Here is a 57671-nt window from a genome sequence, read left to right as displayed (position 1 = left end):
CTTCACCACACTGACCAGCAAGGATGCCACGGGTGGCATCATCAACATCGGCGGCAACGATTTCATCGTTCCGGTCGGTTCCACGATTGCCGGCAACATCAAATTCGTCGGCACCGGCAACGTCATCATTCTCGGCACCATCGCGCCGGGCTTCTCTCCTGGTGTGTCGGACCTCACAGGTGCAGGTGTCAATCCCGTCTTTGGCGGCGCGTTCAAAGCTGAACTTGCCGGACTCGGCGGAGTGGGCGGAACGGACTTTGACCAAGTGCAGCTGGCACCGCTCGCAACACTCACCATCAGCAACGAGCTCAACGTGGCCACGTATTCAGGTTTCACGCCGGTTCAAGGCAACAAGTTTCAGCTCATTTCCGGGCCTGGCGGCGCAGTGCCGATCAAACACCTCAGCGGTGTCTTTTCGAAAGTGACCTTTGATGCCGATGGCATCCTGGGCGTGAATCCCGCCGTGATCAATGCTGCGGTGGTCTTTGATGTGAACACCGGCGCCCTCACTGCGACTGGTCTCAATGCCCCCAACAGCACCTTTGCTGATCTTGGCAGCAATGACAATCAGCGCGCAGCAGCTGCGTCGATCTTCAATGCAGCCTTCGTGGGCCAGAATCAGATTGATACCAATACCACGGCAGGCAGGCTCGCCCTGCAGATCACTGACGACATCGGTGGCTCCGCAGCCGATCTGGCCAAATACGTGCCTGACTACTACGGCTCTCTGGCCGACTATGCCTTCATGGGCAACCAGGTGCTGGCGCGCAGCATCCAGGACCGTGTGTCACCCATGAACTACATCCCCAGCCAGATTGACGAAGACAGCCTGAGCCAGGTGCCTGAGACGATGTCTGTGTTCATGGGCTACACCTATGCGAGCCTGAACACTGCCGATGCAGCCAGGGCTGCGCGCAACGACTACTATGCCGGGGTCAACCTGCTGGCATCGGAGGAGTATGTGTTTGGTGTTGCCGGCAGCCTGAGCCAGGGCAGCATCAGCGCGGCGCTGGGAAGCGCGCAGTCTGACGGCTGGGGTGCGATGGTGTTTGGGCGCTACACGGTGGCGAAGAGCTTCACGTTGTTTGGCAGCTTTGGGCTCAACCAGCAGAGCATGGACCTTCGCCGGCAGACGGTGAACGGAACGGTGACGGGATCCACGGATGTGACGAGCTACGTGGGCTTCCTGGGTGTGCAGTACAAAGGCTGGCGGGTGGGAGGGGTTTCCATCGCTCCTCGTGTGTCACTGAGCTACGCGAACTCGCAGGTCGGGGGCTTCAATGAAACGGGGGCGGTTGATGCGCTCAACGTTGGCGGCTACCACAACAACCGGTTCATGGGAGAGGCGGGCCTTTCCGCACTGTGGAGCACGGAGGTTGCGGGCCATGGGTTGAACCTGGAACTCGCAGCCTCAGTGCAGCAGTACTTCCAGAACACGAAGAGCCAGATGGGGGTCAACGTGGCCTCGGTGCCATCTGCGAGCTACGGCGTGAACTTCGCCAAAATGGGCAACACGCAGGCGGTGATCCAGTTCAACGCGGGCTTCGAACTGTTCAAAACAGTGACGAGCTACCTGGGCTACGAAGGACACTTCGGGAACCAGAGCACGCAGTATGCGAAGGCTGGAATCCGCATCAACTTTTAAGCGGCAAGGAGGCAGCCAGCCGTCAAAACAGACGGCTGGTGAGCCGCTGGCAGCTTGAAATCCACGCAGGCGCGATCTTTTCATGGGGGTCGCGCCTGTTCTATGTCTGAGACTTGTCATTCGTGGTTCATGAGCCGGACATACTGGTGCGGATGCTCAGCCACGTCAGAGACGCCATCTCCACCGCCTGCAAAGACTGGAGCATGCGCTCCATGTGCCGTGAGTGCATTGCTATCTTGCCGAGTATGGAAGGCGGAGCCTGCGCCTCGCTGATGTGATGCGCTTTCCGGATTTACTCCTTCAGCAGTTTCTTAACCATCTCCGCCACCTCCCTGGCCCCGTCGGGTTCATAGCCAGACTTTACGTAGGCGACCTTGCCGTCAGGTCCGATGACCACTGTGTGCGGTATGCCTTCGACACCGAAGTTCTGACCGATGCGCTGACTGGCGTCCAGAGCGACTTCGAATTTCCAGGCACGAGTTTCGAGGAAGGTCTTCACGGTCTCCTTATCTTCGGCCTGATTGATGCCGACAAAGCGCACCTTGCTTGGATCAAAGACAGACATTTCGTCCATCATTTGAGGCAGTGATTTGATGCATGGGCCACACCAGGTGGCCCAGAAGTCGAGGACAATGACTTTGCCTTTCTCTTTTGCCAGATCAAAGTCGCCGCCGGAGAGCAGCGGCAGTTTGAAGGATTTGGCGTCCTGATTGAGCAGAGGCGAGCTTTGTCCGCCTGACTTGGGCAGGACGGGCTCGGGTGCGGACTTCAGCTTCCATTCACGCAGGGCCAGCATGGCGGTGCTGTCTGGCGGCGTGGTGGTGCGGATCACATGGATCTGCGGCAGAGGTACGCGGCAGCTCCCGAGGACAGGACTGGTGCCAAACACTGCATCATCGGCAAAACGGTCCACCTTCAATCCTAGGCGTCCGCCGTTGTTGAGCAGGAGCCAGTGTGTGATGACTGGCGGGACGTCTGCTTTATCCTGGGCTTCAAAGGCTGCGCTGACAGCGTCTGCAGGCTTGACCAGCCAGATGGCTGCCTTGACGCGATCACGGGGCACCTGCACATTTTCCAGACCCGAGCGAATGGCGAAATGCTCTGACGTGGCCGCCTCAATGACGCCACGCAGAAGGTCGCCGTTTGCGGCAAGCAGCGCGTGCCGTGGCGGATCTTCCTTGAGAAACCGCGGGACGGTGAGCGCATGCTCCTTGGCACGGGCATCCACGAGGGGTGCCGCCACGCGTCCGGGAGCGATGCGAGCACTGAAGGCGTTGATCCGAACGGGGCGCTCGCCGTTTCCCCAGAGGCTGAAAGGCTCGATGATGATGCCGCTGCCAGAGCGCATTTTCGGAGTGAGTGCGATTTTGCGTGCCGAGACACCCTTGAAGAAAACTTCGACTGAGTTTTCCTCGATGGAGATTTGCACGGGCATGGATTCGTTCGAGCGCAGGCGAAACTGGCGGTCCATCTGGTCATTGCTGGATTCGAGGCCGAAACAAATCTCGCTCCCCATGTGGCCGAAAAGGAGGTTCGTGCTCGGAGCGGCAGGGTTGACACCATCGCAGAACAAGCGAACACGCAGAGCGGAGAATCCGTTGTTGAGCAGGGTGAATTTGATTTCATTGACCTGCATGAAGGCTGGGTGGCCCCATGAGCCGCCAGCGTTGAAAGCGATGTCCGCCTTGCCATGGCGCTGGGTTTGCTCTGCGCTGCCGCGCAGCCGCCGCCAGCCTGGATCTTCGAAGCCGTCCAGGTTCAAGCTGGCACCTCCGAACTGAATCGCCAGGAGCTTGTCTGCGGGCAGCTGTTTCACCGCAGCCACGTCGGATTCCAGGTCCGCATGCCGTGCATCGATGGCCCGCAGTCTGCCGGGGAGGACGTCGCCGTCCTGCAGATAAAACAAGGCTTCGCTGTGCATGCCCGTTGGCTGATCCACCACAGCACGGGTGATTTCCATCCCTGCAGTGCTGGACATGGCGACAGGTCTGAGAGCGCCTACGGGCCTCCAGCGCGGCTGGGCCTCCCCACCTGCGTCGAGTGTGCCGTGCAGCACGTTTTTCTTGATGGTAAGGGTGTCGAGCGCTGCCATGTCTGCTTTCCTGCCGGCGGGCTCGAAGCCTTTGAACTCCAGGTGATGCAGCGTGGTGATCTTGAAATTCACTGGCGTCTCGGAAAACGTGGTTTTGAAAGAAGCCACTTCATTGCGGACCTGCTGGAGCGTGCCGTTGATCCACTCGCCATCTGTGAACCACATCTCTGTGAGCGGGGGCGATGCCTGGAAAAAAGGCGAGACTTCGGGGGGCATCTCTACCGCCAGCACCTTGTCCCACGGCAGGCTGGTCTCCGCACCATCTGGCGAACGCACGGTCAGGGAGGTGGTGTCTGCACGCATGGCTTTTGCCTTGAGGTAGCGCCCGTCAGTCAGTTCGATGCGAGGTCTCACATCGGTAATGTCATCAGGCAGCGTGCCATCCCACTCACGAATGCGCAGTCTCTCCAATGTCAGGTCGGGGCCCTTGTTCAGAAGAGTCAGGCCGGTGGGGCTGTCTTCGGCATTTGGCTCATTGGTGTGAGAGCGTGCCTTTGCAGCAGCTTCGGCCTGTCCCTGGACCAGGCCTATCAACGCACCAAAAAGGCCTCCGCCCCCAGCTCTCCCGGCCGGTTTTTTATCTTTGGCTTTCGCGTCTGGCTTTGGACTGGCTGTGTCCACCGGCGGCTTGGTTGTTTGCGCCAGCTTTCTGCCATCTGCGCCATAGATTGAGCAAAAGCCGGTTTTGCGATCCCAGAACAGGGTGAGAGTGATGCGCCGTGTGTCGTCGCCGAGCTTTTGCACGCTTTCAAACACGCGGCCCTGCAGCACGACATCATCCACCCACGTTTCCACGATCAAGCGTTCCGTGTCCGAGGATTTGAGCTCGATTCTGAACTCAGGCCTGACAGTTGAACTGAGGGTGAACTGCATTTCCACCTGTTCGGGCGTTTCGAGCGGCAGGTTGGCGCGGTGGTTCCAGCCCACCTGCTGCAAAGCGGCACCAGGCACCATGCGCCAGAGCTTTTCCTTGGGCTGAGCGGCGCTCTCAGAGCCAGACTCGATCCAGCCGCTGGTGCCCGTCAGCGCCGGGAGGGGCATGCCTGCGGCTTTCAGGCGTTGTATGCTTACCACAGAGTCTCGCAGCACCTGGATGCTGCCAAAGCGTGCGGAAGTGACGCTAAGCGTTTTTGTATCAAGTCCGGTCACCGAGCCATAAAGAAGGCTGCCGTCGGCGAGACGAATGCTGAAGGCTTCATTCGTTTTGGCATCGGTCTTGAAGCGGTTCACGCGCCTGACGACATCCATGCTCACCCTGAAGTCTTCAGTGAACATGGGCGTACGCCAGATGACCTGACCGTCTTCGAAGCCGACGAAGTGTCCGCCGACCCATTCGCCATTCTGCCAGTGGAGCTCGGAAGCGCGGCCGCCGCCAGCCAGCAGCACCAACGCAGTGATGAGGTGTCTAGCGTTCATAAATGGGCAGGAAACGGTAGTTTAGAGCCAGGGCCAGCAGGGACATGCCCGTCTCATATGCACCGCTGCCAAAACTGCCGTCCGCAGCCTGGGTCTCCCCGAGGGCACGGGCGGTGGCTGCGTTCCATTTTTGCCAGGAGGCGTAGTCGCCCTGGAACAAGGCCTGCGCCATGTAGTAGCGGAAGTACTCCTTGTAACTGCCTTCGTTGTGCTCCAGACGCTCTGTGATGTGCTTGAGGGTGGCCTTGAACTCCTCGCTGTCCTTGTGCTTTGAAACGGCTGCCACGAGAGTGGCGATGGCGCTGCGGTTCATGGATTCACCGAAGCCTCCGAAACCACCGGCATAGGCCACGCTGCCGTCCTTGCCAGTGCTGCGCCGCATGTAGTTCAGGGCGTTGTCGATGACTTCGTCGGGAACCGCCATGCCGGCATTACGTGCTGCGAGCAGCCCCATGAGCACAGCACCTGTCACCGAGGTGTCCGCGTCAGTCGAGTTCGGCATGTACCGCCAGCCGCCCCAGCGGTTGGCCTTTTGAGCGGTGCCGGCACAGCGGATGGCGAGATCAAGCGCCTGTCCTATGGTGCGCACAGGCTTGCCTCCTTCCCACAGGAGGGATTCGTCCACAGCGCCATATGCTTCCGAGAGCGAGAGCATGGCAAAGCCGTGGTGATACATGCTGCCAGGCAGGTAGCCGCTGGTCGAGTCCTGGCTGCGGATGATCGCGCGCAGCGCTCTGCGGACGTTTGGTGCGTAGCGGCCAAAGTTCGGGTCTTCGCCGCTCGCGAGAAAAGCCATGAGGCATATGCCATCAATCCCGGCGCCATCATGGCCGCCCTGCCAGCCGCCCGCATCGCTCTGCTTGGAGGCCAGCCATGAAAGACCCCGTTCATACACGGTTTCAACTTCCTGCGGAATGGCGCCCCCGAAGCGGAGTGAGGGATCCTGGGCGGAGCTGCCGGCAGGAAACAGCATGCAGGATGAAAGGAGAGTCAAGAATGCCAAAAATCCGGACACGCAGTGGCGGGCCGTGCCGGCATGGGCGGTGTTTTTCATGGATGCTTCGTCACTCATTGGTCGATCATGATGCCGCCGTTGAACAGGATCTGGGGGGCGTTGGCCTGAGCTCCCTGCTTCATGCGCTGCTCGTGATTGTTCTTGATGCCCTCCCAGTACTGCATCGCGTCCGGCAGGTCACGCTCCTTGCACAGCTTCCACTGCTCAGGGGTGAGAATGGCCTGCAAGTCTTTTTCAGGCACACCCGCGAGGGGCACCAGGGCGTAGTAGTACTGCAGAAACCACTGAAAGGACATGTAGCGCTCGATGTCCGGCAGGTATTCAGCCAGCACCTGCCGCACGGCGGTCTCGATTTTTACGCACTGGTCGGCTGAGAGCTTGCGGCGGCGGTCCAGTTCGGAGACACACATCTCAGCCATGGCCCTGAGGCGGTATTCGTGCCGCTGATCTGCGGCTTGCTGAAGCTTTTTCAGCTGGTCTGAGTTCAGCGTCGTCTGCAGAGCTGTCTGCCACAGCTCGGTATTTTGAGGCCTGACTTCATTGCGGCTGAAATTCGCGCGCGTGGTGCCTGCCAGAGCCTGCAGGAGGTTCTTGGAATTGGTGTTCTGCACGCTCTGGCGCACGAAGTTTTCCGTGAACTGTCGCCAGTAGGCCAGGCTGATTTCCACGGCCCCTTTCGCGGCTGTGGTGAGTCTGGCCACAGCAGGTCCGGGGAGGGACAGTAGGCGCGAGGCTTCTTCGACATGAGGCATCATCGACGCCAGTGTCCTGCTCCGTTCTGCGATGAACATCTTGTAAAGGTGCTGCGAAATCGCCGCTTCCATGTCCGGAACCTCCGGGAAGGTGCCGTTGATGTCTGGCATGGTGTTGCGCGACGAGCTGCTGCCGGAGACGACAAGCTCCTTCCAGTGTTTTAACTGTACATCATCGAGAATGGCCCGCGTCATCTCGTCCTTCACCTTGCCCGCGTTTTGCAGCAGCTGGGAGGTGTTGTAACTCCAGTACTGCTGGCGACGCTGATCTGTCAGCGAGTGCAGAGTCTCCATCAGCAGCGGCTCTAGATGAGTGCGCTGCTCGGAGGAAAGTGCCAGCATCTTGTCCATTTCCGCCAGGCAGATGCGCGAGATCGCCATGCCGGCACGCTGCTCACGCTGCTTGTTTTCGGACGCAATGCGGGTGCGTTCCTCTTCCGTGAGCAGTTTCTTGATGCCCTCGGTCCAGACAGGCAGTTTGATGGCCTGCATATCTTCATTAACGCCGAAATAAATGTTTCCTCGGATGCGCTTGCGCTCGGCGGCGGAGTAATTGCGGACCTGCTGGAGCCAGCCCTTGCGGGCCTGCTGCAAAGATTCCTGAATCGCTTCTTTGGAGAGCTGCTCCAGCGCCTTTTGCCGGTCCTTGTCCAAGTTTAGCGCCATGACCATGCCGTCGATCTCCGCGCCCATGGTGATCTCCATCTGCTGCTCCGCCTGCTGCTCGGAAGGCTTGATCATGTCGGCCACATCGGACTCCGCTTTGCTGCGCTCCTCCCTGTCAGCCTTGCCCCATTGCGCAAGCTGTTCTCCTGGCAGCACGGTGGCGGCAGCCTTCTCCCAAAGCTTTTCCCAGGCCTCGCCGCGCGGACGGTCGAAACGGATGTAGAAATAGTTGCGGCCCATGATGTTCTCACGAGCTGAGGAGGGCAGCGTGCGCAGCATGCTGGTGGCGCGTTTTTTTTCCGCGTCGCTGAGCTGCTCGAGCAGCGTGTCTGCCGCCTTGTCCAGGGCTGTGACCTGTGCGTCTGTGAGAGTGAGCTTTTTCTTCATCAGCTCGATTTTAGCCCGCAAGTCCTCGTTCATCGGTCCACGCGATTCACGCAGCCAGCGTTCGAGATGTGATGAGATTTCCTTGTCCACCTGCAGACGGTTCTTCAGGTCCGCCTCGTGCCAGGTGGTGTAGCGTGCTTCGCCGAGCGTTGATTTCACCGCAGTCAGCCATTCCGGGGTTTCATCTGGCGGTGTCCAGTCTTCCACAGGCTCATTGGGGCCTGCGATCTCTGGTTTCCACATGCCGATGTGCCGGATCGCCGCCGAGTCTGAGGTGCGCGACAGGTAGGTGCGCATCATCAGCACGGCCTGCGGCTGCCAGGATTTCAGTGTCGTCTCCACAGCTTTGCCTGCCGTCTCGTGCAACGTCCGTTTTTCATCTGGCGAAAGCCCGACCTTGGCACTGATGGTGTTGATCACCTCCTCCATGTGGGCGGTGAGCTGCTTCTTTTTTTCCGGCACGCACGATTGCACAAAGTCTGCCAGGACCTTCTCGACGGCCTCAGAAAGCGGCTTCTTCAGCTCGGACCTCGAAGGCGTCTGCGCCTGGGCGCTTCCGGAGCCTGTCAGAACAATTGCCAGCAGCATCAGCTTGATCATTTGGCACCGCCTCCTGCTTCGAGTTTGTTGAAATACGCATCCAGTCCCGTTTTGAATTCTTCCGGCAGCTCACGCCCGGTCTTGCCGGTGGCCTGGCCGACTGGGCGTGCGTTTACACTGGCACCTGCATCAGCTCCGGGCCCCAGATCTGCCAGCGCTGCTTCTCCGGTGGCATCTCCGCCGCCCCCTCCACCGGGATTGCTGCCGCCTCCGCCGCCACCTTTGCCCTGGCGTTTCGCCTGCAGCAGCAGCTCGATGGCTTCCGTTTCTGCAGCTATGGCCGGCGCTCCTGTTTCCTGCTTGTCGAGAATGCCGGCCGCTTCATCCATCACGGTCATCACGGCGCTGAGAAGCTTGAGCTCCCTGCCAAATTTTTCGCTGCCCTGAGGGAGCTGCTGGATGTCATCAAAGGCTCCGCGTGTGCCGGCCTGAATGCCGAACTGTTTGGATGCGAGAACGGCGGACTTTCTGGCATGTTCGCCCTTGCCGAGGGCGGGCTTGGCATTTTCCAGCTCGCGGGTTTCGTCACGCAGCTTCATCTCGTCACGCAGGGATTTCATCACCTTGAGCACAATCTCCGGCGGCAGGCTGTCTGCGCTGCAGCTGCTGCATGATTTGCACTCGCTGGCCGCCACCATCTCCTCTGCCCAGCGGTCGAGGGTGTCTGCCCAGAATTCAGCGCCTGCCATGCTGTTGCCGCTCAGGTTCACCGCCGCCTGATCTCCCAGGTAGGTCAGCATTTTCACGACCTGGGTCTCCTTCATCTGACCGATGATATTTTTGAAATGCATGTCTGGCTTGCGGGCGAAGTAGGCCTCCAGGTCGCTCTGGATCACGCGCACAGTTTCGCTCTGCGTCTTCTCGTGTTCAGCGATCGCCGCGGCATCCTTCACCGGCTTGCGCTCAAGGCCGAAGGCGCTGAGCGTTTTGGTGTTCAGATCCTTGGCAACGACCAGCTGCTGGCGCGAAGCGGCCTTGAGCCGCTTGACGAAGGTGCTGGCCTCCAGGCTGGCCAGGATGGAGCCCAGCTCATCCGAGACGCGCGCAAATTCTGCCAGCAGCAGCTTCTGTTCATCGAGAGCATCCTGCATTTTCTTTTGTGCCTGGGAGGCTGGCGGCTCCTGCGGCTTCTCTTCAGGTTTCTCGTCTTTCTTCTGGCCCGGTGCCGCCGCCATCTGGGTCGTTGGCAGTTTCATTGTGCTGGGCTTGGGCGGCGAAGGTTTGGCATTGGGGTCTGCTGGCTGCGGCTCGGCCTTGCTCATGGAGCCCTCTTTGTCGCTGATGCTCGGCATGTTGTCCTTCTTCTGCTCCTCGGTGGAGGCCTTGCCGCCTTTCGATGCCGGAGGAAGGTCCGGCCCATTCGCAATCTGGGGCGCGCTGGGTTTGCTCTGTCCGGCTTTGCCTTCACCGGACTTGCCTTCCTTCGGTGGCTGCTGCGTGGAATTTGAAGGCGGATTGGATGCCGTGGACGGGCTCGGCTTGCCACCCTGCGCATTCGAGCTCTGCTTCAACAAGTCCGCCACGCTGGGCATGCGTTTGGCCGAAATGTCCTGAAGTGACTTCAGCATCGTGGCCCAGGATTCGAGGCGCTTCGCGTCAAACTCATCATTCCGCGTCGCCTGCTCCACCAGGCTGCGTCCGCTTTGGTTCAGCATTCCCAGGCGCGTGGCATTGGCGTTTTCCGCGCTCGCCTGCTGCGCGATCTTCCGTCGGTTCTCCGGACGGTCCAGTTCCGCCGGGCTCAGTGCACGAAGCTCCTTGTTTGTGGCATGAAGCTGCTGCTCGCGTTCATAGCTTTCGCGAGCCGCTTCGAGCCATTTGCCAAACTGCTCCGTGAGCCATAGAGCATGATCCGACTTGTTCAGCACGTGAAGCAGGAACGCCGTCGAATAAGCTCGTTTTCGGCTGGGCAGGTAATCCTCCGCCCAGGCGCGGATCTCCAGGGTCTGTGGGGCCACGCCGTCACGGCTCGCGCAAAAGGTGGCCTTCGCTACCAGCGTCTTTTTCTCCGGCTCTCCGGCTGCAGTGATTTTGTCACCCCTGGTTTTGTCGTCATTCACGCTGTGCCATTCGAGGCCCGCGCGCTGGATGCCAAAATCATCCTGTACATCCATGTCAAAAGTGACGACTTCAGAGTCGAGCACCACCTGCTCCTGTGTTTCGCGTCGTGCGGCCAGCCTTGGTGCTTCGTCTTCGATCGCATTGATCTTCAAAACCAGCGGCTCGCGTGGTGTGAGGCCGTCGCGGTCCTTCCACATCACATGCTTTTCAGCATCCGCCTCGATCTTGTGGAAGGGCGTCGTCACCTTCGCCCCTGAAACCTTCTCTGCTTCGCCGTCCACTTCCGCCGAGGCCAGTTCACGCGATGCCGTGGCCTCCAGCGAAGCCTGCGCTCCTTTCAGCACGCTCACCGAACCACCGCGCACTTCCGTCATCGGCTCCGTCTGGTACTTCAAATAGTCCGGCAGCCGTGTGCGCACGGACAAGGCGGTCAATTCCGGGCGCGTGCGAGGCAGCACGTTCACCGTCTTTCGCACGTCGCCGAGTGACAGGGACAGGGCCGCATCCTCCTTCTGTGGCGGAAATGCCAGAGGATAGGCGCCTGCTTGCAATCCGCTCACCACCGCAGGCTGATCGCTGATCTGCGCCTTGGCAGAGGCAGGGGACCAAAGAGTGTCCTTGTTGAGCAGGACCTTCAGATCAAACGGCTCCGCATATGGCACCACGAGGCGGTTTGGCAGCGCCTCAATCTTCGCAAAGGTGAAGCGCTCCACAGCGCGCCAGGGCATGGCCCAGCGTGCCATGGCATTCCACGCGGCATCCGGCACCAAGCTCAGCGCCGCTACGGCAAGCAGCGCCATCACCCCCGCCGCCCAGCCCCACTGGAAATGCTTCGCCTCCGGCACCGCATGCTTGAAGTCCTTGTCCTTCACCGCCTCGGCGGCCTGATCCATCGCCGCCTGGACCAGGCGCTCGCTGCGGCCCGCCGAACCCGCCTCCACGTGCGCCAGCTCCACGATGCCGAGCAGCTGATCTCCCAGTCGTGGAAAGGTCCGCTTCAGCAGCCGTGCCGCGTCCTCCAGGCTGCGCTGGCGCCATACCCAACGGTGCCATTTCAACGGCAGGCCCAGCCCCAGCACCGCCGCACCTGCAGTCAGCAGACTGGCACGCAGCCACACCGGCGTCTCCATCACACGATCTAGCGCGAAGACCAGAATGTAGGAAAACACGATCCCGAATGCCGCCGCCAGGAGGCCCTCGGTGAGCTTGACGATCCAGACTCGCTTGCGGAAATCCGCGAGCTTCGATTCGAGGATGACAGGCAGTGCTGTTTTCATAATGGGCGAATGTTATCCTGATGGAACGTCTCTGACGAGCTTTTGATTGGGAGTTTAAAACGTTCCGGCGGCCTTTCTTCCGACCCAGAAAAGACCTAGCAGCAGCACCAGGAGGCCGGCCCATGCAGGGTGTGACCAGATCTGCAGCCTCCGCTCCTGGACGGCGGGCTCCGGCATGGCGGAGATGGCAGCGAGGACCAAATCAGGGGCGCTGGCATCAAGCACCTCGCCTTTGGTGAAGCGGGAGATCTCGCGCATCACCTCAAAATGCGCCGGCTGGCCGCGCTTCTCACGGCTGGTGCCCTGGATCGAAATCTTTGTTTCCAAGGAGGATCCAGCCTCGGCACAGCTGAGCTGCACCATGTGCTCGCCGGGCTCCACCGGGGTGAAGACGCCATTGAAGAGCCCCCAGGCTTCCTCGCCGGCGGGCATGAGGCGCACGCTGCTCACCTTGCCGCTGGGCGCAGCGATTTGCGCGATCACACCCCCTTCGCGCAGCGGCTCCCCGGTGAGGCTCATGACGTTCGCGTTCAAGGTCAGCACCTCGCCGGTGCGCGGGCGGTCGGGAGAGTAAAAGAGGCGCATTTTGCCGCCGCTGCTCATGTTGCGCTGATAGGCCATCCAGCGCACCACCTGACCCCAGAAACGGTAGTGGTATTTGTCCTCCACGCCTTTGCGCCAGCGCCACGCGCCATCGGTGCCCATGAAGAGAATTTTACCTGCGCCGTAGGTCTTCGTCACAATCAAAGGCACACGGCCAAACTGATTGGACTCGGTGCCATGTGTGGCCAGCACTTCGCTGCCTGCCTTGGCGCGCAATGCCGGTGCGTACCACTGAAAGCCTGGCAGATTGCCCCACACGCGTGCACTGGCTTCGTCACTGTCTTCGAGCTTGGTCAAGAGGCTGCGGGTGCCTGCTTCAGTGAGCGCAAATTTGCCCGGTGAGGACGAGCCCCAGCCGCGTGGCTGGGCGGTGTCCCAGACCACCGGCAGGAGATCTGCGAGGGGCGTCTCCTGCAGGGTGGACTGGAAGCCATGGAAGCCGGGCATGAAGACGAGGCCGCCCGCCTGGTCGCGTACGAGTTTTTGCAGTGAAATGCATTGCTCTGCAGTGAGCTGGTTTTTTGCCAGACCCACATCGCCCAGAAACACGACATCGTAGTTCGTCAGCTCTTCATCCTTGGGGAATGCTTTCAGATAACCGCGGCCTTCCCCCGCTTTGCCAAGTCCAGGATGCAGCAGCAGGCAGCTGACCTCCACACCGGGATCTCGCTCCAGCGCATTGCGAAGGTAGCGGTACTCCCAGCGGGGGAAAGATTCGATCACCAGCACGCGGAGCTGCTCTTTGCGGATGGAGAGAGGCGCCTCTTGTGAATTGTTTTCAGGGTAGCGCTCTCCCCGCGCTCTTGGGACCGTCAATGACAGCTTCACCTCACCGGGCTTGTCTGGTTTCCAGCCGAGAACGTCCTGATAGCGGCTCATGGCAGGGAGGGTAACTTCTTTGGTGATGATCTCCCCGCTCGTGGATTTCATCTCCAGCAGCACGACTTCATCGCGTGGCAGCGAGCTTTCGATGGTGAAGGGAATGCGCAGCGGCTTGCCCGCCACTGCGAAGGTGGGCACATCAAAGCTGGTGAGCTCGACATCCGGCATCCGAGTTTCTGAGCCGGTGGGCACAGCAATGACAGGAACCTCACGCATGCGCAGCCGCGTGGTTGCCTGGGAAGGGGCCAGGCCTGTATTCCAGTCACCGTCGCTGATGAGAACGACGGCTTTGAGATTGGGCTGTTTTTCCAACACGTTCGACAGTGCCGCCTGGATGTCTGTACCCTCAGCAGGGGGTGTCTGTGAGGATGAAAAGGCCTCGATGACCACGTCCATGCGCTGTTTCAATGGTTCCCAGAGCTTTGGATCCGTCAATCGGGCTGCGGCAGCCTCACGCGACTTCGGTTCTGCATCGGGTCTGGTTTTGTCGATGACATCCCTGGTGGTCATGCTGCCCGAAACATCGTGAAGCACTGCCAGGGTTGGTTTTGTCTCCGGCTTGAAGGTTTCCAGCCACTCCGGCTGCAGCAGGGTGATGGCAATGCCAACGGCAATGAGAATACGCAGAAGCTCAAGCCAGCCAGTGGCCTTGCGGTAGCCGCTGCGCTGCCATGCCATGAATGCGAGACCGGACATCGCCACGACAAACGCCACTCCGATGCCAAAAGCGGCTGGCGTGGGATTGAAGACGAGCTGGGATGTGGCAGGGGTCATCGCGCAGGAGCGGGTTGTGAGTCGCGTTTCGCCGGCATGCAAAGCAGGGCCTCCCCGAGGAGTGCGAGGGCCATCACAAAGAGGAAGGTGCGCCAGATCTCGCTGGCCAGGCTGGCATCGCTTTCCACCTGATCTTCTATGGCATGGTAGTCGAGTCCGGCAAACAGCTCGGACAGTGCTGTCTGCCCCAAGGTTTCGGGATGATCTTCCCTCAGCGGTCTGTTGAGAGCGACGAGCCTGTCACCCTTTTCCACGATGCCGGCACGCAGCGGCTGCTCGGAGCTCAGGACTGTCTGGCCGGAGCGTTTCCACGCGCTGAGATCGCCGCGGCCCAAGGCGGTGATGCCGGACTCGCGCTGCTGCGCTTTACCCAGGCTGCGAGCGCCTTCATTCAGCGCGCGGTGCAGCATGGCAAACATCACCACACCATCGCGGGCCAGACTGGAGGAGCCGGAGCCGGGCAGCGTGCCGAGGAACCACGCATTGCCCTCGCCGGGAATGTCTGCCCGGATGAGCAGCGGCTTGTTGCCCGTGAGGCGTGCCAGCGGTGTGCCCTCGCCTAGAATCTCGCAGCGGCGGCTTACCTCGAGATCCCCCACAGGCAGCGCGGTGCCGCTGCGGGTGTTGGCCAGCAGGCCCGTGTCGTTGCGCCACCACTCGATGCCTGTAGCTTTTCCGTCGGTGCTCCACGCTCCCCAGTGCAGGCCGCCAAAAGCCTCCGAACTGGTGGAGTCGGTGGGCAGAAAGAGAATGCTGCGGCCGGTGCTGAGATGATTGGCGAGCTGTTTGCTGATCAAGTCGTCGGTCTTCGGGAGGGGTGCGTGCCAGATGATGAGTGCGACGTCGTCCCAGGAGATCTCTGCGGCGCGTGCGGGGGGCAGAACGCTGGCGGCGTATTTGCGGGTCGGATCGGCGGCGGCTTCGAGTGCGGCCTGCATGGGGCCGGCTTCGGTTTCATCATCGGTGACGATGACGGACTGAAGGACGGCGGGTTCGTCGAAGACGAAATGATAGACGTTGTCGGACAGCGAGGTGTCTGCGGGGAGCTCGACCCGGCCTGAACCGCGTTTGGTGGTTTTGTCGATGGGGATGGCATGCCCCTGAAGCACGAGCTGCGAGTCCTTCATCTTCACTTTGATCGTGCTGCTCACATCATTGATCACAAACCGCAGGGGCAGTTCCAGCGGTTCACGTGAGGCCGCATCTCGCGTCACGCGCAGGTCCAGCAGCAGCTCGGCCTTGCCTGCCGTTTCATTGCGCACGACTCGTTGCACTGAGATGGAGAGGTTTTGCGTCGCAGGCTGCGCGTAGTTCAGCAGATGAAAGCGCAGCCCCTTCAAAGAGGTGAAAGCACTGCGCAAGGCCTGCCAGCGTCCACTGGCGGCATCCCAGTCGCTCTGGCGCAGATCGCTGAGCACCCAGACATCGGTGCGGCCGGTTTGATTCGTGGTGATGTAATCGAGGGCGCCTTGAAGCATCGCAGGAATGTCCGCCGTGGTGTCGGTAGAGCCGGTGAGCGGAAGGTCGACGAGAGACTCGGGTTTTTCCAAAAGCTGTGGCTGCAGGTGGGCGTTTTCGATCAGCACCAGCTTGGAGCGCGTGCCCACTGTAGCACGCAAAGCCTGCGCGAGTTTGGAAATGCCCGCCGCACGCTTGCTCGTGCCAGTGGCAAGGGTCTGCTGCTCCATGCTGGCCGAGCGGTCCAGCAGAATGATCACCGTGTCCGGCACACCCCCGGTGAGGCCGAGCAATCCACCCGCCATCGGTCTTGTGATCACAAACAAAATCGCCGCCACCGCCAGCACTCGAAACGCCAGGATCAAAATCTGCCGCAGCCGCGACAGCCCCTTGTTCATCCTCTGCGCCATCTGCAGAAACATCATCGCCGCCCACTTCACCTGACGGCGGCGGTACAGGTGGATCAAATGAATGACCACCGGCAGCAGCGCGAGCGGCAGGGCGTAGAGGAGCGCTGGGGCGAGGAAGGTCATAGTCCGCCTTGGTCGGTAAAGTCCTTGGCCTCGCAAGCATCGTATTTGGCCGCGAATTCACGGGCCGTCTGAGGTGCTTTCCAGACACGAAAGGCGAAGTAAGTCAGCAACAGAAAATAACCGAGATCAAACAACCAGCCACGACGCAGAATGTCGTCGGCCAATTGATCACAAATTGTCGTGAACGTAATTGGGGTAAACAATGCGATCATCAGTTCGCCAGAATCATCGCACACATTCCTGCGCCTGCGGCGAAGCCAGACGTACCAGATCATGCAAAGCAACGACAAAACTGCTCCTCCGAGCCAGGAAACCCGCTGCAACTCGTTCAAATGCAAAGAGTAGGCAGACTGAAATCGAAACGCAGTCATGCCGATAAGAAGAATGGACATGCCAAATTCTCCTGGCCGCATGAAGCTGTAGTGCGGCCGGCGTGTGGTCACTGGCGGCTGGTGTTGTTTGATCATCATCGCCCCCCTTTCTTCTCAATGCGTGCCAGCAGAAACTTCGCGAGCACATCATCATACTTCTCGTGCAACTTCACGCGGTGGTAGTCCATGCCGGTTGTGCGCACGAGTTCGTCGATCTCATGCATGTACTGCCGCACGGCTTCTCGGTAGTTGCGGGCGATCAGACTGGGGTCGGCGAGGATGGCCTCGCCGCCTTCCATGTCGATGAAGCGTGCTGGGCGGTCGAAGTCAAAATCGAGCTCCTGCTGGTCGAGCAGATGAAAGACGGCGACGTCGTGTTTGCGGAAGCGCAGATGCTGGATGGCAGACTTCAGTTCGGCGGGCGGCACGAAGAGATCAGAGAAGACGATGACGAGAGCGCGCTGGCGGATCTTTTCAGCAGCGTCATGCAGTGCAGTAAGCAGCGTGGTTCCGCCGACGGGCTGAATGCCGGACATCTGATCAAGGACGAGGCCGAGGTGCGAAGCTCCGCGTTTGGCGGGGATCTCCACGGGCTTCTCCGCGAGACTCCACAGGCCCACGGCATCGCCCTGCTGAGCGGCCACGTAGCCGAGCGTGCCGGCGAGCTTGCGCGCGTAGTCGAAACGGGTGCTGCCTGCGGGGCCGTAGTTCATGCTGCCGCTGGTGTCCATGAGCAGGCAGAGACGCAGGTTTGTGTCAGCCTCGAATTCCTTGATGTAAAAGCGGTCACTGCGGCCCCAGGTGCGCCAGTCGAGGCGGCGGGTGTCATCGCCGGGGACGTACTTGCGATACTGCGCGAATTCAAGCGAGGAGCCCCGCACGGGGCTTCGGTGCTTGCCGGAGACGCCGCCGAGCATGGCGTGGCGCGCGTTCAGCGGGAGCGCCATCAGGCGGGAAAGGACCACTGGGTCGAGGAAAGCGCGGGAAGACTCAGCCATGACAGTCTCCTTCCAAATTCAGCTTCATGTTTGTTCTGATCTGCGCCGATAACTCTGCCAGCTCGAGTCGATGTACTTCGAGTTGCTCTTGGATGAACTGTACTGGATGAGGCATGACGGAGAGGTTTGATCGAGGACGAGGACGACTCTGAAAAAGAACCTCACCCAGCCTTCGCCAGTTCATCCACCAGCCGCTTCGCCACATCCCGGCTGCTGATGCCATCGCTCTCTGCCGTAAACGTCGTCATCACACGGTGCCTCAGCACCGGCTCGGCCACTTCCATGATATCCTCCATGCGCACCATGTAGCTGCCGTACAAGGCAGCGCGCGCTTTCGCACCCAGGATCAAATATTGCACGGCACGCGGACCGGCGCCCCAGCTCACCAGAGGCTTCAGCCACGTGGGGGCCTCGCTGCTGGCAGGCCGGGTCTTGCGCACGAGATCGACAGCGAATTCATAGATGTGATCCGGCACGGGCACGCGGCGTACAAGTTCTTGGAAGGCGAGGACCTTGGGGCCGTCGAGGATGTGTTCGAGCTTGGGCAGGCTGGCTCCGGTGGTGGTTCGGGCGATGGCGATTTCTTCCGCGCGCGTCGGGTAATCGACGCCAATCATGAACATAAAGCGGTCGAGCTGCGCTTCGGGCAGCGGGTAGGTGCCTTCCTGCTCGATGGGATTCTGCGTGGCGAGCACGAAGAAAGGGCTGTCGAGCGTGTAAGTGCGGCCCGCCACGGTGACTTTGTGCTCCTGCATGGCCTCCAGCATGGCGGCCTGGGTTTTTGCAGGGGCTCGGTTGATTTCGTCGGCCAGCACGATGTTGGCAAAGACGGGCCCCTTGGCAAACTCGAAGGCGCGTTTGCCACCGGGCAGTTCCTGCAGGATGTCGGTGCCGGTGATATCCATGGGCATCAGGTCCGGAGTGAACTGGATGCGGCTGAAGCTGAGCGACATCGTTTCGGCGAGGCGGCTGATGAGCAGTGTCTTGGCCAGGCCGGGCACGCCCATCAGCAGCGCATGACCACGCGCAAAGAGGCAGATGGCAAGCTGCTCGACCACCTTTTCCTGGCCGACGATGATCTTCTTCAGTTCGTTGCCGAGCTGCACGTAAACTTTGCGAAGCTCATCAATGGCGGCGACGTCATCTTGCGGAAGCGGAGAGTTGGACATGGTGATTTTTTAGGAATGCTGCTAATGCCACCAGAAAACAGGCCTTCTGACAAGGGCGGCTTGTGTAAATAAACTGTCAACGCCGCAGAAACTTGGGTTTGTTTACCCGAGCAGTGTCTGCACATGATGAGTGACGGCGCTGGCGAGTCCCTGAATGTTGTAGCCTCCTTCAAGGATGGAAACGAGGCGGCTCTGACAGTGGGTGCGGGAAGATTCGAGCAGGAGCCTGGTCAGCACCACGAAGTCATCGTCCGTGAGGCGGAACTGGCCCAGCGGATCATCAATGCGGGAATCGAAGCCGGCGGAGATGAGGATGAGATCCGGTTTGAAGGTGTCGATGGCGGGCAGGAGGCGGTCGGTGAAGGCGGCGCCAATCGTGCTAATGCCCGTGCGCGCGGGGAAGGGAAGATTGAGCGTGCAGCCTTTGCCCTTGCCTTTGCCGGTTTCATCGGCGTGGCCCGTAAAGGGGTAGAGCGGGCTCTGGTGCGTGCTGCAAAACAGCACGCTGCCGTCTTCATAGAAGATGTCCTGCGTGCCGTTGCCGTGATGGACGTCCCAGTCAACGATGGCGATTTTTTGCGCGCCGTGTTTCTGCTGCGCATGGCGTGCGGCGATGGCGATGTTGTTGAACAGGCAGAAGCCCATGCCCTGCGCCGGGCGTGCGTGATGACCGGGCGGACGCACGGCACAGAACGCGTTTTTGACCTTTCCAGCGAAGACGGCATCGACAGCGTTTAAGACGCCGCCGACAGCTTGTAGCGCCACGGCATAGGATCTGGCGCAGATGGCAGTGTCGCCCGTGCTGAGATCATCAAGGCCGGATTCGACATCCTTTTTGGCCGTGGCGATGTAGCCGCGATCATGGCAGAGGGCCAGTTCATCCAGCGTCGCCACACGGGGCGCGATGGCGTGTGTTTTGCCAACGATGCCGGAATCCGTCAGCGCCCGGGTGATGGCCACAAGGCGCTGGACGCTTTCCGGATGCCCCGGACCTGGGTCATGCTGCTGATAGATGGGATCGAGTAGCAGGGCAGTCATGCAGAGTTTACGATGATCGACTATACTATACGATTGCTGGCGGTGGTTTTGGCCAAACCATCGTCAACTGCGCTCAACAACTGTAAACTTCCGTCAACTCTTCCTCAGCGTTTGCCGAAGAATTCGGCCAGCTTCTGCAGGTCTTTTCCTTCCGCCGGTTTCATGGCGCTGGCGATGGCGGCGTCCTGAATGGCAATGAGCTCCCTGATGCCTTTGCGGCCGTATTCGAGCATGGAATGAAGCTGCGCCTCGGTGAAGGTGGCTTCTTCGCCGCTGCCCTGGATTTCGACAAACTCGCCGTCTTCTGTGAGGACAATGTTGCTGTCCACATCGGCGGCGGCGTCTTCCTTGTAGCAAAGGTCGAGGAGAGTTTCTCCGTTGACGATGCCGACGCTGACTGCGGCGATCTTTTTCTTGAGCGGCTGGCGGGTGATTTTGCCTTTTTCGAGAAGGCGGTTGAAGGCGATGGCGACGGCGATGCAGGCGCCGGTGATTGCGGCGGTGCGGGTGCCGCCGTCGGCCTGCAGCACGTCACAGTCCACGCAGAGAGTGCGCTGGCCGAGTTTTTCAAGATCAACGACGGCACGCAGGCTGCGGCCGATGAGACGCTGGATTTCCGTGCTGCGGCCATCGGGCTTGCCACGTGAGCTTTCACGGTCCTTGCGCTCCAGCGTGGAGTAGGGGAGCATGGAGTACTCGGCGGTGAGCCAGCCGCCTTTGACGTTCTGCACCTTCATCCAGCGTGGCACCTCTTCATTGATGCAGGCGGTGCAGATGACGCGGGTGTTGCCAAAGGCGATCAGGACGGAGCCTGCGGCATGCGGGGCGACGTCGAGAACGTATTGGATGTTGCGGAGTTGGTCGGGGGAGCGGCCGTCAGTTCTGGGCATGCCGGTGCTTAGCACGGAGAGAGGATGCTCCAAAGACTTTTGTGAGCTGTGACCCACGCAATTGAACAAACCCTGAGAGCCCTCCGTCAAAGCTTTAACTTAAATGGCATTCGTTATGCTAAAGGCAGATGACAGTTCACAACTTATCTCCATGACGCGTTTTCCCCGCCCTGGCTGCTGGTTCCGTTTCACCCCGACGGATTGGAATTTCATTCGTGACACCCTGGCGCCGACTGAGCGCAGCAAGGAGGGCTTCAAAGCAATGATGGACGACCCGGAGGCGGTGCCGATCATTCTCGACAACGACAAACTCTTTGATGCCGCGATCCTTTCCCGCAAGGCGACCATGCTTTCACCGGAGCTGTTTTTCTTCATCGTCGTGAGGCATTCGCTGAAGGGATTTGGCATTGAGGAGATTGCCGTGGCAGACTACATGGCCGTGGTGTGCGCGGACTTTGGCTGCTCGCCGACGAAGGGGCCTGAGGATATCAATCACACCATCGACAGCCTTTACAGCATCGACTACCTGGAGGCGATCGAGAATGCCAGCAGGCACCATAAGTTCTTCCTGCATGTGCAGTGTGCGAATCAGTTTTTGGTGCTCACGTGCTTGTACCCCGACTTCCTGCACAGGCGTGCGGCGCGGCGCGGCGCACCGGATGTGGAATACTATGAGCAGGTCGTCGTCAGCCACCTGGACGCCGCCCGCAGGCATGTGCTGGCAGATGAGTTTGCCATGGAGGAAACGTTTGAAAAAGTGGCCCAGTGCTTCCCTCCGGCGCGTCGGGCGATGAATCACACCGTACGTGAGTACCTGAGCCTGGGGCAGTAAGCCCCTGGGCAGAGGGGCTCCGGTTCAAAGAGTCGTCTTGCGCATGGGATCGACGCGGGGAGTCACTGGCGCCGCTGGGCTGGTGAGATAGATGGCTATGTCTTCGCGGCCTCTCCACGCATTGCGGCACCATTTGTTGCTCATACCCTGCATGATGTCTGCGGCGAGTTCACGACGGCCGATGGTGACTGCGAGAATGCCGAGGTCGCTGCGTAGTTCGTAGCTGTCCGGCCACCGAGCCACAGCTGCACGGATGCAAAGCTCGACGGTGTCGAGGTTCAGGCGCGGCTGGATGGCGGGGAAGCTCCCATCAAGGTAGATGCGGCGCAGCATCTGCGCAGCCAGACCGCCTTTGGCGGATGACTGCAGTTCTTCAACAATTTGGGAGCATATCTGGCGGCCGTCTTCCCCTTCATTCACGAAACAACGGCCCAGAGCAATCGCATAGGGAGTGTAATCGGGGTATTTGCCCAGCCCTTCTTGAAACACCGGGGCGATTTCGTCTGCGGGCCGACCGCAGACGGCCTGCAGACGCAGCATCGTGTCGTACCAGGCCGGACTGGTTTTCGGAATGTCCGGCATCATTTTCAGGCCGCGCTCAGAGGCCTCCCGGATGGCTGCGAAAGAGCTGCGGTGCCTGGCCTTGAACATGACATAATTGTAGAGATAGCGTGCCTCTGCGAGACGGGCAAAGACGGACGAGGGCTTCTGCTTCTGCCAGATGAGGATGGCGTCGTGGATCTCCTGCCAGGAGGCTTCTGACTGGACGTCCTGGTCCAGAGGGCGCATGGCGTTCATGATGATGTCGAGCGCCCAGTCGCCGCCGGAGGTCTGCAGCTCGCTGTGATTGATGGCGGTGAAGAAATGCTCCAGACGTTCGACGTTTCCTTCACGCAGGCGAAGCACAGCCATGTGCTCGATGGCCTTGCGCTGCTGGAGTCCGTCGAATTCATCGCGCTCTCGCGGGAAATGAATCTTCCCGACCACCTTCAGACTCATGGCCGCATAGAGCATGCAGCAGTGCTCATGGTAGCGAAGCGCAGTGCGGACCCACGTGACGGAGCGGTCCTCGGCGAGGATCATCGCGTAGGGGAATTTGGTTTCGATCAGCTCGATGGCGGGTGCGGCCTTTTTGACGTCACCGTAATAGAGGCAGGTATAGGCCTTGGCCAGAAGGACGGCTCCGGCGTCGTGGTAGGCCTTGAAATTTTGCGCTTCTTCCCAGGTCTGAAAATTATCGATGAAGGACGAGAGTTTGGAGGCGCGTGGAAGCACGTCCTTGAGGGCCTCCTCCATGTCCTCCAACTGCCTTGGATTGCGGCTGGCGTACCAGTATTTGGCGGCGGCCTGGTAGTTGTCATGCTTCTCGCGTTTGTGCGCAGGCAGGGATTCTCGCCTTGCTTGCTCGATGACCTGGGGAGGAAGCTGCTGGGACCAGCTTTTAGAAACAGGCAACAGGACAGTAAGAAGAAGGCAGGTGCGGGTAAGAAGTTTGGCCAGAGAGGATAGAACAATCACAGCGTTCATTATGGTAATTATAACCATCACGCAACGGGAGTGTCAAACCACAGCAACTGCAAAAACCTATCTGTGCGGCAGCTTTTCCCGTTGCTCCGCCAGCCTGCCTCGCAGTTTGGCCAGTTCTTCTTCGAGATCAGCGATCTTTTTTTCCAAGGATGCGCAGTACCTGGCGGGGTCGCGCCGCTGAAGACGTTCGATGAGGTTGAAGAGCAGAGCCAGCCGCCAGAGCCTGGTCCAGAGGCCTCGGAGACGGTAGGCACGCAGGAGCTTGCCTGCACGTAGCATGCGGGTGAAACGGAAGATGTTCAGCACACGCAGGAAAGCGATGAGCGGCAGGAGAATGATGACGAGGTTGATCCAGTTTTTGAGGCAGTAGGCCAGCTTGGCTGGTGCGGCGGCGACCATCCAGAGAAACTCCATCGTGAAACCGATCCAGATGATGCAGGTCATCAGGTGCGTGGCCAGCGCCATGCGCGGGTGATTTTCCAGCGTCTCTCCGCCGGTGAGTTCCGCTCCCAGAACAGGCAGCACCAGCAGGGTCAGAATGAGCATGGGCAGGGCGAGCTTTTGTTCGAGCTGCTCGGTGGTGTCCTCTCCCACGGGTTTCCAGCCGATGCCGGGCAGCCAGAGCCAGCCGGCAGGTTGGCTGCTGGCGGTGATCATGCGCAGAGGAGGCAGCAGGGTGGTGAGCAGCAGGCGTTTAAGACGTGCAGGCCAGGCATCATGGGCGGCAAAAAGTCCTGCGATCCCTTCGAGGATCACCACGAGCCACAGGGCAATGACGAACGGGCGAAAAAACGCATGGGCCATCAACCAGGCACGAAACTCCTCGCCGCTGTCTCCATGCGGCAGCACCAGTCCGACCACGGATAGAAAAGCGACTGCAACGACGAGCATCAGGCCTTGGCGCAGATTGCTGCCTTGGGGTGCCTGGCTGGGAATGCTCGAAGCGCTCATGGGTGGGCTAGTTAGAGCCAGCCTGCAGAAATTGGCAATCCCTGGGTTGCTTTGCCAGGCCGCAGCCTGGTTCAGCCACCGCCCAGCGCATAACCCACGCCACGCACTGTACGGATGAGCTTTTTGTCGTGGTCCTTGTCGATCTTGGCTCGCAGGCGCTGGATGTAGACCTCCACGAGGTTGGTTTCGGGATCCATGTTGTAGCCCCACACATGCTCATAGATCTGCATGCGGCCAAACACACGGCCCGGGCTGCGCATGAGGTGCTCCAGCAGTTCAAACTCGCGCGTGCTCAGCTCGATGTCCGTGCCACCACGGCTGACTTTGCGCTCAAGGAGATTGATGCACAGGTCATCAACCCGCAGCAGATGACTCGAATCTCCGGCCTTGCGGCGCACCACGGTGTGGAGGCGTGCGGCCAGCTCCTCGACGAAAAACGGCTTCGTCATGTAGTCATCGGCGCCGAGGTTCAGCCCTTCGATTTTTTCCGGCAGGGTGGAGCGCGCGGTCAGGAGGATGACAGGGACATTGTTGCGCTTTTCACGCAGGCCGCGCAGGATGCTCAGGCCATCGCGCCCGGGTACCATGATGTCCAGCACCAGCGCATCGTAGGGTACGGTTGTGGCCATTTCCCAGGCTTCATCGCCATCGCTGATGGCGTCCACCTGGATGCCCTGCTCCTCCAGCCCCTTCTTGGCAAAGGAGAGCAGTTTGGCCTGGTCTTCGACGAGGAGAATGCGCATGCGCGGCAGATGATGCGGTGCAAAGGCGGATTGTCCACTCGCACCTGAAGGTCTATGATGCTCGGATGAAGCTTCTGCTGGCATTCCTGCCATTTTTTTTCTCAGCGTCTCCTGCTGTGGAGCCATTGTCGCCTCATGGCATTCAGGCGGCGGCGGCATATTCGGCAGCACATGGCGGCCATGCCCTGCTGGTGAAACAGAACGGCAAAATGGTGCACGAATCCTACACGAACGGGCACTCGAAGCGTGAGCCACATCGCATCTACAGCGGTACCAAGGCCTACTGGGGAATCATGGCTTTTGCAGCGGAGAAGGACGGACTGTTCAGCTTCGATGAACATGTGGCCGACACCATCACCGAGTGGCGTGGCGACAGGCGGAAAAGCCAGATCACCATACGGCAGCTGCTCGACTTCAGCCATGGGCTGGAGCCGATGTTTGGTCTGCATGAAAACACCTTTCCTGATCGCACCACTGCTGCGCTGAAGGCCGGGGCCGTGGCAGCGCCTGGCAAGTCCTTCATCTACGGACCGGCTGCACTGCAGGTGTTTCACGAACTGCTCGCACGCAAGCTGGAGCACAAGCAGACGCCCACGCGCTACCTGGAGCGCAAGGTGCTAGGCCCGCTGGGGCTAAGCTCTCAGCGTTATTTACCAGATCAGCATGGTGCGCCGCTGCTGGCAGCCGGCTTCATGCAGACGGCACGCCAGTGGTCGGAACTGGGCACGTGGATGCTCAGGCAAGAGGAGGTGTTCATGAAGCTGCAGGGCAGCAGCGTCAACGCGGCCTTTGCCTTCGGGTTCTGGAACAACCACGCCGCCGCCAGCAAAGCCGGTCGCGAGGTGGATGCGGAATCGATGCTGGACAGAAAATGGCAGCAGCAGTCCTGGCGCAACGCCTGCCTGAGCCGTTCTGCTCCCGCAGACCTCATTGCATGCATCGGCTCCTACGGTCAGAGGCTTTACATCGTGCCATCCATGAAGCTGGTCGTCGTGCGGCTGGCGAAGGATTCCAAGCCTAACGACGCAGCGCTGCTGAAACTGCTGTTTTCAAAGGGGCCGTGAACTCCTGCACAAGGTGTCTGGATTTGCCCATTGAGCATACTTGGACCACCGAGGTCAGTCCTTCACCGGGAGGGCTTTGGGAGGAGCGACCGGCTGAGGTGCAGGGACGGCGGGCACAGGCTGGGCTGTGCCAGGCTTGTCATCCTCTACAGGGATCGCCTTGCGGACCACCATCTTGGACACGCCGTAGATCAGGGTGCTGCTTTTGGGCCGCCATTGGTAGCCGATGCCGAAGGGGAGTGCGGGCACTTCGGTTTGTCTGAAATACTCGGCCAGGTCAGCCTGGTAGTGCTGCTTGAAGAGGGCGATGGGGCCTGGGTACCAGCCGTAGGCTTTGACGTCCCATGAGTCGCGGGGGAAGTCCTTCCACATGATGCCGGAGTCGTCCTGCGTCATGGTATGGCAGTGGCTGAGCAGGTAGTCGCGTATGGCATGAAACTCACTGAGGTGCATGAGGTAGGATGCGGACTTGGTGTAGCCGTTCATGGCTCCGAGCCCGTCGCAGAAACGCAGGAAGGAGGCGTCCTGCTTGAGTGCCCAGCTCGCAAGGTTGGTGGAGAAATAGTAGAGAGTCTGCTGCTGGCCCTTGGTGCCGAGGAAGGTAATGCGTGCACCGGAGGTTTTGGTCTCCCTGTCGGTGATGATCTTGCCAGCGGCATCCAGCCAGATTTTTTCCACTTTCTGGATGAAGCAGCCACAGCGGGCCAGGAAGACGTACAGCACCGGCAGGGTGCCGGTGAGCTTGGTGGCCTGCAGGTCTTTCTTCATGTCCGCCGTGATGAAGAAGCTGAAGCTGAGCGATGCATTGAGCGTGGTGCGCAGATTGCGCATGGATGAGCCGAGTTCGCCTTCGCTGAGTTTCGTCACGTCTGGCAGCTGGCCCACGGGCTCCACAGCAGCCAGCACATAGGTGGAGGCATTGGGGAAAAAAGTGTGGGCATGCAGGAAGTCGGGGCCGCTAAAGACGTAGAGCAGCGGCGAGGTGTCGCCAAAAGCCTCAGGGAGGCCCAGGGGAACCCAGGCCCGGATCGGCCCAAACTGGCGCTCCTCGGCATCTGCCCAGGAGGCGTCCAGCTCCTTGGCGTGTGAGTTGAATTCGCCGCGTTGGGCCAGGCCGGCCAGCGACGAGCCTTCCTGCGGCATGCCAGCAAGGAAGCGCGCCTGCTCATTGGGCGTGGGCGGTTCCGCAAGGGCGGTTTGAACCAGGGCAAGCAGCAGAACGAATGTTTTTTTCATGGTGTGCGTGGAGTACGCGGCGAAATGAAGTAAATGATCCAGCCGAGCAAAATCAACGCCATGCCGGCAAGGGTTTCATAAGGGTGCTTCTTGGCCACGAAGATCATCATCCACAGGCTGATGCCGAGAAACAGCAGCGGCGTCACCGGATAGCCCCAGCAGCGGTAGGGGCGCGGCAGGTCCGGCTGCCGGATGCGCAGCACGATCAGGCCCACCACCGTGGCAAATGAACCCAGCTGGATGCTGAACTGCACGCAGGTGAGCACCGTTTCAAAACTGGCCGTGAGCAGCAGGGTCACCACGATGGCCAGCTGCACAAACAAGCCCGCCACCGGCACGCCGCGTTCATCGCTCACTGCCAGTGGTGCGAGGATGCGCAGGTCCTGGCCCATGGTCTTCATCACCCGCGGGCCCACCCAGGTCATCGCGCTGATGCTGGAGACCAGTCCCAGGCAGATAAGGCCTGACATGATTTTGCCGCCGGTCTCACCGAAGATGTGAACAGCCGCGATGTGGCCGACATCCAGCTTGCCATCGAGCTCGCTCATGGGCGCCACATGCATGAACACCGCATTCAGCGCGAGATAAAGGCCCGCCACCAGGAGCGTGCCCAGCGCAATCGCCAGAGGCACGTTCTTCTGCGGGTTGCGTATGTCTCCAACAATGTACGTCGCGGCATTCCATCCTGCGTAAGCATACATGACGTACACCAGACTCACGGCAAAGGGGGTGCTGCCCAGCAAGCCTAGGTCGCCAGACGCGGGCAGAAAGTGCACAGGCTGTGCTTTGCCAAACAAGAAACCAGCACCGATGAAGACAAGTATCAGGGCGACCTTGAGCCAGGTGGCGGTGTTTTGAAACTTGGCTGCCATGTGGATGCCGCCCACGTGGATCAGAGTCACGGCCCATACCATGACGAGGGACCAAGTCGTCGCTGGTGCTGTGGGAAAGATGCCGGAGAAGTATTTGCCAAAAGCCATCGCCGCAAGCGCGATGGGGGCCGCAAATCCCACGGTCACCGAGAGCCAGCCGGAAAGGAAGCCCACGGACGGATGAAAAATTTTGGACAAGAAATGATACTCGCCGCCGGAACGTGGCAGGGCGGCCGCCAGTTCGCCATAGCATACGGCACCACAGAAGGCGCAGACCCCGCCGACGAACCAGAGCATCAGCAGAGCAAAGCCGGAAGGCAGCCCCCCCACCTGAAATCCCAGCGAGGTGAAGACCCCCGTGCCGATCATGTTGGCTACCACCACCGCCGTGGCTGTGATCAGCGAAATACCCTGAGTGCGTGTGGTGCTCATGGGCGCGATGGCTACGCCCACCATAGGATGACGTCAACATCACACCTCGGGATGGCACAGGGTTTATGGACTTCGCAGCCCAGTTAAAGTTGCCTTTTGGGTGTTTGGTGCGTATGTTAGTTCTGTGAAGCCGAACTCACACCAACTCATCTCTTTCGCCATCCTGGCAGAAAGCAGTGTGATCCATCCGCTTTGCCACCGTCTGGCGGCAAGCCGAGCTTAAGCGGGCATCCCCCAGATTTGGGACTGCCCGCGTACTCAGCAGGTGCCAGAGCCTGCGCCATTCATTTCCAGCCCTCGTCAGCATGACGTGTGGGCGCCACTCTGGTCATTACTCAGGCGCATGCACGCACGGTGGCATGTGCTGCCTGTCTGCGCACGTGCCGTCAGCCAGGCTTTTCCTCCAGCCCAGACACAACTCAAATTCTCTTTTTTATGAAACTATTGGAACGACTTGTTACCCAGAATGACAACCCGGCGCGCGTTGGCGGCGCTATTCGTTATGAGCGGCCCACATGGCGGGTCACCTGCGTGTTCAAAAGGCAGGAAATCTGCGGATTGGTTTCCGCCGAGGCCATTTATGAAGTGGCGGCCCGCAACGAGGAGGAGGCGCGGAAATCCGTGCGCTCCTTCGTGCTTCGGACGCATCCTGAGAGCACCATTGAGTCCCTTCAGGCCATCCGACAATGACGGTCTGACACCGCACATCTGACGCCGCGTTTATCCTCGGAAAGACCCCTGTCACTCTCGGCAGGGGCCGCTTCCGCCTGCCTTTGTCGCAGGCCTTTTGCCCACCTATTTTTTCCATTCTTCCCCTTCATGAGCACCCTTTCGATACATCACTATGATTACGTAACCCTGCGTCCGCTCAATGAGCTGGCCACGCTCCATGAGTTTGACATCACCATCCAGGTCGTGCCCGGATATGAGGCCGATGCTGACCGCGGCCGCATCTCGGAGGATGCACCTCTCGGCAGGGCGGTCCTGCGCCGCAGTGCGGGTGAAAAGATCGAGATTCAAGTTCAGGGGCGCCAGCTGGTAATGCTCATCCTCGCCGTTGAAAAGCAGCACGCGATGTCCGCTTAACCGGGCAGTGAAGATCCGCCCAAAGCACGGCTTGCAGGGCACGAAAATGGGAATTCGTTTTCTCCGTTAAAAAGGCATCCGCAAAAATGTGTCAGTGGGGTGATGTTGGTCGTCACCCTGCGGGAGCCCGCCACCACCAGGGGGGCGGGCTCCTGCGACTGCAATCAACGAAGAAGCTGCAAGCCTCCGGCAACTGCTGGCCCAAACCGTTTAAGACAACAAACGGCTCTGACAGGCGATCCTGAGTGAAGACAAGCGCAAAAAGTTCTTCGAGAGCCTGAACGCAGGCCCCGAGTTTGTGCTGTATGCGACGAATCTGGATCAATTCAGAAGCGCTACTCTGCCCCGCCGGGGCAAAAATAAACGCATATTCATCTTGGCGCCTGCGGTGCTGTTAACCGCCTGGGTTTCTATCGGGGTGTGATTCAATCACCCACCACCATGAAACTCGCGTCTCTTTCCACCCCGATTCGTCACCGCTCCCAGTCTCAGGTGCTGGCTTCTGGCGCCGGATCGCCCGTCTTTCATCTTCATACCGTCACCTGGCAGGCTGACGGTTTTGGTTTTGACGCCACCAGCGGTGAATTTTTCACCGCCAGCCCCACGGCGCTGATCGTCATGCAGGCCTTGGGAGAGGGCATGACTCGCCTGCAGATCCTCGACCGCCTCACCGCGTGCTTCGAAGTCGCCCGCAGCACTGCGGAGCGTGATCTGGAATCCTTTCTCGCCGAGCTCGTTCACATGGGGCTCGCCAAGGAAATGAACTGAGCTCAGCCCATCAATTCATCCTCCCATGAATGCTTCACCTGTCATCGCCGTCACCGGGCTTCATCGCGGTGAAAATCCCCAGCCCGGCTCTGCCGTTATTCGCAGTCTGCGCCGCGTTTATCCCGAGCTGCGTATCATTGGTCTTGTTTATGATTCGCTCGAGAGCGGTCTTTTCAGCGAAGAAGACGCCCCGGATGCCGCATTCACCCTCCCTTATCCGGGTGCCGGAGTGGAGGCATTCTGGCAGCGTCTGGATGCGATACGCGAGATCGAACGCTTTGACGTCTTGATCCCCTGTCTTGATGCTGAAATGGGGCCACTGGTCGAAGCCCCGGAAAAACTGCGGGAGCGCGGCATTCACGCATGTCTGCCCACCGCCGAAAGCTTCAAATGCCGCGACAAGTCCAAACTGGCTGCGCTGTGCGAGCGTACGCACTGCCGCACACCGAAGACTGTGGCCGTAAACGACGTGAACGCAATGCATCAGGCGGCAGCTTCACTCGGCGGCAATGTCTTCGTCAAAGGCCGCTTTTATGAGGCAAGGCATGCCATCACGCCGGCTGCCCGCGAAGCCGCATACTGGCACATGCTGGAGCAATGGGGCGCTCCGGTGCTGGTGCAGGAAAATGTGCAGGGAGAGGAGTACAATGTCATTGGGCTGGGCAATGGCCGCGGCCAGATGCTTGGCTCCTGCTCCATCCGCAAGATGCTGCGGACCTCCAGTGGCAAAGGGTTTGGGGGCATGATTGTTCGTGACCCTCAGCTGGATGCCATGGCGGAATCGCTCATTGCCGAGCTGAAGTGGAACGGCCCGTTTGAGCTCGAATTTGTCAAATCCGAAGGCTCCCAGGGCGAGTACTGCCTCATCGAGATCAATCCGCGCTTCCCCGCCTGGTGTGATTTTCCCTCATCGCTGAGCTGCAACCTGCCCGCTGCTGCGTTTGAACTTGCCCTGGGCTGGCAGCCACGTGAGCCGCTCCGCCACGCTATTCCCGGCAAGTTCTTCATCCGTCATGCCATCGACATGACCGGTGACATTCGCGATCTCGCCGCGCTCACCATGAGCGGCCAATTCTTCCGTCAGCCGCGCGAGGTCATTCCACATCCCGCCTCATCCCGCAGTCTTTGATTTCACCCCCTATCTGCATCCTCCCATGCAAACGCTTCAGCCCTACACTCCGCCGACGATCACCCGTCATCTCAGCGGCCAGAACAGCGCCGCCAACCGCAACCGCCATGCCCATGGCCTCAGCAGCAATGTCTGCGAACGCATCGAAGGTGTGCCTGTGGCCGATCTCGCCGCACGCTTCGGCTCGCCGCTCTTCGTCTTCTCCGAACGCACCTTGCGTGAAAAAATTCAGCGCGCGCGCGAAGCCTTTGAAAGCCGCTATCCCAGTACCCGCTTTGCCTGGAGTTATAAGACAAACTATCTCAACGCCATCTGCCGCGTCTTCCACAGCGAAGGCTCCATTGCCGAAGTGGTGAGCGAGTTTGAGTATGAAAAGGCGCGCCGCAACGGTGTGGCCGGGAGAGACATCATCTTCAACGGCCCGCACAAAACCCGTGCGGGGCTCGAGCTCGCCGTCAGCGAAGGCGCTATGATCCAGGTGGACAACTGGGATGAGCTTCTGCTGCTCGATGCCATCGCCAAGGAAACAGGCCGCGGCATTGACATCGCCATCCGATGCTGGCTCGACGCAGGCATTCTGCCCGTGTGGAGCAAGTTTGGCTTTGGTGTGGAAAATGGCGAGGCGTGGCGCGCCATACGCCGGATCGCGGAGAGCAAGGGGCGTCTGAACCTGCAGGGGCTGCACACCCACATCGGTACATACATCCTTGAGCCGAATGCGTACAAAGTCGCGGCGGAGAAGCTCATCACTCTGATGGAGCGCTGCCGTGAGAGCTACGGGTGGTCTCTGAAGTATCTCAACCTTGGCGGCGGGTTCCCCTCCCTCAGCACGCTGCATTACTCCTACCAGCCTGCGGAGCAAGTGGTGCCGCCGATTGAAAAATACGCAGACGCCATCGCGGGTGCGCTGAACACGCTGCCGAGGGACCGCCGCCCGCGCCTGTATCTGGAAAGCGGACGCGCGCTTGTGGATGAAGCGGGCTATCTCATCACCAGCATTGTTGCCGTGAAGCAGTCCGGCGCCTCCGGTCCGATCACGCTCGCAGGGAAGGCGGCAAAGGCTCCTGCCTACATGCCTGAATCCAACGGTGCCGCGTATGTCATCGACACCGGGATCAACATGCTCTACAGCGGCAACTGGTATCGCTTCAATGTGAAGCCCGCCAAGGCGCAGCGTGAGAGCGCCCAGCAGCCCGTCAAGCTCTATGGCTGTCTGTGCATGAACATCGACGTCATTCGTGAGCAGGTCTCCCTTCCGGCGATGACCACGGGCGATCATCTCGTCATGCATCCGGTCGGAGCCTACAACATCACGCAGAGCATGCAGTTCATCACCTACCGGCCGGCAGTGGTCATGATTGGGCTTGATGGCCGGGTCGATGTCATCCGCGAACGTGAAGATCTCGACTACGTGCAGCGGCTGGAGCGTGTGCCTGAACATCTGCTCACCCGTCGCGTCATTGATTCTTCAACGCCATGAACACGGAAGCCCCGTCAACCCTCCCAGGAATGACCATTCTCGAAGAGACCGGCCCTAGGCCATTCTCCAGATGGAGAAGCGGCGCCGTACGTGCGGCAGCTTTTGCCAACAATCAGCTGCCGCAGCTGAAAATTTTCTCCACACTGCTGCTCGAGGTTTGCCGTGCGGCCAGCTCTGTTTTCCTTTGCGGCAGCTGGCAAACTGGAGCGCTGCTCTGCGCCACGCTGCTGTTCATGCCACGTTACTTTGCATTTGCTGTCAGTGCCTGCCTGCTCGGTAGCTTTGTGGCACAGCTGCTGCATCTGCCAGCATCCATGCGCAAGGATGGCACATTGCTCTACAATGTGCTTCTGAGTGCTCTCGCAGTTGCCTGGATCACACGAGGCTCAGAGCTGACGGCTCCGGCCATCTGGGGCATGCTGGCTGTTGTCACAGTTTACACGCTGCTTCTGTCAGCGGCGCTTTGGCATTGGTTTCCGCTGCGTGCCGGCCTGCCGCCTCTAAGCAGTGCTTTCGTCATCGTCTTTGGCACTTTGCTGACATTTTTCCCGCGCTGGGCGGCGGGCACTGCACTGCTGGACATGGGGCTGCCGGAGGAGCCTGAACTGCCGTTCGCCGTCGCCTCATTTTTACGCAGCATGGGCACGGTTTTGTTTCTGCCAAACGTGTGGGCTGGCATCGCAGTGACTTTGGCCATTCTTGTCTGGTCACGCATCGCCATGCTCAATGCCATTGCTGGCTATGCGGGTGGCATCCTGATCGTGAAATTGCTCGAAGCCAGCGGCCTGCACTGGCTTGGCTGGTTTGCCGGGCACAATTATCTGCTGGCTGGCATGGCGCTGGGAGCAGTCTATTTCGTGCCTTCCTGGAGCAGTCTGTTTCTTGCCTTTTTGGCCGGTGCCGTTGCTGCACTGCACGTCGCGGCGGTGCAGCACTTTCTGCGCGGCTCCGGCTGGGAGTATCTTCCGCTGCCCTACCTGGCCACGATCTGGAGCATGCTCTGCTGTCTGCGCCTGCGCGAAAAGCCCGGGGCGCTGCTGCCTGCCAGCGGTGTGTTCGAAAATCCTGAGGCGGCCGCAGCCGCAGTGGCGCTGGCAAACGCCCGCTTTCCTCATCGCCATGTAAGCCATGTGCTGCTGCCCACGGCGCGCGAGGTCACTGTGACCCAGGGGTTTGATGACAGGCTGAGTCATCGTGGTGACTGGAAGCATGCGCTCGACTTTGAAGTGCATGATGCCGCTGGCAATGCCTGCCCGCCTGGCTGCGATGATGACCTGAGCCGCTATTACACACAGGGCCTCGAGGTGCGCGCGCCAGGAGCCGGTGAAATCATCCGCGTCGTCGATGGTGTGGCCGACAATGCGCCCGGTGGCTGCAACTTTGCCAGCAACTGGGGCAACCACCTTGTTCTGAGACTCGACTATGGAGGCACCGTGAAGCTCGCGCACTTCATGAAAAACGGCATCGTCGTTAAATGCGGCCAGCGCGTGGGTGCGGGAGAGCTGCTGGGCTACTGCGGCAACTCAGGCCGCAGCCCGGTGCCGCACATCCACCTGCACAATCAGGCTGGCTCAGAGACCGGTGCGCCAACCGTTCCCTTCTGCCTCACGAACATTTTTACACGCACGGCCGAAGGCATGCGCTGGAGCTTTGCCTGCGTGCCCAAGGTGGGAGAGCGGATTGCCCCGGCCACGGTTTCCGTCACCGTGCTGGGCATGCTGGCTCATTTTGCTCCGGGAGTGGCCACCTATCGTGTTTGCACAGCGGGATCGACCTCGTTTGAATCCATGACCATGACGCTCGATGAATCGGGCCGTTATCGTTTCAGCAGCGGGGGCGAGTCTCTCACTGCGGTTCTCGGTCTGCATGCGTTGCAGATCACTGAAAGCCGTCTCAGCGGACGTTCTAAGCTCCTGAGCTACCTTTCGTTCGCCATGCCCACCGTGCCATTCGCTTATCAGAGCGGCATGAACTGGGAGGATCATGTCGCTTTGCCGGCCAGGCACGGCCGGGCATTAGCGGGCGTTTTCGCGCCTTATCTGGGGCTGCGCACACAGCGTGTCACCTCCCGCCATGCGTTGCATCCCACCACCCAGCGTCTGCACCTTGCCACCCTTCTTGACTCCCCTCCGGATGACCTCCCGCAGGAGATCGAATTCACTCTCGAGCCCATCTGCGGTCTCACCTGCCTTTCGGCACATTTGAAAGGCTGCGACCACACTTTCACGCAAACCAGCTTCACCCCCACACTGCCGAATGGCGAAACCGAATAAACCACCTGCCTCCCTGACCATGAAAACACATCTTCTCTTCATCACCCTCGCCTGCGCCACTGCAGTGAATGCCGCAGACAAACTGGCTTCCATCTCCGAGTCCTGGCAGCAGTCCCTCACCGAGGAGGCCAGCAACAATTATGCCGCGGCACTCGAGAGCGTCCTGGCGTTCAAAAGCGCCGGTGGAGAAACTTACCTGGCTGCGGTGCGTGCAGGCTGGCTCTCCTATCTCAACAAGGACTACACCAAGGCGGTCCAGTATTACACAACAGCGGCCAAGCAGGAGCCGCGTGCCCTCACTCCACACCTGGGCATGATGAGCGTGTTCCAGGCGCAGGCTCAGCCCGAAAACGTTCTGCGTGAGGCGCGCGAGATTCTGAAAATTGACCAGTTCCATCGCCCAACGCTGCTCATTGCAGGCGAAATTCTCTTCAACCAGCAGGAATATCGCAAAGCCGAGACTTACTTTGAGCGTGCCTACAAGCTGCAGCCTGAAGACCCCATCGGCATGAGCTGGTTTGGCTGGTCTCAGATCAACCAGGGGCAGGCCCGACTCGCCGCGCCCTTGTTTGAAAGGCTCATGGAAATCAATCCTGACGGCTACATGGTGCGTGATGGTTTCGCCATGACTCATCCCGGACCGCCTCCTGGTCAGCGTTGAGACTCAGGAGGAAGCCTCCCATGCACACTCCCGCCCAGATTCGCGTCCGTGGTCGGCATCTTCATGCCGCCCTCGACCAGGTGATTGAACAGAGGAGATGGAGCTCGCAGAAGCGGCGGGCGTACCAGTGGCGCATGCTGCGCGCCCTGGTGCAGCATGCGCATGATCACATTCCGCTCTATCAGCGGCTGTTTGCCAAGACGGGATTCACCCCCGCGATCCTCGGCGACTGGGACGATCTTTCGAAGCTCCCAATCCTCAGCAAAGCGGACCTGCGGGCAGCCACACGGGAGGATTTGATCGCCAAGGACATCTGTGGTGAGGTTCGCTGGCTGGCTTCCTCTGGCTCCACCGGAATTCCGGCCAGCATGGCTCGCACAGAACTGTCGCTCTGGCATTACATGGCTTGCAACACGGCACTGTTCTACGAGTGGTGCCAGGGCAGGCCGCTCAGCAATGGTCTCTATCTCGTCGATATGGCTCCAGACAGCATCGACTTTGCCACCGCTGACCTCCTGCGCACGACCGTGCCGGATTCACGTATTTTTTCCGTGCACGATCCCGTCTCCAAACTCTCGCGCGAACTTCTGAAAGCCGCGCCAGAATTCATTTCCTCCTACCCATCCACCCTTCGTGCGATCGCGCTGGATCTTCGCGCACAAAAAACCGTCATGGGCAAGACCCGTCTCATCCATCTTACCTCGGAGATGCTGGATGCCCACACGCGGCATTTGCTGGGGCAGGTCTTTCCAAATGCACGCCTCATTGAAACTTATACCAGCACAGAAGGTGGCCTTGTCGCCTGGCAGTGCGTGCAGGGCTCATGCTGGCACATAGCGGAGGGCAATGTTCTCTGCGAGATCGTGGATGAAAATGGTCAGCCAACCTCCGGGCTCGGACACATTGTCATCACGGATCTCACCAATACGGCCACTCCGATTCTGCGCTACGGCGGGCTGGGTGATCTGGCCCGCTGGGAGCCTGAGCCCTGTGCCTGTGGCAGCAGTGCACGCAGCATCCGGCAGATCGAAGGCCGAAGGGCCGCCATGCTGTGTGCTCCCGGAGGGAACTGGGTGTCGCCTTATGTGATCACGAATGCCATCGAGGCGGTTCCTGGCCTGGCTCAGTATCAGGTTTTGCAAAAGCAGCCCGGCCTGCTCGAGGTGCGAATGGTGGCTGAGGCCGGGGCCGCGTGTCACCTGGTTGAAAAAGGAGTGAAAAGCGCGATCGAAGCCGCGCTCGGCAGCCCGGTCGAATTGCAGCTAAGCTTCGTTTCCACGATTGCCGCGCCTCCGGGATCGCATAAGGTGCCGCTGGTGATTTCAGAACTTTCCCTTGCCGCATGAACCGAATGCTCGACCACACTCTGCGTGGTTACGGGCAGATGCTCGTGGCGAACAGCCGCATCACTGGTGTTTGTGTGATCATCGGGCTGTTTGTTCTTTCCATGGAGACTGCGTTGATGAGCCTGGCCGGTGCGCTGCTCATCTCCGCATTCGCGCACTGGCGTGCGCAGGATGACAGCGTGCTCAAGACCGGGCTCTTCAGTGTCAATGGCGCGCTTCTGGGTGCTTTTTGGCATCTTTTTCCGCAGGTGCCTCTCTGGACACAGGCGCTCGCCACGGTGCTCGGCTGTGCCGGCATGGCCTTTGTGTTTGTGCCTATGGCAGAGCGTATGCACGAAAAAAGGTCTCCCTATGTCCTTTTCAGCCTGCCTTATGTCGCCGCGGCCTGGGCAGTGCTGACGGCGTTGATTTTTTTTGGTGTCCATGATGCCGAGCTCACACGCGGCTGGCGTGAGCTCCTCGCCAACCGTTTTGAAAAAGCGGAAAAGCACTTTCTCAACACGGAAGTCAGCACCGATATGGCGGAGGCTTATCGCTGCGCGGGGCTCGGCTGGAGTTTGTATCGCCGCGGGGACCAGCCCGGTGCGCAGACGGCTTTTTCGAGAGTGCTCTCCCTCAAAATTGGAGTCGCGGATGCCTATGATGGCCTGGGCTGGAGCCGCTTTCGTCAGGGACGCTATGATGATGCAGCGCTGGCGTTTCGGCGTGCCGTTGCACTGGATTCGTTTTTTGCCGACTCATGGGATGGTCTCGGCTGGTGTGCGTTGCAGGCTGGCAAGCCGGACGAGGCCCGCCATCACTTCACCACGGCTGCACTCTGCGCCCCGTTTTTTGCAGACGCCTACACGGGCTTTGCTGCGACCTTGTCCGGAGGGAGTGTCCAGAAATATGCAAAATCATGGGGAGGCTTTCTCAGCAGCCATCTCAGCCAGAAGACACAGTTTATCTCGACCCGTGTGCTGCTTTGCTGGCTCTGGTTTTTCATTGGCATCCTCTGGCATTCACGCACAAGCGCCATGGTGGCTCTTTCGGCTGTCCTGGTCTGTGTGGCGGGCTCATGGTGGATGCCTGTCTTTGGTGACCCTGCCTTCGCCATAAACGTGGTTGTTCTTGCTCTGGCTTTAGGCGGCCACTATCTGCGGCTTAATGCAAAGACGGTCGTCTGGATGCTGGCCGTCACTCTGGCAATGGCGCTTGTGTGGGAGCCTCTCACCGGCGCTTTGCTCCGCCTGGCATTGCTGCCGCTCTGCCTGCCGTTCAATGCAGCGCTTCTTGGCAGCGTCGCCTTCTTTGGCTGGCTGCACCGCCGCGGCCTGCGGGATGAGCGCGTCCCCATAGACTGGGCGTCCTGCACGCCCGCGCAGATCCGCGTTTTTTCAGCACAAAAAGAAGTGGCAGACGGCTGCTGGAACAGGCTTAACAAAGCAGATGAGGAGAGCGCGCAGCCACCGGCTGTGTCTTCACCTCAGCTTTCGTCCGAAGTGAACCTCAAAGTAAACGCCCAGTGATTCTGCCAGCGCAACGGCAAAGCGGCGCTGATGTTCAGGCGTGTCACGCACATTGTTCCAAGGGCACTCCACCTGGATGGCGCTCACAGTGCCGCCTTTGCGCGAGCCATGGGCTGAGACGTCATACACGCCGCTGAAGTAGCCGGCCATGAAGGCCGGGCTGGTTTTGGACGGGCTCGGCAGACAGCGGAATCCCTGTGACTCCAGCAGTCCGCCAAGACTCTGCGGTCCTCGCACCAGTTCAGCGAAACTTTGTGGCGAGCGCTTGTCCAGATCTCGGATGCAGCTGGAGGCGATCAGAGCTGCATCAGCGTTCAGTTCAGCATCGGAATGCTTCAGCTGATCACCCTGGATGAGGTAGCCGAGTTCGATGCGCTGGTCGAGATGGCGGTGGCCATGAATGTCCAGCAGCAGCCCCATGCCGCTCTTCTTCATCACGCTGTCACAGGCTTTTTGTGCGCTGTCATGAAAACGGTGCCAGGCGGCGATGGAAATCGGATCCCCCTGCGCCGCTTCTTCCAGCTCCCGGTTTGGGTCAAGTTTTGTGCGGTGTAGCCGCGAGATAATCGCATGAGGCTTGCCGCCATAGCGAGTCGCCAGCTCCTCGATGATCATCTCAGCCAGTGGGATGGTGTTGGAGTCGGTGCCTGTGACGCCGTAGCGCCTCGCCAGCACGTTTGCTGGTTTCAGGCTGCCGCCATGGGGCACCGTGAGGATGATCGGCAGGGTTCCCGGGCGCACTTCGATGTAAGTTTCGAGTTCAGCCGTCTGGGCCTGCAGTACACCCGCGGAAACAAAAAGAAAAAACAGGATGCGCATGATCGCTGCCAGTGAAAGACAGTTCCTCGCGTACTGCCACGTTTTTTCTCGCATCATGATGACCCGACTGCTGCCCGCCCTCCTGCTTCTCTCCACTGCTTCCTATGCCGGCAACTGGCCCGAATGGCGCGGCCCGTCCGCCCAAGGCCATGCCAGTGCTTCAGGTCTGCCGGAGACATGGAGTGAGACCAGCAACGTGGCGTGGAAGACCGCGCTGCCGGGTCGTGGGCACTCGACCCCGGTCATGTGGGGGGAGCAGATTTGGCTGACGACAGCTTTGGAAACCGCCGCCACGGCGGAAGAGGCCAAGCGCAGGCTGGAAACGAACACCGGAGACCAGCCGCTGACGGTGCTGGGCTCTGTGAGCCTGCGTGCTGTCTGCGTGGACCGGGGCAGCGGCAAGATCCTGCACGACATCGAGCTGCTGAATGTGAAGGACCCGCAGTGGGCGCATCAGCTCAACAGCTATGCTTCGCCATCTCCGGTGCTGGAGGAGGGGCGGCTGTATGCGCATTTTGGTTCGTTTGGCACGGTGGCGCTGGATACGAAAACGCTCAAAGTACTGTGGAAAAACCAGGAGCTGAACGTGATGCATGAAAACGGGCCGGGCTCCACGGCGGTGCTGCATGGGGACAGGCTGATCGCGCACTTTGACGGCAGTGATGCGCAGTTCATCGCCGCCTTTGACAAGAACACCGGCAAGCTGGCGTGGAAGACACCGCGCAGCGGCGAGATGGACCCGCGCCCGCAGCAGCGCAAAGCCTATGGCACGCCGCTGGTGGCGACGATCAACGGACAGTCCCAGGTGGTCAGCTCGGCTGCGAACAACATCTATGGCTATGATCCTCAGACCGGCGCAGAGCTGTGGAAGATCCACTATGGAGAGCTGGGCTTTTCCATGTCCACCGTGCCTGTGGTGGATGAGCAGCAGATCTACTTCAGCACAGCATATGGAAAGTCCGCGGTGGTGGCGCTGAAATACGCGGGCCTCAAAACGCCGGAGGTGGCCTGGCGCAACAACAAGAACGCGCCCAAGATGTGCTCACCTGTGCTGCACGACGGCCTGATTTTCTATGTGGATGACGGCGGCATCGTGAGCTGTGTGGACACGAAGACGGGAGAGGCATACTACCGCGAACGCATCGGCGGCAAATACAGCTCCTCGCCGATTCTGGCAGATGGGAAGCTGTACTTCTGCAGCCGTGAGGGTGTCGTGACGATCGTGAACGCGACGAAGGAGTTCAAGATCCTGGCGCAGAACACGATGGATGGCGCGATCATGGCCAGCCCGATCGCGGATGGCGGTGCGCTGTTTATCCGCACGGACAAGGCGCTTTATAAGATCGGGAAGTGAGTCATTTGGGCTGGTGTGTTTGCGTCTGTGGCAGGCGAAGAGAAGAGCACCACTGACAAAAAAGGGCTTCATGGTGTGTTCCATGCAGCCCTTGATGAATTTCGAGAAGACAGATGTCCTACTTCAGCGCCTTGCGCAGCACGGGCTCGAAGATTTCGGCCTGGCGGAGGAAGCCCAGGTCGGTGCCGTGGGAGGCGTCGTTGGAGCCTTCGGCATCAGTGCCGTAGAGCGCGTCTCCTCCGATGTAGTGGAGATTGGCGACTTTTTCCTTCTTGAGCTGCTCGTAGGCGGCCTTGAGGGCGGCATGGTTGTCGTCGTGGAATTTGGCCTTGCCGGGGGTGATCCAGGAGTTGGTGAAGCGGCGGTCTTCGACGAGGATGATGGGGATGGTGGTGTGTTTGGAGCGGAGCTGCTTGACGAGCGGCACGCATTTGGCGGTGACGTCTGCGGGGCCCATGTTGGGCAGGCAGTCGATGACGATGGCGGCGGGGTCGAGTTCGTTGAGAAGGTCTCCCACAGCGGTGTCCATCTTGCCGTTGCCGGAGAAGCCGAGGTTCATCACCGGGCGGTCCAGATGGCGGCCAAGGATGGCGGTGTGAACCATGCCAGGGCGGGAGGCATTGGCGCCATGGGTGATGGAGGTGCCGTAGAAGACGATGGGTTTTTGACGCGGAGCGAGGCCTTCAAATTTGGCACCAGCGGGAACGCCGATCTCCAGTTTTTCCACCCCGTTGTAGAGCGGCAGGTAGGCGGCGAATTCGTGTTCGCCTGGAGCGATGTCGCTGATCATGATGGTCTCGACGTGCTGCTTGTCTGGCTTGGGGCAGGCGACCCAGCGCCACTCGCCTTTGGAGTCGCGTGCATAGAGGTCGAGACCGCTGACACCGGTGGCGGGCATGGCGGGAAGAGCGAGGTTGGCCTTGGAGAGATCGTAGCGGCAGTAGATGGCCTTGGCGTCTGTTTTGAAGCGGACCATCATGCCCGCGCTGTCGCGGCTGAGGCTCCACACGGCAGGAGTGACGGTCTTTTCCGCCTTGGCGGGGAAGCGGTCAAACCAGCGCTTGCGCTCCTGGTCCCCCCAGCCGCGTCCTTCGACGCCCCAGGTGGTCACGTCATGCCATTGCGCATCTGCAGGAATGGTGGGGCCTTTGGGCTTGGTGGCAGGCGCGGGTGCTTTGGGAGGGGCGGTTTGAGCGAGCAGCGAAGTGCTGACCAGGAGGGCGAGTAGAATGGCTGGTTTCATCAGGCGCATCTGTACGTTGGACAGATGCTTGTTCTCACGTCAATCGCGTGGGACAAGGGCATTGATAGATGCGGATGAAGCAGGCTTTTCAGCCACGCACTTTCGCGAGGGCCTTTTTGGTGGCCTCGTAAGCAGTTTTTTCCCAGGCCGGCAGAGAGCTGCGCGCGGCGGGGTTTTTCAGCGGTGGGACAGGGCCCGGGGCCATGGCGAGACTGCTGGCGATGGCTTTGCCGCTGCGTGCGTGAGTCAGAAAGCCGACACTGACACTCTGCTGGCTCATATCGGGCGTTGCCCACACACGAATGACGGTTTTGAGATGGTTGGCTGCAGCAAATTTTTTGACCTCGGCACGCTCATTGAAGGGATTCAGGCGCTGGGGAATCTGCTGCATCTTGGCGAAGGGCACGTAGTCAAAGGCACGGCTGTCGTTGAGAGCACGCTCCACACCTCGGCGTATCGCCTGATGTACACGCAGCTCCTCAGGAGAATCAGATTTGAAAAGAGGCAGAGCACGATCACCCGGGAGATCCCCGGTAGGACCTATGCCGATGGCTCCCGTGCGCACGTAGCGAAGACGGCTGAGGTTGCCTTCCGTGCATGAGGCCAGTGCGGCGGCTGTGAGCAGGCTGGCAAGGAGCAGTGTGAGGCGCTGATAAGTCGAGCTCATGTTGCGTTATGCCACGGAGCCGGGGCTTTGTCATGTGGTAACGGCCACTCAAAACAGCCCCTTGGAAAAGCACCACAAGCCAAACACACCTGCGACCGCGCCTAAAAGCAGAACCGGTCGCATCACCACCCCCCCAGGCCGAGCGAAAATCCGAACAGCAAGCCGCCCCCAACAAGCAGCAGCCCAAGTCCGGCCGCCGCCATTTTGAATGGAGCTGGCTCTGATGAGCGCCATCCGCTCAGCTCGCGCTTTTTCGTACATCTGCCGGGCCTTGGCGGCGGGTATTCCATTGACCTCCAGACGATGAAACACATCGTCACACGGTTCATCCCAGATGAACCATACGTCGCACGCCTTCGTAGATGCGATCTTTGTATTCGTCCGGCATGCACATTTGCCGCGGAGGAGCTTCCTACTTGCAAAGCAAAAACTCCTTGGCGTTTACCAGGCTCCAGGCGATGTCCTCCAGCGCAAGCCGCCGGTCCTTGGCGGAGGCAAGAAGGGCTTCCATGACTTTTGACTCGTCGGCGTTGGGTGCCCGGGTAAGAACAGCCCAGTAGAGATCCCGTATGACGGCGCCGTTGTCTGCATTTTTGGCCAGGGAGTGAAGCCGGTTGTATTTCTGGGAGACTGCGTTGCTGACCACGGGACCGCTGACGAACTGGAAGATCTGGCCGATGGAGGTATCTGCGGTGCGCTCGCACTCGCAGCTCAGTTCGCGTTTGGGACGGCCAAATTGAGCCAAGAAGGCCTCGGGCGACATGGGAGCGGGACCGCCACGGCCATTGGCAGGGCCGGGGATCTGGCTGGCACGGGTGCCGCGTTCCCAGCCATTGAAATCCGGGGTCACGCGCAGTGCTGAGTAAAGAGAATCCAGGAGCTGTTCGGCACTAAGGCGACGGGGCAGGTGATGGGAGTAATTGAGGAGGTCAGCGGCGTTGGTCTGGGTCGGAGTGCTGTCCAGCTGATAGGTGCGGCTCAGCATGATGGTGCGGATGAGATGGCGCAGATCAAAACCGCTGCGGACAAGATCCTGGGCGAGTTCTTCGAGAAGCTGGGGATGACTGGCAGGATTGGTGAGCCGCATGTCATCCACAGGATCGACCAGACCATGGCCCATGAGGTGGTACCAGATGCGGTTGGCCTGGGCTTTGGCGAAGAGGGGATGCTGCGGGCTTGTCAGCCAGTTTGCAGCCGCCTGCAGTTCGTCCTCTTTTTCGGCCAGCCTGGGCATGTCAGCTCCGAGGAACCGGGCCTGCGCCTTCTCGCCCGTGCGCGGATTTTGGAGATTCAGCTTTGCATTCAGAAAGACAACCTGCTCCCCGTTGAACTCATGCTTGTCGCTCTTGTCACGCGGCTTGATGTCTTCGAGTATCTTGTAGTCCACCCGGGCGAAGACTGCCGACCAGTTGTAGTAGTCATCCTGGGTCCAGCGGTCAAAGGGGTGGTTGTGGCACTGTGCGCATTGGAGGCGGGTGCCCAGAAATACCTGCGCCGCAGTGGTGGCGCGCAGCTCGGGGGTGCGGTTGGCGCGGTAAAAGTTCGTCTCGGGCTCATGGTAGGTGCTGCCGCGTGAGGCGAGCATCGCACGCACCATGTCATTGACAGGGCGGTTGCTCGCGATGCAGCTGCGAATCCAGCCATGGAATGCCCGCAGCCCCTTGGTGTCCAGAGTGCGAGATTCCACCTTCAGGACGTCAGACCATTTCAGAGTCCAGTAATCTGCAAACTCAGGCCGGACCATGAGCCGGTCGATCAAACGAGCACGTTTGTCGCGGTGAGTGTCGGCTTCAAAGGCGCGTGCTTCATCTGCGGGCGGGATCATGCCGCAGAGGTCTAGCCAGGCACGGCGTATGAAGACCTCATCGCTGCAGAGCGCGCTGGGGTTCATGCGCAGAGTCCGGAGTTTGCTGAAAATGTGCGAATCGATGTAGTTGCCGGGAAGCGGATGGCTCCAGGTGAAGGCGGGGCTGGCTTTGACAAAAGTCAGCCGTACTGGCACAGAATGGTTCAGGTAACGGACCAGCACGCCAGGTTCGCCAAATTGCAGGCGCCTGACCAGGCCGCTGCGGCTCACCTCCACGAGGCCGTTTTGCAGTGGCTCGTAGATGGAGCGCTCGGTGACGTCACGCTGCGAGCCATTGGCAAATGACGCCTGCACTTTGATCTGCACCCTGTCCTGTGGCTCGTCCAAGACGAGTTCGGAGGGGGTGACAGTCAGCTTGATGACTTCAGGGGCGTCGCTGTCAGCACGCGGCATTCCTGCGGCTATCCAGTCCCGCAGCACCTGGTACTCCCAGGTCTTTGGGTCGAGCTTCCTGCCCCCTTCGTGAGCGATCTGGTTGGATCCTTTCACCAGCAGCAGGCTGCGCTCCGGGGCGAACAAATTCACGCGGCGGCCCGAGACGTCACGGGCGAGCGCCTTAAAATCGAAATCGGGATCCTGGCCACGCAGAGAGAGCTTGAACCCGCCCTTGCCCGTCGCATTCCCATGGCAGGTACCCAGGTTGCACCCTGCTTTCGAGATGGCGGCCATCACATCATTGCGGAAGGACACGGCCTCGGCGGCAGACACCGCAGACGACAAAGCAAGGGTGATGCAAGCACCGACTAAGCTGGGAATGGAGCAGTTCACAGGGCCGCAAATAACGGCTCCCGGGCAGACAGTCTTCCAATCAGGCCGGGCAAAAACACCGGCGCGATTTCTCAAAACGGAATGTCATCATCTTCCATGCCGTCAGTGATCGGGCCTTCACCGAAGTCATCATGCTGCTGGGGTGGCGTTGCCGGACGCTGAGCCGGGCGCTGCTGCTGGGGGGCCGGGCGCTGGGCCGGGCGGGACTGCTGGGGACGATTGTAACCGCCGCCACCGCCACCATAACCGCCGCCGCCTCCGGAGTAGCCACCTTCGTCATCACCACCGCCACCACCGGAAGGAGCGCGGTCGCCACCAGGGCTGCCGAGGAACTGCATCTGCTCGCCTACGACGCGCATGCGGGTGCGCTTCTGGCCGGTCTGCTTGTCCTCCCAGGAATCCATCTGCAGGCGGCCTTCGATGAAGACCGGGCGGCCTTTGTGCAGGTACTTGCCGGCGAGTTCGGCCATCTTGGCCCAGAGCACGACGTCCACAAAGGTCACTTCCTCCACCTTTTCGCCGCTGTCGGAGGTGTACACACGGTTCACGGCGAGACCGATGTCACAGACCGCACTGCCCTTGGGCGTGTAGCGCACTTCGGGGTCGCGGGTCAGATTGCCGATGAGCATGACTTTGTTGTAGGAGGCCATAATGGGGCATCTTTGCCGCCCCCCGTGCCGGAGGGCAAGAATTTTGTCATTCTCGTGACGCGCAAACCCGTGCCATGCTGAGGACCGATGCAGGAACTCATTGACGGCTTCATTCTCCACCTGGCGACCGAGCGGGGTCTGTCCACGAACTACCAACTGCTGGTGCGGCGGGTGCTGGAGGCCTTTGCCTCGTGGTTCCAGACCACACATGACGCCGCAGCTGCGGCGGCTGTGACGACGGACCACCTGAGCGGCTACCTGGCCCAGCGCAAGAAAGACGGCGTGGCGGCCTCTTCTGCGAGGGTCGAGCTCATCGCCCTCAAAATTTTTTTCCGCTGGCTCACAGCCCGGCGGGTCATTGCTGCCGACCCTGCCGACCCCATTCTGCCGCCCCGGCAGGAAAAGCGCCTGCCAGACTCCTTGAACGAGCAGGATGTGCGCAGCCTCGTCGAGTCCGTGAACGGCACGGCCCCGCTGGACCGGCGGGACCGGGCGATTTTGGAGCTGTTTTACGCCAGCGGCGTGCGCCTGTCAGAGCTGGCGGATGCTCGGCTGGAAAATCTCAGCCTGGAGGAGGGCTGGATCCGTGTGACTGGCAAGGGGGGCAAAACCCGGCTTTGCCCCGTAGGCGGCGCGGCACGGGAGGCGATCGCAGCCTATGTGCAGCATGCGCGTCCGGAATTGGTGGGGCCTAAAACCCAGAGCCACATCTTCATCTCGCGTCATGGTGCCAGGCTGACGACCGCCCGCATCCAGCAGATCGTGAAGGAGCGTGCCGCACTTTGCGGCCTGGACCCCGCCCGCGTTCACCCTCACCTGCTGCGGCACAGCTTTGCCACGCACCTGCTGAACAACGGCGCAGACCTGCGCGTGATCCAGGAAATGCTCGGCCATGCAGACATCTCAACCACACAAATTTACACGCATGTGGATCAGGCACGGCTCAAGGAGGTGCACCGGCGGTTTCACCCGAGGGCATGAGCCGCAACGTCTCCCATGCGGGCATACACCTCGCGGCCGGCCCTGCTGTGTTCGAGCAAATCGTCCGAGAACCTTATTTTGCCAGGCTCAAAGATCGTGATGAAGCACGAGCCGCCGAAGCGGAAGTAACCTTTCTCGGCCCCCTTTTGGACCGGGGTCTCCGGCGTGTAGGTTTGCATGATCGAGCCGACACAGGTGGCGCCCACCTCCAGCAGCAGCACATCGCCCAGCCCCGCGCTGCGCAGGAGGGTGATTTCACGTTTGTTTTCCCAGTGGATGCTGGCGCGGCGGCGCAGGGCGATGGGGCTCACCGAATACAGGGGGCCGTTGATCAGGCGGGCGGCTCCCGGGGTGCCTGCGCAGGGAAAGTGAAAGCGGTGGTAGTCCACCGGGCACAGGCGGGAGATCAGCATGCTGCCGTGGCCAAAGCGTTCGGCCAAGCCAGCGTCTCTGAGCAGCGCGGAGAGGTCAAAGCGGGTGCCTTTGATGAAAAAGTCGTCACAACGGGTGATGTCCGGCAGGACCAAGTGGCGGCCGTCCGCAGGGAGGCAGATGACATCGTCTCCCGGGGCTGTGGGCCTGGCCTGCGGCTTGAGCTTGCGGTAAAAGAATTCGTTGAAGGTGCGGAAGGAGTCCGGGGCATCGGCGAATTCGCCGATGTCCACTCCGTAGGAGGCCAGAAACGGGGCGATTTTTGCCCGGCTGGCCGGGGCGTCCATACGGCGTCCATACCAGCGGGAAAAAGCCGCCCTTTTCACCAGCGCATGCAGCGGCAGGGCTCCCAGCGGGTTCTCATAGGTGAAGCGCAGAAAACCCTCCCCATAAACGGCTTCTGTTTCGAGCCGGCCGGTGAGCCGATTGAAAAAAGTGATGGGTGTTGCTGGCATGGGACTTGTTCACATAATGCCAAGCCAAGAAAACGCCACACGAACAAAACTGGCGACAATGCTGATTCGAGGCATAGTCGCGGCCCCTTCCAGCCTGAAACGTATGACCGAAACCGAAGCCAGCCCCGACAACCAGCCGTCAAAATCCAGCGGCTTGGTTGACCTTTCCGATTTGAAACTGATGCCTGCATGGGTGGGCGAGTTCGGCAAGGAAGACAAGATAAAGCAACGCTACGCCGATGCAGAAGACCGCCCGCAGCGCGGTGGCCGTGATGACCGCCGTGGCGGTGGTGGCGGATTCGGAGGCCGTGATGATCGCCGTGGCCCGCCTCCGCGCCGCGATGGCCCTGGCGGTGGTCCGCGTCCGGCAGGGGGCGGCGGTTTCCGCCCTCGTGGAGAAGGCGGCCCGCCGCGCCGTGAGGGTGATGACCGCCGAGGCCCCCCGCGCCGCTTCGGAGATCGCGACCGCTCCGGCCCCCCGCAGCGTGAGTGGGTGGAGATTCCGAAGGACGTGCAGATCACCATTTTCCCTGAGGACAAGGCGGTGGATGCCCTCGCCTCGCACGTGCGCCAGACGGGGCATGCGTTCAGCATGTTCGACGCCTCACGCCTCCTTCTGGCTGGCGGTGACCGCTTTATGGTGCGCTTCCGCTGTGCGGAGGAGCGTGCCACGGGCCTCTACCATGTGCCAGCGGACGGCAGTCTCTTCCTTTCACGTGATGAAGCGCTCAACCATGTGCTGCGCAGTGCCGCACTGGATGAGTTTTACCGTGTGGAGGAGATCGAGCTCGAAGCGCCTAAAGGCGAGTTTGCCTCCGTGGCCGTCTGTGGCATGAGCGGCGAGATCATCGCACCGCCGAGCCACCACAGCTACCAGACCGGCGTCATCCGGCTGCATCGCGAGCGTTTCTCGAACATGCCGCTCGAAGACTTCAAGCGTCGCATCCGTGTGGAGTCCAACCCCGAGCTTGTCGCAAAGTGGAAGGAAAACATGAGCAAAGGCCGCCGCTGGGTGTGCCTCAAGGGCGAAGTGCCCGAGGGCGGTGAGCCGCTCGCGCTGAGCTCCCGTGCCGACATGGAGGCGCATTTCCGCCTCACCTTTGGCAACGACGCCGTCATTGAGGTGCGTGACGCCACCGTGCCAGGAAACATCGACAAGCAGAAGCTCGCGCATGTCTTTTTCATCATGCTGCGCCAGGCGGTGGATGCGGCGCGGAAGCATCTGTTTGAAATTTCCCAGAAGCTCGGTGCCGGGCTGGAACGCCGTGGCTTGAAGCTTTTCAAGCGTCGTGCCGGCAAGCAGTTCGTCTGCCGTGTGAAGCCGCGCGCCATCGAGCCTGGCATGGTTTTCTCAGACCGTCTTGCTCAGATCGTGGAGCAGCTGAAGGTCAGCCATGGCATGCCCATGCAGAAGCTGGTGGAAGCCATCGTGCCGTCTCCCGAAGCCCCGGCTGGTACGGCTCCCGACGCGCCGAAGCACCCCACGGACGAGCAGATTGCCGTCATCAAAGACATTCGCTGGCTCGCCAACGAAGGCTACGTTATCGAATACAGCGACGGCATGGTCTTCCTCGGCGTGCAGGGCGAGCCCGCAGCCGCGAAAAAGGAAGGCGCTGCTGACAAGGAGGCTGCGCCCAAGCCGTCTGCTGAACCTGCACAGGAGTCAGCTCCGGTGGAGGAGTCTCTGGCGGAAGAAGCGATGGCCGAGGAAGCTGAAGTGGCGCTGGCATCTCCGCCAGCCGAAGAGCCTGCCAAGGTCGAAGTGGTCGGAGAACAACCGGCACCCGAGGCTGAGCCTGCGCTGAAAGAACCTCCGACGGAAGAATCCATCGAGGAAACAGTGCTGGCGGAAGAGGCCGAAACCGAGCTGGCAAAATCCTCGGCTGAAGAAGAGGCTGCCCAATAAGCAACGTTTTCAGAGTTCATCTGGCAAGGCCGCGCGGTCAGCGCGGCCTTGTTTTTGTGCGGCGTACTGGCGTTTCCCAGAGCGAGCTAGCGCGCGCGAGTGCTTTCCACGGCCCAGAGCATCTTCACCGTCTGCACGGCGGCTTTGACGTTGTGTACACGGAAGATCTGCGCACCCCGGTGCATGCCTGCGGCGATGCATGCCTGAGTGCCTGCATCGCGTTCCAAGGCCGGGATGCCCAGCACATCGCCGATGACCGTTTTGCGTGACACCGGCAGCAGGATGGGGCGCTCGAAGCGGTGAAGGCGCTGGAGATCGCGGTAGATCGTGAGGTTGTCGTCTTTCTGTTTGGCGAAGTCGATGCCGGGATCGAGCACGATGTTTTCGCGCGGCAGGCCCACACTCTCCGCCAGCACGAGGCGCTGGGTGAAGAAGTGGTCCAGCGTGTCCATGATGCTGCCATACTGCACATGCGTGTGCGGCACCTTGGGCTGGCCGACGCTGTGCATGATCAGAAGACCGGCATTGTGCTCCGCGCAGAGCTTGGCGTTGAAGGCATCCGGCAGGCCGCTGATGTCATTGATGAGGTCGCCCCCACGAGGCAGCACCTCGGCGATGACATCGCTGCGCCAGGTGTTGATGGAGAGCAGCGGTGAGTTGAAGCGGGAGCCGAGCTCCGGCCATTTTTCGAGGAAAGGCAGCAGGCGGTCGATCTCCTCCTGAACGCTGATGGGCTCGCGGTTGGTGCGGGCACTTTCCGCGCCGATGTCGATGATGTCCGCACCTTCCTGAAGCTGCTGTTTGGCCTGTGCGAGCGCCAGCGTGGGGTCCAGGGTACCGTCTCCGCAGAAGGAGTCGTCGTTGATGTTGATGATGCCCATCACCAGCGGTCGGCGGGGGAACTCAATGCGGTGCTGGCGGGCTTGGAGGATCATAGCGGCCAGGCCTCCGGCAGAGGGACCACCTTGCGCTGGCGTTTCTCAAAGCGGACGGTGGTGGTGTAACCGACGCTGCGGACCAGATTGAGAGCCTGGTTGAAGTCCACGCCCACGTCCGTGGGAATGTGGGCGTCTGAGTTGATGACGATGGGGACTTTGGCTGCAAAGGCCATCTCGAGCATCTCGCGGGCGGGGTAGATCTCGCGCACGTCTTTACGCAGGCCGGCAGTGCTGACTTCCAGAATGCCATCGGTATCCACCAATGCCTGGATGACGGGCTCGTAGTAGTGGCGCAAATCGCCGGAGGGTCGGAGACCGAAGCGCTTGGCGAGGTCGGGGTGGGCGTGGAAGTCGAACTGGCGGGTACGGATCATCTGCTCGTAGAGTTTCCAGTACATGCCCCACATGTGCTCAATGTCGGAAGCCGTTCGCCAGCGGGAGACGTGCTGGGGGTCGTCCACGGCAATGCCGTCGTGGATGTAATGCACGCTGCCGATGAGGTAGTCCCATTCGGCCATGGCGGCGGTTTCATCGATCCACTTTTGATAACCCTCGATGTGGTCGCACTCGAGGGCGAGGCGGATGGGGAAATCCGGCAGCGCCGCACGGGCTTCGTTCACCAGATCAAAGTAGCGCGGCAGGTCGGAGAGCGGCATGCGCCAGTTGTCATAGATCTCCGGCATGGGGTTGTGGTCGGAGAGGCCGATCTCCGCGAGGCCGATGCTCCGGGCGTGCCGTGCGTAGTCGATGGGGTTGCCCTCGGCATGCAGACAGAGCGGCGTGTGCGTGTGGTAGTCGGTGAGCATGGGAGTTTTTCGCTGCATTGGGCGAGCTGGCAAGTTGATCGCACCGCATTTCGCGGGCATGAGAGAGGCATGGCCAAACTCCAAGCCTTCATTTTCGACCTCGACGGCACGCTGATCGACTCGCTCGCGGACATCGCGGAATCCATCAACCGCATGCTGGACGCGCGGGGGTATCCGCGTTGCGAGCAGGGGGTGTTTAAGCAGATGGTGGGAGACGGGATGGAAAAACTGGTGGAGCGTGCACTGCCGGAGGCGGTGCGCAGCGAGGCGCTGATCAAGGTCTGTACCGAGGAATATCGGGCGCAGTATGATCTTCTCTGGCATGAGCAGACACGGCCGTATGAGGGCATCGTGGAGATGCTGGCGGAAATGAAGCTGCGTGGGATGAAACTGGGCGTCATTTCGAACAAGTCTCACCGCTTTACCGTGCCGATGACGGAGCATTTCTTTGGGACGCAGGTGTTTGACCACATCCTGGGCCAGCGCGCCGAAGTGCCTCGTAAGCCGGATCCTGCAGGCGCGCACGAGATGGCGGCCTTTCTGGGGCTGCAGACGAACGAAATGGCCTATGTGGGAGACTCGGGCATCGACATGCAGTTTGCCCGAAGCAGCGGCATGCGTGCGGTGGGCGTGCGCTGGGGATTTCGCAGCGAGGCGGAGCTGCGCGAGTGCGGGGCGGAGGTGCTTATTTCCCGGGCTGCGGATTTGTTCGATCTTTGCTAAAAATATAGTTTCCGCTGGTACTTGAGCGCTGGTGGAGGTCCGTTAGTGTCGGGGCGCTGTGAAATTTCAAACCTCCCTTTCCCTGACGCGTGCCGCACTTCTTCTCGGTACGGTGTTGCTTGCCTCCTGTCAGCTGTTTCGCAAAAAGCCGCCGGCACCTCCGCCTGAACCGGTTAAGGAAGTGTGGAAATACCCGGGTGAGTGGAGCGGCGGGAACAAGCCCATCACGAGCATGGTCATCAATGTGGATGTGCAGCGTGCCATGCTCTACAGCGGCAGAGATCTTGTCGGCTGGACCTACTTCGCCAGCGGCATTCCCAGCTTTCCGACACCCACAGGGAACTTCAAAATCCTTGAGAAGGTGAAAGACAAGGTCTCGAATCTCTACGGCAAGGGCTTCGACAAAGACGGCAAGCTGGTGAACTCCGACTTCAAACAGGGCCGTGATCTGCTGCCGGAAGGCGGCCATTTTGAACCCGCCAAGATGACCTACTTCATGCGCCTCACCGGCGACGGCGTCGGCATGCACATCGGCCCGATTCCAAAGCCCGGACGGCGTGCTTCGCATGGCTGCATCCGTCTGCCATCCAAAATGGCACCCATCCTGTTTGAGCATACCGCCGTTGGTACACCGGTCACCATCACAGGCAACGGGCCGGATTATGCGACCTACCTCAAGCAATCGGCTGAAAAGGCGAAAGCCAACGCTGCAAAGCTGGCTGCGTCGAAAAAGAAAGCTGAAGAAGCGGCCGCTGCGGCCGCAGCCGCTACTTCGCTGGCCCCGGATGATCCCAACGGACCCAAGGGCGGAGTCGTGACGCCACCTGCGGGGACGACGCCTCCGCTAGGAGCACCTCCGGGCACGCCTGCCTCGCCACCGGTTGAAGTGAAACCGGCAGAGCCTGTCAATCCGGTGCCACCCGTGAATAACTAAACGGCAGCAAGCTCGGTCAAGAAGGGGGCGGCAGAAATGCCGCCCTTAACTTTTGTGATGGCCAGACGCAGGCCAGCTCATGTTTGTGACCAAGGCTGGCCGCCCGCGCAGCGCGTGGCTGTATGGTGAAACCGGTCTCGCAGACGGACCTGAGTTTCGCGGCCCGATGCAAAATCCAGACTGCAGCCAGTTGCTGCTTTCACTCAGGAACCTCTGTCATCCTTGACTGGCTCCTGCATGTCTCACAGGTCATTTGAGAAACCAACCTGCTGCAGCTATGACTGCCCACCTCTCCTCCCGAGGCAAGGCTGGCCCAGGGGACCATCTTGCCGCAGGAGCGGCCAGAAACGAAATTCCAGCCAAGGTTCGTGAAGACTTCAGGGTTACTTTTTGCTGGCAGCCGCGGCTGCTGCAGCGACCGCCTGTGCGCCCTTCATCTGCTCGATCTGGGCATCGAGCACCTGGCGCTTGAGGCTGGTGCCGGACTTCCTCGCGTACCACAGCACCAGCGGTGAGGCGATGAAGATGGAGGAGTAGGTGCCGAGCAGAACACCGATCGTGATCGGCATGGCAAACTCAAGCATGGCGGGATTGCCAAGGAAGAGCAGCACAACCATCGGCGCGAGGGCGGTCGGGCCGGTGAGGAGCGTTCGGGAGAGGGTCTTGCAGATGGCCTCGTTCATCATGTCGCGCATGCTGCCGCCCGTGCCCTTCTGAATGGTTTCACGGATTCGGTCAAACACGACGATGGTGTCATTGATGGAGTAACCGGCGATGGTGAGCAGTGCGCCCACATGGATGATGCTCAGCTCCTGGCCAAACAGCACGCAAAGGCCGGGGACCATGAGCACGTCATGGAAAAGGGCGATGATGGCACCCAGGGCGAAGGCGACTTCGTAGCGCATCATCAGATACCCAAAGATGGCAACCAATGCGATGAGCATTGCCCAGAACGACTGCTTGGCGAGTTCGTCTCCGATGACTGAACCTACAGTCGCGATGCTGGTGCCAGCGACGATGTCACTCTTCCATTTTCCATTGATGGCGTGCTGAATGGCCGTTCCGCTGAGCTCTTCGCAGCGGATGCTCAGATTGACCGCTCCGGTGGCGTCATTCTTGCGCTGAATGTAATAGCTGCCGAGATCGCTGCCGTTCTCCTGCTTAAGCCCTTTGAAGAGGGCGTCAAATTCAGTGTCGGGGATGTCCTTGCCCTTGGCCAGTGTCACATCCACACGGCTGCCGCCGCGGAAGTCGATGCCAAAGCTGGAGCTGCCTTTGTAAGCAAGAGTGCCGAAGGAGATGGCGGTGACAACGAGCGAGGCGATGATGAACTTCGGAGCAGATGAAAGGATGTCGAACACCTTGTCCGGGATGATCTTGGTCGTGTGAATCTTGTGCAGGATGCCCTTGTCCACGACCCACATGAAGATCACGCGTGTGACGATCAGGGCGCCGATCATCGAGGAGATCAAACCAACCATCAGGGTGACGGCAAAGCCTTTGACCAGGCCGCCGGAGATGACGAAAAGGATGATGGCGGAGATGAGGGTGGTGACGTTGGAGTCGGCAATGGCGGAGAATGCCTTGTCATAGGCGGCTTCCAGGGCGGCTGCGAAGGTCTTGCCTGCCTCCATTTCTTCACGCAGACGCTCGTAGATCAGCACGTTTGCGTCCACCGCCATCCCGATGGTGAGCACGACACCGGCGATGCCCGGCATGGTGAGTGTGAAGCCAAACAGGGCCATGGCGCCGAAAAGGATCGCAATGTTGATGATGAGGCCCACAATGGCCACGATGCCGGCTAGGCGGTAGATGAACATCATGAAGCAGGTGGTGATGATCAGCGCGGCGATGCCGATCCACTTGCCCTGGTCGATCGAGGACTGGCCGTAGGCAGAAGAAACCGAGCTCTCGGAAAGGATCTTCATCGGGTTCTGCAACGGATTGCTCAGCAGTGTGGCCAGCGTGTCAGCCTCCTGCTGGGAGAAGCCTTTGCCGCCGCCACCGGAAATTTCCGCCCTGCCGCCGAACTGCTTGGCCTGCAGACGGGGTGCGGAGTGAATCTGGCCGTCCACGATGATGGCCATTTCATGCTGGTAGTGCACCGCGGCAAGTTCATCAAAAAGCTTGGCACCCTCGCTGTTGAACTGGAGCGCCACCTTGTTGCCTTCTGCATCGACGGTGCGGAAAGCTTTGGAAACGTATTTGCCTTCGATGTCCGGCACGTCGCGGACGAGTTCGGAGCGGTTGATGACGGAGCCGTCTTTGGCCGTGATGGGAGTGCTGTAGGGCATCTCGATCCACCCTGGTTCCTTGATGCCGCCACGGGCTTTGATCTGCTCAAGCTTGGCCTGACTGTCAGGATGGACCCTGCGGAATTCCAGGTGGGCCACTGTCTGGATGGTTTTCCGCACTTCCTTGATCTCCTCTTCTGTGATGCCGGGCATCTGAACGACGATCCTGTCAGTGCCTTCAGGCTGGAGGGTCAGGTCTTTCGAGGCGTCGGGATTGAGGCGTCTTTCCAGGATGGCGATCGCCTGCTGCACGTCGCTGCTGGTCACGGCCTTGGGGCTTCCGTCGTCGTTCTTGCCCGGGGCAAGCTGAACGATGAACTCACTTCCTCCCTGGAGGTCGATGCCGAGCTGCAGCTTCATCGCCTTCACCGTGTAGATGGAGGAGAAGGCGGTGAGCGCGACGAGAAGCGTACCCACCCAGCGCTTGGTCTTGTGAACGGCGGTGCCGACATAGACGAGCAGCATCATCAGGAGAGTGGCACCGACAAAGAAGGTGGCGAAGGGATTCATGAACAGTGGGGCTGGTGGGTTGGGAAAATCAGAGAGGCCGCTCAGGCTTCGGTCGCTTCAATGACGTCAGATTTTTTCGTCACTGCGGCGATCTTGACGCGCTCAAACTGAACCTTGACGTTGTCGGCGATCTTGACCATGACGGTCCGGTCCTTCACGCTGGTGATGATGCCATGCATGCCGCTTTCCATGATGACGTGATCATCCACGGCAACGCTGCTGATGAGCTTTTGGTGCTCCTTCATGCGCTTCTGCTGCGGACGGAAGATGACGAAGTACATGATCACGATCATCAGGATCGGAAACATCATTCCATTGCCAAAAATGCCGCCGACAGGTGCGCTAGGCGCTCCCTGGGCAAGAAGAAGGGTGTTTTCGAGAGAGATAGAGATCATGATTCGGAAGCTGCGGGGGTGGACTTGTATTTCGCGACGACCTCAGCCCGGAACTCGGCGAAACAACCCTGATCGATCGCTTGACGTGCCCTGGACGTGAGGGACGCGTAGAAATGCAGGTTATGAAGAGAAATCAACCGCAAACCCAGAATCTCCTGAGCCTGAACCAAATGGCGGATGTAGGCGCGTGAGAAGCCCTGGCACAGGGGGTGGGTGTCTTCGGCGATGGGGCGGAAGTCCCGGGCATAGCAGGCGTTCCGGAGATTCATCATCCCCTCGTGGGTGAAAGCGGTCCCATTTCTGGCCAGCCGGGTGGGAAGCACGCAGTCAAACATGTCAATCCCTCGGGCGATTAGCTCGATGACCTGGGGAGGGGTGCCAAGGCCCATGGCATAGCGGGCTTGATTCGCCGGGAGGTGGGGGGTGACCCATTCGGCGATGCGCATCATGTCCTCCTCGGGCTCTCCGACGCTGAGACCGCCGATGGCGTAGCCGTCGAAGCCCATGGCCACCAGCTCGCGGGCGGATCTTTCGCGCAGCTCTTGATAGACGCTGCCTTGTACAATGCCAAAGTGCTGCTGCGCCCCGCCGCCGGTTTGGGGGCGGTGTTCATCGATCCAAGTTCGGCATCGCCGCGCCCAGCGCAGGGTCAGGTCCAGGCTTTTTTCCGCCTCTTTGGCCTCGCATGGGTAGGGGGTGCACTCGTCAAAGAGCATGGCCACGTCCGAGCCCAGGGTGGCCTGGATCTCCATGGAGGTCTCCGGGCCGATGAACATAGGCGTGCCGTCCAGGTGATTCTGGAAGTGGCAGCCTTCCTCTTTGATCTTCCGTAGCTTGGCCAGTGAAAAGACCTGAAAGCCACCGCTGTCCGTCAAAATAGGGCGGTCCCAGTTGGCAAAGGCGTGCAGACCTCCCGCTTCTTTCATGATCTCCATGCCCGGGCGGACAAAGAGGTGGTAGGTGTTTCCGAGGATGATCTGGGAATTGAGCGCCTTCAGCTCATCCGGGTGCATGGCTTTGACCGTGCCTTGGGTGCCCACCGGCATGAAGACGGGAGTCTCCACCACCCCGTGGGGCGTTATCAGCCGTCCACGGCGTGCGTGGGAGGAGGGGTCGGTGGCAAGGAGTTCGAAAGGCATGGTGCAGCCGGAAAAAGGGCGCGGAGTTTCGCCGATGTGGCGTAAAGAGCAAGCAGGAGGCGACAAAGGCGGTATTTCAGCGCTTGACGAAATCGGTGCAGGTTTATAGAAACGTGCCAATGTTTCTAAATAAATCTTTCATTGCGTTGTCATTGGGGGTCGTTGGCAGCTTGGCAGGCGCCCTATCTGCAATGGGTCAAAGCCCCGCTGTGGATCGCGCAGTGATTGATCAAACGATAAGCGAAGCGCTGCGCA

Annotated in this window: 45 protein-coding genes (2 of these 45 running past the window's edge); 18 read left to right on the top strand and 27 right to left on the bottom strand. The window is 60.3% G+C overall.

What is annotated here, in order from left to right:
- Positions 1-1645, top strand: the final stretch of a protein-coding gene (locus ACFQDI_RS09750) for a hypothetical protein (protein ID WP_377165926.1). It extends 2717 nt beyond the left edge of the window; the window shows 1645 of its 4362 coding nt (coding positions 2718-4362); its start codon lies off the left edge, out of view; the stop codon is at positions 1643-1645.
- 292 nt (positions 1646-1937) lie between these two features.
- On the opposite strand, the gene ACFQDI_RS09745 is transcribed toward ACFQDI_RS09750, so the two are convergent.
- The 11 genes from ACFQDI_RS09745 to rph form a co-directional block, all read right to left on the bottom strand.
- Positions 1938-5153, bottom strand: a complete 3216-nt coding sequence (locus tag ACFQDI_RS09745) for a TlpA family protein disulfide reductase (protein WP_377165924.1) — start codon at positions 5151-5153, stop codon at positions 1938-1940.
- On the bottom strand, positions 5143-6126 hold the full coding sequence (locus ACFQDI_RS09740; RefSeq protein ID WP_377165922.1) for a squalene--hopene cyclase: 984 nt from the start codon (positions 6124-6126) through the stop codon (positions 5143-5145). Before ACFQDI_RS09740 ends, ACFQDI_RS09745 begins: the two co-directional genes overlap by 11 nt.
- 95 nt (positions 6127-6221) lie before the next feature.
- The gene (locus ACFQDI_RS09735) at positions 6222-8573 is read right to left on the bottom strand and encodes a coiled-coil domain-containing protein (RefSeq protein ID WP_377165920.1); all 2352 of its coding nucleotides are present in this window, start codon (positions 8571-8573) and stop codon (positions 6222-6224) included.
- Positions 8570-11911, bottom strand: coding sequence for a hypothetical protein (locus ACFQDI_RS09730; protein ID WP_377165918.1), 3342 nt, complete (start codon positions 11909-11911; stop codon positions 8570-8572). Before ACFQDI_RS09730 ends, ACFQDI_RS09735 begins: the two co-directional genes overlap by 4 nt.
- Positions 11912-11965: 54 nt before the next feature.
- Positions 11966-14170, bottom strand: coding sequence for a hypothetical protein (locus ACFQDI_RS09725; protein ID WP_377165916.1), 2205 nt, complete (start codon positions 14168-14170; stop codon positions 11966-11968).
- The gene (locus ACFQDI_RS09720; RefSeq protein ID WP_377165914.1) at positions 14167-16161 is read right to left on the bottom strand and encodes a BatA domain-containing protein; all 1995 of its coding nucleotides are present in this window, start codon (positions 16159-16161) and stop codon (positions 14167-14169) included. The genes ACFQDI_RS09725 and ACFQDI_RS09720 overlap by 4 nt, the downstream gene beginning before the upstream one ends.
- Positions 16158-16631 (bottom strand): hypothetical protein, encoded by a 474-nt coding sequence (locus tag ACFQDI_RS09715; RefSeq protein ID WP_377165912.1) that lies wholly within the window; start codon positions 16629-16631, stop codon positions 16158-16160. The genes ACFQDI_RS09720 and ACFQDI_RS09715 overlap by 4 nt, the downstream gene beginning before the upstream one ends.
- Entirely contained in the window at positions 16628-17530 is a 903-nt protein-coding gene (locus ACFQDI_RS09710; protein WP_377165910.1) for a DUF58 domain-containing protein, read from the bottom strand. Before ACFQDI_RS09710 ends, ACFQDI_RS09715 begins: the two co-directional genes overlap by 4 nt.
- A 161-nt stretch (positions 17531-17691) precedes the next feature.
- Positions 17692-18699, bottom strand: coding sequence for an AAA family ATPase (locus ACFQDI_RS09705; protein WP_377165908.1), 1008 nt, complete (start codon positions 18697-18699; stop codon positions 17692-17694).
- Between the two features lie 102 nt (positions 18700-18801).
- Positions 18802-19737 carry a histone deacetylase family protein gene (locus tag ACFQDI_RS09700; protein ID WP_377165906.1) on the bottom strand — a complete coding sequence of 312 codons (936 nt, stop codon included), beginning with the start codon at positions 19735-19737 and terminating at the stop codon, positions 18802-18804.
- A gap of 104 nt (positions 19738-19841) precedes the next feature.
- Positions 19842-20627 carry a ribonuclease PH gene (gene rph, locus ACFQDI_RS09695; protein ID WP_377165904.1) on the bottom strand — a complete coding sequence of 262 codons (786 nt, stop codon included), beginning with the start codon at positions 20625-20627 and terminating at the stop codon, positions 19842-19844.
- A 151-nt stretch (positions 20628-20778) separates the two neighbouring features.
- On the opposite strand from rph, the gene ACFQDI_RS09690 reads away from it, so the two are divergent.
- Positions 20779-21459 (top strand): hypothetical protein, encoded by a 681-nt coding sequence (locus ACFQDI_RS09690; protein WP_377165902.1) that lies wholly within the window; start codon positions 20779-20781, stop codon positions 21457-21459.
- Positions 21460-21483: 24 nt separating this feature from the next.
- Here the strand turns inward: ACFQDI_RS09690 and ACFQDI_RS09685 are convergent, their stop codons facing one another.
- From ACFQDI_RS09685 to ACFQDI_RS09675, 3 genes are all read right to left on the bottom strand, one after another.
- Positions 21484-22914, bottom strand: coding sequence for a hypothetical protein (locus ACFQDI_RS09685; RefSeq protein ID WP_377165900.1), 1431 nt, complete (start codon positions 22912-22914; stop codon positions 21484-21486).
- A gap of 129 nt (positions 22915-23043) precedes the next feature.
- On the bottom strand, positions 23044-23937 hold the full coding sequence (locus ACFQDI_RS09680; RefSeq protein WP_377165898.1) for a potassium channel protein - like protein: 894 nt from the start codon (positions 23935-23937) through the stop codon (positions 23044-23046).
- Between the two features lie 71 nt (positions 23938-24008).
- Positions 24009-24680 carry a response regulator transcription factor gene (locus tag ACFQDI_RS09675; protein ID WP_377165896.1) on the bottom strand — a complete coding sequence of 224 codons (672 nt, stop codon included), beginning with the start codon at positions 24678-24680 and terminating at the stop codon, positions 24009-24011.
- Between the two features lie 65 nt (positions 24681-24745).
- On the opposite strand from ACFQDI_RS09675, the gene ACFQDI_RS09670 reads away from it, so the two are divergent.
- On the top strand, positions 24746-25744 hold the full coding sequence (locus ACFQDI_RS09670; protein ID WP_377165894.1) for a serine hydrolase: 999 nt from the start codon (positions 24746-24748) through the stop codon (positions 25742-25744).
- Between the two features lie 54 nt (positions 25745-25798).
- On the opposite strand, the gene ACFQDI_RS09665 is transcribed toward ACFQDI_RS09670, so the two are convergent.
- Together ACFQDI_RS09665 and ACFQDI_RS09660 are read right to left on the bottom strand one after the other, a co-directional pair.
- Positions 25799-26980 (bottom strand): hypothetical protein, encoded by a 1182-nt coding sequence (locus tag ACFQDI_RS09665; RefSeq protein WP_377165892.1) that lies wholly within the window; start codon positions 26978-26980, stop codon positions 25799-25801.
- Complete coding sequence (locus tag ACFQDI_RS09660; RefSeq protein WP_377165890.1) at positions 26977-28284, bottom strand: APC family permease; 1308 nt, start codon at positions 28282-28284, stop codon at positions 26977-26979. The genes ACFQDI_RS09665 and ACFQDI_RS09660 overlap by 4 nt, the downstream gene beginning before the upstream one ends.
- Before the next feature lie 435 nt (positions 28285-28719).
- On the opposite strand from ACFQDI_RS09660, the gene ACFQDI_RS09655 reads away from it, so the two are divergent.
- The 9 genes from ACFQDI_RS09655 (at position 28720) to ACFQDI_RS09615 (ending at position 38535) form a co-directional block, all read left to right on the top strand.
- Positions 28720-28974: a hypothetical protein gene (locus ACFQDI_RS09655; protein ID WP_377165888.1), complete on the top strand. Its 255-nt coding sequence runs from the start codon at positions 28720-28722 to the stop codon at positions 28972-28974.
- Positions 28975-29103: 129 nt separating this feature from the next.
- Complete coding sequence (locus tag ACFQDI_RS09650; protein WP_377165886.1) at positions 29104-29370, top strand: GreA/GreB family elongation factor; 267 nt, start codon at positions 29104-29106, stop codon at positions 29368-29370.
- A 441-nt stretch (positions 29371-29811) separates the two neighbouring features.
- Positions 29812-30138, top strand: a complete 327-nt coding sequence (locus ACFQDI_RS09645; RefSeq protein ID WP_377165884.1) for a PqqD family protein — start codon at positions 29812-29814, stop codon at positions 30136-30138.
- A gap of 25 nt (positions 30139-30163) precedes the next feature.
- Complete coding sequence (locus ACFQDI_RS09640) at positions 30164-31267, top strand: biotin carboxylase (protein ID WP_377165882.1); 1104 nt, start codon at positions 30164-30166, stop codon at positions 31265-31267.
- 25 nt (positions 31268-31292) lie between these two features.
- A complete protein-coding gene (locus ACFQDI_RS09635; RefSeq protein ID WP_377165880.1) occupies positions 31293-32747 on the top strand; it encodes a type III PLP-dependent enzyme domain-containing protein in 1455 nt (484 codons plus the stop codon).
- Between the two features lie 29 nt (positions 32748-32776).
- Positions 32777-35020 carry an urea transporter gene (locus ACFQDI_RS09630; RefSeq protein ID WP_377165878.1) on the top strand — a complete coding sequence of 748 codons (2244 nt, stop codon included), beginning with the start codon at positions 32777-32779 and terminating at the stop codon, positions 35018-35020.
- A 19-nt stretch (positions 35021-35039) separates the two neighbouring features.
- A complete protein-coding gene (locus tag ACFQDI_RS09625; RefSeq protein ID WP_377165876.1) occupies positions 35040-35681 on the top strand; it encodes a tetratricopeptide repeat protein in 642 nt (213 codons plus the stop codon).
- A 20-nt stretch (positions 35682-35701) separates the two neighbouring features.
- Complete coding sequence (locus ACFQDI_RS09620) at positions 35702-37027, top strand: phenylacetate--CoA ligase family protein (RefSeq protein ID WP_377165874.1); 1326 nt, start codon at positions 35702-35704, stop codon at positions 37025-37027.
- Positions 37024-38535 carry an urea transporter gene (locus ACFQDI_RS09615; protein WP_377165872.1) on the top strand — a complete coding sequence of 504 codons (1512 nt, stop codon included), beginning with the start codon at positions 37024-37026 and terminating at the stop codon, positions 38533-38535. Before ACFQDI_RS09620 ends, ACFQDI_RS09615 begins: the two co-directional genes overlap by 4 nt.
- Here ACFQDI_RS09615 and ACFQDI_RS09610 read toward each other — a convergent pair.
- Positions 38488-39354 (bottom strand): hypothetical protein, encoded by an 867-nt coding sequence (locus ACFQDI_RS09610; protein ID WP_377165870.1) that lies wholly within the window; start codon positions 39352-39354, stop codon positions 38488-38490. The two genes, ACFQDI_RS09615 and ACFQDI_RS09610, sit on opposite strands and share 48 nt — an antisense overlap.
- Positions 39355-39409: 55 nt before the next feature.
- On the opposite strand from ACFQDI_RS09610, the gene ACFQDI_RS09605 reads away from it, so the two are divergent.
- The gene (locus ACFQDI_RS09605; protein WP_377165868.1) at positions 39410-40708 is read left to right on the top strand and encodes a PQQ-binding-like beta-propeller repeat protein; all 1299 of its coding nucleotides are present in this window, start codon (positions 39410-39412) and stop codon (positions 40706-40708) included.
- A 118-nt stretch (positions 40709-40826) separates the two neighbouring features.
- Here ACFQDI_RS09605 and ACFQDI_RS09600 read toward each other — a convergent pair whose 3' ends face one another.
- The 4 genes from ACFQDI_RS09600 to ACFQDI_RS09585 form a co-directional block, all read right to left on the bottom strand.
- Entirely contained in the window at positions 40827-41951 is a 1125-nt protein-coding gene (locus ACFQDI_RS09600) for an SGNH/GDSL hydrolase family protein (protein ID WP_377165866.1), read from the bottom strand.
- An 88-nt stretch (positions 41952-42039) separates the two neighbouring features.
- Complete coding sequence (locus ACFQDI_RS09595; protein ID WP_377165864.1) at positions 42040-42618, bottom strand: hypothetical protein; 579 nt, start codon at positions 42616-42618, stop codon at positions 42040-42042.
- 412 nt (positions 42619-43030) lie between these two features.
- Entirely contained in the window at positions 43031-45253 is a 2223-nt protein-coding gene (locus tag ACFQDI_RS09590; protein ID WP_377165862.1) for a DUF1549 and DUF1553 domain-containing protein, read from the bottom strand.
- Between the two features lie 71 nt (positions 45254-45324).
- Positions 45325-45903, bottom strand: coding sequence for a single-stranded DNA-binding protein (locus ACFQDI_RS09585; RefSeq protein ID WP_377165860.1), 579 nt, complete (start codon positions 45901-45903; stop codon positions 45325-45327).
- 87 nt (positions 45904-45990) lie between these two features.
- Between ACFQDI_RS09585 and ACFQDI_RS09580 the strand changes: the two genes are divergently transcribed.
- Positions 45991-46884, top strand: coding sequence for a tyrosine recombinase (locus tag ACFQDI_RS09580; protein ID WP_377165858.1), 894 nt, complete (start codon positions 45991-45993; stop codon positions 46882-46884).
- Here the strand turns inward: ACFQDI_RS09580 and ACFQDI_RS09575 are convergent.
- Entirely contained in the window at positions 46869-47771 is a 903-nt protein-coding gene (locus tag ACFQDI_RS09575; protein WP_377165856.1) for a phosphatidylserine decarboxylase, read from the bottom strand. The genes ACFQDI_RS09580 and ACFQDI_RS09575 overlap by 16 nt on opposite strands.
- 103 nt (positions 47772-47874) lie before the next feature.
- Between ACFQDI_RS09575 and ACFQDI_RS09570 the strand changes: the two genes are divergently transcribed.
- Positions 47875-49677, top strand: a complete 1803-nt coding sequence (locus tag ACFQDI_RS09570; RefSeq protein ID WP_377165854.1) for a hypothetical protein — start codon at positions 47875-47877, stop codon at positions 49675-49677.
- Positions 49678-49763: 86 nt separating this feature from the next.
- On the opposite strand, the gene folP is transcribed toward ACFQDI_RS09570, so the two are convergent.
- Both folP and ACFQDI_RS09560 read right to left on the bottom strand, forming a co-directional pair.
- The gene (gene folP, locus ACFQDI_RS09565) at positions 49764-50612 is read right to left on the bottom strand and encodes a dihydropteroate synthase (protein ID WP_377165852.1); all 849 of its coding nucleotides are present in this window, start codon (positions 50610-50612) and stop codon (positions 49764-49766) included.
- On the bottom strand, positions 50609-51439 hold the full coding sequence (locus ACFQDI_RS09560; protein WP_377165850.1) for a histidinol-phosphatase HisJ family protein: 831 nt from the start codon (positions 51437-51439) through the stop codon (positions 50609-50611). Before ACFQDI_RS09560 ends, folP begins: the two co-directional genes overlap by 4 nt.
- Positions 51440-51490: 51 nt before the next feature.
- Here ACFQDI_RS09560 and ACFQDI_RS09555 point away from each other — a divergent pair, with 51 nt between their 5' ends.
- Together ACFQDI_RS09555 and ACFQDI_RS09550 are read left to right on the top strand one after the other, a co-directional pair.
- On the top strand, positions 51491-52144 hold the full coding sequence (locus ACFQDI_RS09555; RefSeq protein WP_377165848.1) for an HAD family hydrolase: 654 nt from the start codon (positions 51491-51493) through the stop codon (positions 52142-52144).
- Positions 52145-52202: 58 nt separating this feature from the next.
- Positions 52203-53078 carry a L,D-transpeptidase gene (locus tag ACFQDI_RS09550; protein ID WP_377165846.1) on the top strand — a complete coding sequence of 292 codons (876 nt, stop codon included), beginning with the start codon at positions 52203-52205 and terminating at the stop codon, positions 53076-53078.
- Positions 53079-53461: 383 nt separating this feature from the next.
- Here the strand turns inward: ACFQDI_RS09550 and secD are convergent, their stop codons facing one another.
- From secD to tgt, 3 genes are read right to left on the bottom strand one after another with little or no spacing between them, the layout of a single operon-like run.
- On the bottom strand, positions 53462-55882 hold the full coding sequence (gene secD / locus ACFQDI_RS09545) for a protein translocase subunit SecD (protein ID WP_377165844.1): 2421 nt from the start codon (positions 55880-55882) through the stop codon (positions 53462-53464).
- Between the two features lie 41 nt (positions 55883-55923).
- Positions 55924-56277 carry a preprotein translocase subunit YajC gene (gene yajC, locus ACFQDI_RS09540; RefSeq protein ID WP_377165842.1) on the bottom strand — a complete coding sequence of 118 codons (354 nt, stop codon included), beginning with the start codon at positions 56275-56277 and terminating at the stop codon, positions 55924-55926.
- Positions 56274-57416 carry a tRNA guanosine(34) transglycosylase Tgt gene (gene tgt / locus ACFQDI_RS09535; protein ID WP_377165840.1) on the bottom strand — a complete coding sequence of 381 codons (1143 nt, stop codon included), beginning with the start codon at positions 57414-57416 and terminating at the stop codon, positions 56274-56276. Before tgt ends, yajC begins: the two co-directional genes overlap by 4 nt.
- Before the next feature lie 119 nt (positions 57417-57535).
- Between tgt and ACFQDI_RS09530 the strand changes: the two genes are divergently transcribed.
- On the top strand, positions 57536-57671 hold the 5' portion of the coding sequence (locus ACFQDI_RS09530) for a porin family protein (protein WP_377165839.1). It continues 851 nt past the right edge of the window; the window shows 136 of its 987 coding nt (coding positions 1-136); its start codon is at positions 57536-57538; its stop codon lies beyond the right edge, outside the window.

This window comes from Prosthecobacter fluviatilis (genome assembly GCF_042655725.1).
Classification (GTDB): domain Bacteria; phylum Verrucomicrobiota; class Verrucomicrobiia; order Verrucomicrobiales; family Verrucomicrobiaceae; genus Prosthecobacter; species Prosthecobacter fluviatilis.
The sequence above is the reverse complement of the archived record's forward strand: the minus strand, read 5'-3'. Positions and strand labels throughout refer to the sequence as shown.

What these genes read in the sequence shown, in the direction of transcription:
- yajC (WP_377165842.1), bottom strand. Translation starts at nt 56,277, where the DNA reads ATGATCTCTATCTCTCTCGAAAACACCCTTCTTCTTGCCCAGGGAGCG.
- ACFQDI_RS09665 (WP_377165892.1), bottom strand. Translation starts at nt 26,980, where the DNA reads ATGAAAAAAACATTCGTTCTGCTGCTTGCCCTGGTTCAAACCGCCCTT.
- ACFQDI_RS09625 (WP_377165876.1), top strand. Translation starts at nt 35,040, where the DNA reads ATGAAAACACATCTTCTCTTCATCACCCTCGCCTGCGCCACTGCAGTG.
- ACFQDI_RS09575 (WP_377165856.1), bottom strand. Translation starts at nt 47,771, where the DNA reads ATGCCAGCAACACCCATCACTTTTTTCAATCGGCTCACCGGCCGGCTC.
- ACFQDI_RS09710 (WP_377165910.1), bottom strand. Translation starts at nt 17,530, where the DNA reads ATGGCTGAGTCTTCCCGCGCTTTCCTCGACCCAGTGGTCCTTTCCCGC.
- ACFQDI_RS09645 (WP_377165884.1), top strand. Translation starts at nt 29,812, where the DNA reads ATGAAACTCGCGTCTCTTTCCACCCCGATTCGTCACCGCTCCCAGTCT.
- ACFQDI_RS09660 (WP_377165890.1), bottom strand. Translation starts at nt 28,284, where the DNA reads ATGAGCACCACACGCACTCAGGGTATTTCGCTGATCACAGCCACGGCG.
- ACFQDI_RS09610 (WP_377165870.1), bottom strand. Translation starts at nt 39,354, where the DNA reads ATGCGCATCCTGTTTTTTCTTTTTGTTTCCGCGGGTGTACTGCAGGCC.
- ACFQDI_RS09680 (WP_377165898.1), bottom strand. Translation starts at nt 23,937, where the DNA reads ATGAGCGCTTCGAGCATTCCCAGCCAGGCACCCCAAGGCAGCAATCTG.
- ACFQDI_RS09635 (WP_377165880.1), top strand. Translation starts at nt 31,293, where the DNA reads ATGCAAACGCTTCAGCCCTACACTCCGCCGACGATCACCCGTCATCTC.
- ACFQDI_RS09570 (WP_377165854.1), top strand. Translation starts at nt 47,875, where the DNA reads ATGACCGAAACCGAAGCCAGCCCCGACAACCAGCCGTCAAAATCCAGC.
- ACFQDI_RS09655 (WP_377165888.1), top strand. Translation starts at nt 28,720, where the DNA reads ATGAAACTATTGGAACGACTTGTTACCCAGAATGACAACCCGGCGCGC.
- ACFQDI_RS09730 (WP_377165918.1), bottom strand. Translation starts at nt 11,911, where the DNA reads ATGAAAACAGCACTGCCTGTCATCCTCGAATCGAAGCTCGCGGATTTC.
- ACFQDI_RS09670 (WP_377165894.1), top strand. Translation starts at nt 24,746, where the DNA reads ATGAAGCTTCTGCTGGCATTCCTGCCATTTTTTTTCTCAGCGTCTCCT.
- ACFQDI_RS09675 (WP_377165896.1), bottom strand. Translation starts at nt 24,680, where the DNA reads ATGCGCATTCTCCTCGTCGAAGACCAGGCCAAACTGCTCTCCTTTGCC.
- folP (WP_377165852.1), bottom strand. Translation starts at nt 50,612, where the DNA reads ATGATCCTCCAAGCCCGCCAGCACCGCATTGAGTTCCCCCGCCGACCG.
- ACFQDI_RS09735 (WP_377165920.1), bottom strand. Translation starts at nt 8,573, where the DNA reads ATGATCAAGCTGATGCTGCTGGCAATTGTTCTGACAGGCTCCGGAAGC.
- ACFQDI_RS09580 (WP_377165858.1), top strand. Translation starts at nt 45,991, where the DNA reads ATGCAGGAACTCATTGACGGCTTCATTCTCCACCTGGCGACCGAGCGG.
- ACFQDI_RS09595 (WP_377165864.1), bottom strand. Translation starts at nt 42,618, where the DNA reads ATGAGCTCGACTTATCAGCGCCTCACACTGCTCCTTGCCAGCCTGCTC.
- ACFQDI_RS09725 (WP_377165916.1), bottom strand. Translation starts at nt 14,170, where the DNA reads ATGACCCCTGCCACATCCCAGCTCGTCTTCAATCCCACGCCAGCCGCT.
- ACFQDI_RS09745 (WP_377165924.1), bottom strand. Translation starts at nt 5,153, where the DNA reads ATGAACGCTAGACACCTCATCACTGCGTTGGTGCTGCTGGCTGGCGGC.
- ACFQDI_RS09700 (WP_377165906.1), bottom strand. Translation starts at nt 19,737, where the DNA reads ATGACTGCCCTGCTACTCGATCCCATCTATCAGCAGCATGACCCAGGT.
- ACFQDI_RS09705 (WP_377165908.1), bottom strand. Translation starts at nt 18,699, where the DNA reads ATGTCCAACTCTCCGCTTCCGCAAGATGACGTCGCCGCCATTGATGAG.
- ACFQDI_RS09630 (WP_377165878.1), top strand. Translation starts at nt 32,777, where the DNA reads ATGACCATTCTCGAAGAGACCGGCCCTAGGCCATTCTCCAGATGGAGA.
- ACFQDI_RS09715 (WP_377165912.1), bottom strand. Translation starts at nt 16,631, where the DNA reads ATGATGATCAAACAACACCAGCCGCCAGTGACCACACGCCGGCCGCAC.
- ACFQDI_RS09620 (WP_377165874.1), top strand. Translation starts at nt 35,702, where the DNA reads ATGCACACTCCCGCCCAGATTCGCGTCCGTGGTCGGCATCTTCATGCC.
- ACFQDI_RS09690 (WP_377165902.1), top strand. Translation starts at nt 20,779, where the DNA reads ATGACGCGTTTTCCCCGCCCTGGCTGCTGGTTCCGTTTCACCCCGACG.
- ACFQDI_RS09640 (WP_377165882.1), top strand. Translation starts at nt 30,164, where the DNA reads ATGAATGCTTCACCTGTCATCGCCGTCACCGGGCTTCATCGCGGTGAA.
- ACFQDI_RS09605 (WP_377165868.1), top strand. Translation starts at nt 39,410, where the DNA reads ATGATGACCCGACTGCTGCCCGCCCTCCTGCTTCTCTCCACTGCTTCC.
- ACFQDI_RS09560 (WP_377165850.1), bottom strand. Translation starts at nt 51,439, where the DNA reads ATGCAGCGAAAAACTCCCATGCTCACCGACTACCACACGCACACGCCG.
- ACFQDI_RS09600 (WP_377165866.1), bottom strand. Translation starts at nt 41,951, where the DNA reads ATGAAACCAGCCATTCTACTCGCCCTCCTGGTCAGCACTTCGCTGCTC.
- ACFQDI_RS09615 (WP_377165872.1), top strand. Translation starts at nt 37,024, where the DNA reads ATGAACCGAATGCTCGACCACACTCTGCGTGGTTACGGGCAGATGCTC.
- ACFQDI_RS09740 (WP_377165922.1), bottom strand. Translation starts at nt 6,126, where the DNA reads ATGCTGTTTCCTGCCGGCAGCTCCGCCCAGGATCCCTCACTCCGCTTC.
- ACFQDI_RS09585 (WP_377165860.1), bottom strand. Translation starts at nt 45,903, where the DNA reads ATGGCCTCCTACAACAAAGTCATGCTCATCGGCAATCTGACCCGCGAC.
- ACFQDI_RS09650 (WP_377165886.1), top strand. Translation starts at nt 29,104, where the DNA reads ATGAGCACCCTTTCGATACATCACTATGATTACGTAACCCTGCGTCCG.
- rph (WP_377165904.1), bottom strand. Translation starts at nt 20,627, where the DNA reads ATGCCCAGAACTGACGGCCGCTCCCCCGACCAACTCCGCAACATCCAA.
- ACFQDI_RS09720 (WP_377165914.1), bottom strand. Translation starts at nt 16,161, where the DNA reads ATGACCTTCCTCGCCCCAGCGCTCCTCTACGCCCTGCCGCTCGCGCTG.
- tgt (WP_377165840.1), bottom strand. Translation starts at nt 57,416, where the DNA reads ATGCCTTTCGAACTCCTTGCCACCGACCCCTCCTCCCACGCACGCCGT.
- secD (WP_377165844.1), bottom strand. Translation starts at nt 55,882, where the DNA reads ATGAATCCCTTCGCCACCTTCTTTGTCGGTGCCACTCTCCTGATGATG.
- ACFQDI_RS09555 (WP_377165848.1), top strand. Translation starts at nt 51,491, where the DNA reads ATGGCCAAACTCCAAGCCTTCATTTTCGACCTCGACGGCACGCTGATC.